General features: G+C 53.9%; 52 protein-coding genes (1 of these 52 running past the window's edge). 29 read left to right on the top strand and 23 right to left on the bottom strand.

The window, feature by feature from the left end:
* Window positions 1-97: 97 nt before the first annotated feature.
* Window positions 98-1,435, bottom strand: coding sequence for a hypothetical protein (locus EKN00_RS03805; RefSeq protein WP_127848829.1), 1,338 nt, complete (start codon window positions 1,433-1,435; stop codon window positions 98-100).
* 401 nt (window positions 1,436-1,836) lie between these two features.
* On the opposite strand from EKN00_RS03805, the gene EKN00_RS03810 reads away from it, so the two are divergent.
* The 3 genes from EKN00_RS03810 to EKN00_RS03820 all read left to right on the top strand — a co-directional run bounded on the left by EKN00_RS03810 (window position 1,837) and on the right by EKN00_RS03820 (window position 4,585).
* Window positions 1,837-2,547, top strand: a complete 711-nt coding sequence (locus EKN00_RS03810; protein ID WP_127848830.1) for a sunset domain-containing protein — start codon at window positions 1,837-1,839, stop codon at window positions 2,545-2,547.
* Entirely contained in the window at window positions 2,544-3,431 is an 888-nt protein-coding gene (locus EKN00_RS03815) for a DNA/RNA non-specific endonuclease (protein WP_421825372.1), read from the top strand. The genes EKN00_RS03810 and EKN00_RS03815 overlap by 4 nt, the downstream gene beginning before the upstream one ends.
* A 266-nt stretch (window positions 3,432-3,697) precedes the next feature.
* Window positions 3,698-4,585, top strand: a complete 888-nt coding sequence (locus EKN00_RS03820) for a helix-turn-helix domain-containing protein (RefSeq protein WP_127848831.1) — start codon at window positions 3,698-3,700, stop codon at window positions 4,583-4,585.
* A gap of 103 nt (window positions 4,586-4,688) precedes the next feature.
* Here EKN00_RS03820 and EKN00_RS03825 read toward each other — a convergent pair whose 3' ends face one another.
* Complete coding sequence (locus tag EKN00_RS03825) at window positions 4,689-5,180, bottom strand: universal stress protein (protein ID WP_127848832.1); 492 nt, start codon at window positions 5,178-5,180, stop codon at window positions 4,689-4,691.
* Between the two features lie 201 nt (window positions 5,181-5,381).
* Window positions 5,382-5,657 carry a hypothetical protein gene (locus EKN00_RS03830; protein ID WP_127848833.1) on the bottom strand — a complete coding sequence of 92 codons (276 nt, stop codon included), beginning with the start codon at window positions 5,655-5,657 and terminating at the stop codon, window positions 5,382-5,384.
* A gap of 419 nt (window positions 5,658-6,076) precedes the next feature.
* Here EKN00_RS03830 and EKN00_RS03835 point away from each other — a divergent pair, with 419 nt between their 5' ends.
* Window positions 6,077-7,858 (top strand): hypothetical protein, encoded by a 1,782-nt coding sequence (locus EKN00_RS03835; protein ID WP_127848834.1) that lies wholly within the window; start codon window positions 6,077-6,079, stop codon window positions 7,856-7,858.
* A 150-nt stretch (window positions 7,859-8,008) separates the two neighbouring features.
* Here the strand turns inward: EKN00_RS03835 and EKN00_RS03840 are convergent, their stop codons facing one another.
* A complete protein-coding gene (locus tag EKN00_RS03840) occupies window positions 8,009-8,449 on the bottom strand; it encodes a YueI family protein (protein ID WP_127848835.1) in 441 nt (146 codons plus the stop codon).
* 369 nt (window positions 8,450-8,818) lie between these two features.
* Here EKN00_RS03840 and EKN00_RS03845 point away from each other — a divergent pair, with 369 nt between their 5' ends.
* Both EKN00_RS03845 and EKN00_RS03850 read left to right on the top strand, forming a co-directional pair.
* Complete coding sequence (locus EKN00_RS03845; protein WP_127848836.1) at window positions 8,819-10,606, top strand: bifunctional diguanylate cyclase/phosphodiesterase; 1,788 nt, start codon at window positions 8,819-8,821, stop codon at window positions 10,604-10,606.
* A gap of 237 nt (window positions 10,607-10,843) precedes the next feature.
* Entirely contained in the window at window positions 10,844-11,797 is a 954-nt protein-coding gene (locus EKN00_RS03850) for a YitT family protein (RefSeq protein ID WP_127848837.1), read from the top strand.
* 88 nt (window positions 11,798-11,885) lie between these two features.
* Here EKN00_RS03850 and EKN00_RS03855 read toward each other — a convergent pair whose 3' ends face one another.
* Window positions 11,886-13,766: a helix-turn-helix domain-containing protein gene (locus EKN00_RS03855; protein ID WP_127848838.1), complete on the bottom strand. Its 1,881-nt coding sequence runs from the start codon at window positions 13,764-13,766 to the stop codon at window positions 11,886-11,888.
* 435 nt (window positions 13,767-14,201) lie between these two features.
* On the opposite strand from EKN00_RS03855, the gene EKN00_RS03860 reads away from it, so the two are divergent.
* Window positions 14,202-17,003 (top strand): SEC10/PgrA surface exclusion domain-containing protein, encoded by a 2,802-nt coding sequence (locus EKN00_RS03860; RefSeq protein WP_127848839.1) that lies wholly within the window; start codon window positions 14,202-14,204, stop codon window positions 17,001-17,003.
* Window positions 17,004-17,362: 359 nt separating this feature from the next.
* Window positions 17,363-18,409, top strand: a complete 1,047-nt coding sequence (locus EKN00_RS03865) for a DUF6287 domain-containing protein (RefSeq protein ID WP_127848840.1) — start codon at window positions 17,363-17,365, stop codon at window positions 18,407-18,409.
* A gap of 70 nt (window positions 18,410-18,479) precedes the next feature.
* Here EKN00_RS03865 and EKN00_RS03870 read toward each other — a convergent pair whose 3' ends face one another.
* The 6 genes from EKN00_RS03870 to EKN00_RS03895 form a co-directional block, all read right to left on the bottom strand.
* Complete coding sequence (locus EKN00_RS03870) at window positions 18,480-20,372, bottom strand: helix-turn-helix domain-containing protein (RefSeq protein WP_164848014.1); 1,893 nt, start codon at window positions 20,370-20,372, stop codon at window positions 18,480-18,482.
* A 595-nt stretch (window positions 20,373-20,967) separates the two neighbouring features.
* Window positions 20,968-21,852: a LysR family transcriptional regulator gene (locus EKN00_RS03875; protein WP_127848842.1), complete on the bottom strand. Its 885-nt coding sequence runs from the start codon at window positions 21,850-21,852 to the stop codon at window positions 20,968-20,970.
* Between the two features lie 15 nt (window positions 21,853-21,867).
* Window positions 21,868-22,428 carry an NAD(P)H-binding protein gene (locus tag EKN00_RS03880; protein WP_127848843.1) on the bottom strand — a complete coding sequence of 187 codons (561 nt, stop codon included), beginning with the start codon at window positions 22,426-22,428 and terminating at the stop codon, window positions 21,868-21,870.
* A 4-nt stretch (window positions 22,429-22,432) separates the two neighbouring features.
* Window positions 22,433-22,759: a carboxymuconolactone decarboxylase family protein gene (locus EKN00_RS03885; RefSeq protein WP_127848897.1), complete on the bottom strand. Its 327-nt coding sequence runs from the start codon at window positions 22,757-22,759 to the stop codon at window positions 22,433-22,435.
* 30 nt (window positions 22,760-22,789) lie between these two features.
* Window positions 22,790-23,533: an SDR family oxidoreductase gene (locus tag EKN00_RS03890; protein ID WP_127848844.1), complete on the bottom strand. Its 744-nt coding sequence runs from the start codon at window positions 23,531-23,533 to the stop codon at window positions 22,790-22,792.
* Between the two features lie 26 nt (window positions 23,534-23,559).
* A complete protein-coding gene (locus EKN00_RS03895) occupies window positions 23,560-23,976 on the bottom strand; it encodes a cupin domain-containing protein (RefSeq protein WP_127848845.1) in 417 nt (138 codons plus the stop codon).
* A 436-nt stretch (window positions 23,977-24,412) separates the two neighbouring features.
* On the opposite strand from EKN00_RS03895, the gene EKN00_RS03900 reads away from it, so the two are divergent.
* The 5 genes from EKN00_RS03900 (at window position 24,413) to EKN00_RS03920 (ending at window position 28,551) form a co-directional block, all read left to right on the top strand.
* Window positions 24,413-25,285, top strand: coding sequence for a LysR family transcriptional regulator (locus tag EKN00_RS03900; protein WP_164848015.1), 873 nt, complete (start codon window positions 24,413-24,415; stop codon window positions 25,283-25,285).
* A gap of 132 nt (window positions 25,286-25,417) precedes the next feature.
* Entirely contained in the window at window positions 25,418-26,890 is a 1,473-nt protein-coding gene (locus tag EKN00_RS03905; RefSeq protein ID WP_127848847.1) for a UbiD family decarboxylase, read from the top strand.
* A gap of 29 nt (window positions 26,891-26,919) precedes the next feature.
* Entirely contained in the window at window positions 26,920-27,534 is a 615-nt protein-coding gene (locus tag EKN00_RS03910) for a UbiX family flavin prenyltransferase (protein WP_127848848.1), read from the top strand.
* Window positions 27,527-27,922: a prenylated flavin chaperone LpdD gene (gene lpdD / locus EKN00_RS03915; RefSeq protein WP_127848849.1), complete on the top strand. Its 396-nt coding sequence runs from the start codon at window positions 27,527-27,529 to the stop codon at window positions 27,920-27,922. Before EKN00_RS03910 ends, lpdD begins: the two co-directional genes overlap by 8 nt.
* 251 nt (window positions 27,923-28,173) lie before the next feature.
* Entirely contained in the window at window positions 28,174-28,551 is a 378-nt protein-coding gene (locus tag EKN00_RS03920; RefSeq protein WP_127848850.1) for a hypothetical protein, read from the top strand.
* 163 nt (window positions 28,552-28,714) lie between these two features.
* Here EKN00_RS03920 and EKN00_RS03925 read toward each other — a convergent pair whose 3' ends face one another.
* The 5 genes from EKN00_RS03925 to EKN00_RS03945 form a co-directional block, all read right to left on the bottom strand.
* Complete coding sequence (locus EKN00_RS03925; RefSeq protein WP_127848851.1) at window positions 28,715-29,560, bottom strand: ABC transporter substrate-binding protein; 846 nt, start codon at window positions 29,558-29,560, stop codon at window positions 28,715-28,717.
* Entirely contained in the window at window positions 29,557-30,270 is a 714-nt protein-coding gene (locus tag EKN00_RS03930) for an ABC transporter ATP-binding protein (protein WP_127848852.1), read from the bottom strand. Before EKN00_RS03930 ends, EKN00_RS03925 begins: the two co-directional genes overlap by 4 nt.
* Window positions 30,267-31,079 (bottom strand): ABC transporter permease subunit, encoded by an 813-nt coding sequence (locus EKN00_RS03935; protein WP_127848853.1) that lies wholly within the window; start codon window positions 31,077-31,079, stop codon window positions 30,267-30,269. Before EKN00_RS03935 ends, EKN00_RS03930 begins: the two co-directional genes overlap by 4 nt.
* Before the next feature lie 170 nt (window positions 31,080-31,249).
* The gene (locus EKN00_RS03940) at window positions 31,250-32,116 is read right to left on the bottom strand and encodes an alpha/beta hydrolase (RefSeq protein WP_127848854.1); all 867 of its coding nucleotides are present in this window, start codon (window positions 32,114-32,116) and stop codon (window positions 31,250-31,252) included.
* A 126-nt stretch (window positions 32,117-32,242) separates the two neighbouring features.
* A complete protein-coding gene (locus tag EKN00_RS03945) occupies window positions 32,243-33,160 on the bottom strand; it encodes a helix-turn-helix domain-containing protein (protein ID WP_127848855.1) in 918 nt (305 codons plus the stop codon).
* An 88-nt stretch (window positions 33,161-33,248) separates the two neighbouring features.
* Here EKN00_RS03945 and EKN00_RS03950 point away from each other — a divergent pair, with 88 nt between their 5' ends.
* Together EKN00_RS03950 and EKN00_RS03955 are read left to right on the top strand one after the other, a co-directional pair.
* Window positions 33,249-34,811, top strand: a complete 1,563-nt coding sequence (locus tag EKN00_RS03950) for an ATP-binding cassette domain-containing protein (RefSeq protein WP_127848856.1) — start codon at window positions 33,249-33,251, stop codon at window positions 34,809-34,811.
* 149 nt (window positions 34,812-34,960) lie between these two features.
* Window positions 34,961-35,761 (top strand): alpha/beta hydrolase, encoded by an 801-nt coding sequence (locus EKN00_RS03955; RefSeq protein ID WP_164848016.1) that lies wholly within the window; start codon window positions 34,961-34,963, stop codon window positions 35,759-35,761.
* Between the two features lie 545 nt (window positions 35,762-36,306).
* Here EKN00_RS03955 and EKN00_RS03960 read toward each other — a convergent pair.
* Both EKN00_RS03960 and EKN00_RS03965 read right to left on the bottom strand, forming a co-directional pair.
* The gene (locus EKN00_RS03960) at window positions 36,307-37,101 is read right to left on the bottom strand and encodes a hypothetical protein (protein ID WP_054650656.1); all 795 of its coding nucleotides are present in this window, start codon (window positions 37,099-37,101) and stop codon (window positions 36,307-36,309) included.
* Window positions 37,102-37,163: 62 nt separating this feature from the next.
* Window positions 37,164-37,613 carry an Rrf2 family transcriptional regulator gene (locus EKN00_RS03965; protein WP_054650658.1) on the bottom strand — a complete coding sequence of 150 codons (450 nt, stop codon included), beginning with the start codon at window positions 37,611-37,613 and terminating at the stop codon, window positions 37,164-37,166.
* Window positions 37,614-37,754: 141 nt separating this feature from the next.
* On the opposite strand from EKN00_RS03965, the gene EKN00_RS03970 reads away from it, so the two are divergent.
* The 5 genes from EKN00_RS03970 (at window position 37,755) to EKN00_RS03990 (ending at window position 42,405) form a co-directional block, all read left to right on the top strand.
* Window positions 37,755-38,690: an ATP-binding cassette domain-containing protein gene (locus EKN00_RS03970; protein ID WP_054650660.1), complete on the top strand. Its 936-nt coding sequence runs from the start codon at window positions 37,755-37,757 to the stop codon at window positions 38,688-38,690.
* Window position 38,691: 1 nt separating this feature from the next.
* On the top strand, window positions 38,692-40,215 hold the full coding sequence (locus tag EKN00_RS03975) for an ABC transporter permease/substrate-binding protein (protein ID WP_056957137.1): 1,524 nt from the start codon (window positions 38,692-38,694) through the stop codon (window positions 40,213-40,215).
* 44 nt (window positions 40,216-40,259) lie between these two features.
* Window positions 40,260-40,889: a hypothetical protein gene (locus tag EKN00_RS03980; protein ID WP_054650662.1), complete on the top strand. Its 630-nt coding sequence runs from the start codon at window positions 40,260-40,262 to the stop codon at window positions 40,887-40,889.
* A 103-nt stretch (window positions 40,890-40,992) separates the two neighbouring features.
* Window positions 40,993-41,952, top strand: coding sequence for a zinc-binding dehydrogenase (locus tag EKN00_RS03985; RefSeq protein ID WP_054650664.1), 960 nt, complete (start codon window positions 40,993-40,995; stop codon window positions 41,950-41,952).
* Window positions 41,953-41,970: 18 nt separating this feature from the next.
* Window positions 41,971-42,405: a PPC domain-containing DNA-binding protein gene (locus tag EKN00_RS03990; RefSeq protein ID WP_056957136.1), complete on the top strand. Its 435-nt coding sequence runs from the start codon at window positions 41,971-41,973 to the stop codon at window positions 42,403-42,405.
* Between the two features lie 107 nt (window positions 42,406-42,512).
* On the opposite strand, the gene EKN00_RS03995 is transcribed toward EKN00_RS03990, so the two are convergent.
* Window positions 42,513-42,836, bottom strand: a complete 324-nt coding sequence (locus tag EKN00_RS03995) for an ArsR/SmtB family transcription factor (protein ID WP_420835972.1) — start codon at window positions 42,834-42,836, stop codon at window positions 42,513-42,515.
* Window positions 42,837-42,895: 59 nt separating this feature from the next.
* Between EKN00_RS03995 and EKN00_RS04000 the strand changes: the two genes are divergently transcribed.
* Entirely contained in the window at window positions 42,896-43,498 is a 603-nt protein-coding gene (locus tag EKN00_RS04000) for a cadmium resistance transporter (RefSeq protein WP_056957135.1), read from the top strand.
* A gap of 295 nt (window positions 43,499-43,793) precedes the next feature.
* Here the strand turns inward: EKN00_RS04000 and EKN00_RS04005 are convergent, their stop codons facing one another.
* Complete coding sequence (locus EKN00_RS04005) at window positions 43,794-44,336, bottom strand: helix-turn-helix transcriptional regulator (RefSeq protein WP_056957134.1); 543 nt, start codon at window positions 44,334-44,336, stop codon at window positions 43,794-43,796.
* A gap of 391 nt (window positions 44,337-44,727) precedes the next feature.
* Between EKN00_RS04005 and EKN00_RS04010 the strand changes: the two genes are divergently transcribed.
* The 3 genes from EKN00_RS04010 (at window position 44,728) to EKN00_RS04020 (ending at window position 47,396) form a co-directional block, all read left to right on the top strand.
* Window positions 44,728-45,969, top strand: a complete 1,242-nt coding sequence (locus EKN00_RS04010) for an XRE family transcriptional regulator (protein ID WP_056957133.1) — start codon at window positions 44,728-44,730, stop codon at window positions 45,967-45,969.
* Window positions 45,970-46,051: 82 nt separating this feature from the next.
* Complete coding sequence (locus tag EKN00_RS04015) at window positions 46,052-46,249, top strand: helix-turn-helix domain-containing protein (protein ID WP_225350180.1); 198 nt, start codon at window positions 46,052-46,054, stop codon at window positions 46,247-46,249.
* 88 nt (window positions 46,250-46,337) lie between these two features.
* Window positions 46,338-47,396, top strand: coding sequence for a tyrosine-type recombinase/integrase (locus tag EKN00_RS04020; RefSeq protein ID WP_056957132.1), 1,059 nt, complete (start codon window positions 46,338-46,340; stop codon window positions 47,394-47,396).
* A 69-nt stretch (window positions 47,397-47,465) separates the two neighbouring features.
* On the opposite strand, the gene rpsD is transcribed toward EKN00_RS04020, so the two are convergent.
* Together rpsD and EKN00_RS04030 are read right to left on the bottom strand one after the other, a co-directional pair.
* The gene (rpsD, locus tag EKN00_RS04025; protein WP_127848858.1) at window positions 47,466-48,077 is read right to left on the bottom strand and encodes a 30S ribosomal protein S4; all 612 of its coding nucleotides are present in this window, start codon (window positions 48,075-48,077) and stop codon (window positions 47,466-47,468) included.
* A gap of 177 nt (window positions 48,078-48,254) precedes the next feature.
* Window positions 48,255-48,737 (bottom strand): GAF domain-containing protein, encoded by a 483-nt coding sequence (locus EKN00_RS04030; RefSeq protein WP_127848859.1) that lies wholly within the window; start codon window positions 48,735-48,737, stop codon window positions 48,255-48,257.
* 222 nt (window positions 48,738-48,959) lie between these two features.
* On the opposite strand from EKN00_RS04030, the gene ezrA reads away from it, so the two are divergent.
* From ezrA to EKN00_RS04055, 5 genes are all read left to right on the top strand, one after another.
* Window positions 48,960-50,660: a septation ring formation regulator EzrA gene (gene ezrA, locus EKN00_RS04035; RefSeq protein ID WP_277749624.1), complete on the top strand. Its 1,701-nt coding sequence runs from the start codon at window positions 48,960-48,962 to the stop codon at window positions 50,658-50,660.
* Window positions 50,661-50,819: 159 nt separating this feature from the next.
* On the top strand, window positions 50,820-51,968 hold the full coding sequence (locus EKN00_RS04040) for a cysteine desulfurase family protein (RefSeq protein WP_127848861.1): 1,149 nt from the start codon (window positions 50,820-50,822) through the stop codon (window positions 51,966-51,968).
* Window positions 51,969-51,970: 2 nt separating this feature from the next.
* Window positions 51,971-53,188, top strand: a complete 1,218-nt coding sequence (thiI, locus tag EKN00_RS04045) for a tRNA uracil 4-sulfurtransferase ThiI (RefSeq protein ID WP_127848862.1) — start codon at window positions 51,971-51,973, stop codon at window positions 53,186-53,188.
* 220 nt (window positions 53,189-53,408) lie between these two features.
* Complete coding sequence (locus EKN00_RS04050) at window positions 53,409-54,302, top strand: helix-turn-helix domain-containing protein (protein WP_127848863.1); 894 nt, start codon at window positions 53,409-53,411, stop codon at window positions 54,300-54,302.
* The gene (locus tag EKN00_RS04055) at window positions 54,299-55,186 is read left to right on the top strand and encodes a helix-turn-helix domain-containing protein (protein ID WP_127848864.1); all 888 of its coding nucleotides are present in this window, start codon (window positions 54,299-54,301) and stop codon (window positions 55,184-55,186) included. The genes EKN00_RS04050 and EKN00_RS04055 overlap by 4 nt, the downstream gene beginning before the upstream one ends.
* Before the next feature lie 886 nt (window positions 55,187-56,072).
* On the opposite strand, the gene EKN00_RS04060 is transcribed toward EKN00_RS04055, so the two are convergent.
* On the bottom strand, window positions 56,073-57,671 hold the 3' portion of the coding sequence (locus EKN00_RS04060) for a peptide ABC transporter substrate-binding protein (RefSeq protein ID WP_127848865.1). The gene runs 39 nt beyond the window's last position; the window shows 1,599 of its 1,638 coding nt (coding positions 40-1,638); its start codon lies beyond the right edge, outside the window; the stop codon is at window positions 56,073-56,075.

The following is a 57,671-nucleotide window of genomic DNA, read 5'->3' on the forward strand; positions in this document are numbered from 1 at the left end:
AATACTGGAATGAAGCCGCTTAGAGACAGATTCAATTTTATAATATTTCATCTGTCAACTTGACAGGGCCTAGTGCACGGTGTGGGGCGTTTTTGAGTTACTCTGGAAAAGCCGGCTCGGTGAACTTCTCCCCGTAGACTTCACGGGCGGTGCGACTGTGTCTTGCGGCTACCCGCTCTAGTTCCGTAATTGAGGGGTGGAGGTGCGGGTTGCGCAAACGGTCGTAGTCCCGAATCGTCCGTGCTTTGGTGGCCACTAAGCCATCGTGCAGGGCGGACACCACGTAATCGAGGGGATAGGTGGTAAACTTGCGCCGTTCCCGGACCGGGTTATCAGTTTGGGGAAGCCCGAAGAACCGGTTGCGCAATGTGGTGTAACTAACGCCTTGCTCCTGACATAGTTGGCGCATCGTCATTGAAGCTGGCGCCAGGGCGGGATGGCGGTGATTATTGTAGGCAATTTCCGAACTGAGCCCGAGCCGCTTGGCCTCAGCGAACATTCGCGAAAAGCCGTCTTCAAGCGGAATCGCCCGCCAGTAGCGTTCGGGAATGTCACTTGGGATGTGGTCGACACCGTAGCGCTCGAGGTAGATATCCTGCGCCTTGAACCATAGTTCCGGGCCGAAACGTTTGGTGACCTCACTTGGTTGCGGGCCGTCAGCGGGCGCAACCAGTTCGCGATAGGTCTTGGCGTCGAACGCATTGTACTTGTGCATCAGTTCAACAATTGCGCGCGCGGTGCGGCTCTCATTTGCGTTCGGGTAACGTTCCATCCAGGTTTTACTTGCTGGACTCTTGGCAGCGCGCTTGGGTGTTGACAGTGCTGATTGCGGCTCTACTGGCGGCGGCGTTGGGGCGGCGGTCGGCGCGTGATTTTCGGTCAGTTTGGCTTTTGCCGCGGTGCGTGCATCCTGATCACTCATGGACAGTGCGTAAGCGGCAGGCGTTGCCGAATCTGGTGCGACTGATGTCACGGGTGTCGTCTCGGCCTTCTTGCGCCGCGCTAAGCGATTCAAGACGTCATTCCAGGTGATTCCGCGGATTGCAAGGTACCCCAAACTGGGGGCGGAAATCGCCCGCAGCTGGTTGTAGTCTTCAGCGGTCGGGTCCTCACCAAAGTCACCCGTGAGTAATTCGGTTGCGGCCATCATGATGAGGCTGCTGTCGCTGCTGCTAGCGAAGTGCACAGTTTCCGCGGCTAACGCATCATTTTGTGCGCGGGGCAAATCAAGTGCCTGCAGAACCTGCTCCCAGCTAAACCCGCGTTTGACCACCTGCGCCAGCGCCGGGATGAACCATTCGGGCAAAGTTGGCGCGGATAAAATTACATCTAGTTGGGCCGGCTTGTGACCGCTAAGCCGCACAATTTCATCGCCAAGCATGCTAATTAATAGTAGTGTCGGGGTTGATTTATTATTCGTCTCCGTAGTCATCATGGGCCCTCCTAGTGGGATTTTCTGCTCTACTTTTATTATACATGAACGTTCTTATGCAAGCTATTCATAATTAGTAAAGTGCAATTGTAATTATTGAAAAATAGTAGTTACATCGAGATATTATAACTGAATCTTATGACTTAATAACTTATAACGACATCAATGCATCTTTTCGTGATGGCCGGGCTGCAATGGTTTTAATAACGCTCAATTGGCAGGCACGGTAGCTAGCCGCTGTGCACCAATAGAATTATTTCGCGAGTTGCCGGGTCATGGTTGTGGGGCGCGGCAAGTCGTTACGGTATTTTGTCCCCGAGTTCTGTTGCGTTTGTTCCCGAGAACATGAATAATCAATATAGTTGATATAAATTGTTCATATAGAAGGGGAAGGTTGTGGCGACATGACCTGGGTGTTTATGGAGAATGTGTTCCCGATTGTGTTGCTAGTACTTGTAGCACTGGCCGTTTGGGGCGGCCTATTTCTGAGCAGGCGTGCGCCAAAAGCGCGGCGAGCATCGGGCAAAGTGGCGGTGCTGATTAGTGCCATTGCCGTGTTTAGTGTGGTTGGCGTTGGTTGCAGCAGTGGCGCAGGCAATTCAGGTAAAACCGCATCCACGAGTATTAGTTACAAGATTAAGCACAAGGTGATCCGTGTCGGCGCAAGTCGGCTCGCTGACGCCAAGGCTGAATCAAGTGCGCTGGCGGCTAGTCTGGCTGAGCTAACCAGTGAGTCAAGCTCTGTGAAGTCCGCAAGTAGTAGCCTTGCCAGTTCCGCAAGCTCAGCCAGTTCTGCCAGCAAAGCACGCGCGGCCAGCAGCGCAAGTGCGGCCAAGGCCGCCAGTGCATCCAGTGCATCAGTGGCCAAGGCGCAAGCGGCGTCGGCCAGTCGTTCGCGTTCGCGCTCACGGGCGCAGGCATCAACGCACCGCACGGTCAAGCGCTCAACCGGCGGCGACGTGGTGACGGGGCAGGGCCAGATTATCGGGAATAAGAATTCCAAAATTTATCACGTGCCCGGTCAGTCAGGTTACCACATGAAGCCGGCCAACGCGGTTTACTTCAAGACGGAGGCTGCCGCAAAAGCGGCCGGTTACAGGAAGGCGTTGCGATGATGAAAAAATTAACGATTTATCCGGCGTTCATTGCAATTCTGCTGGGCACGGGGGCAACCCTTGCCGGATGTCAGAGTCAGCCGGACAAGGTCAAGGTGACGGTCAAGACGAAGACGGTCACCAAGAAGAACCACGATGACCTGGACGCGGCCAAGCAACTTGAGGCCAAGAACAAGAAGACCAGTGCCAAGCTTGATAAGCTGAAAAAGGACGTTGCGGCGGCAAAAAAACAGCTCGAGGCTAAAAAGGATGCAGCCAAGCACGCCCCAGCAGCAAGTGCCGCGGCGACCAGTCAGTCTAACGGCGGGGCCAGCAGTCTGGCCAAGCTGAACTACAGCGGCACCCAGGAAATCACGGTCAACGGGAATAATCCCGGCTTTACGGCAAGCGAGCTCAGCACCGCACGTGGCGCCTGGGAAAGCTACGGCAACTTGGATTCACTTAACCGCGTGACCGTGGCCAACGCGCTACTGGGACGCAAGCTCATGCCGACCAGCGAGCGGACGGCGCTGACCTGGGATCCAACCGGCTGGCACAATAAGCGCACGGCACACGGCTGGTTGTTTAACCGCAGCCACCTGATTGGGTTCCAGCTATCGGGGGAGAACAACAACCCGAAGAACCTGATGACGGGTACGCAGACGCTCAACACGCCGCTCATGCTCGCACACGAGGATGACATCGCCGCGTACCTGAAGGAGAATTCCCGCCACCTGGTGCGCTACCAGGTCCGGCCGATTTTCCGGGGCAACGAACTGGTTGCGCGTGGGGTGCAGATGCGCGCCCAATCGATTGGGGATAATACAATTCGCTTCAATGTGTACATTTTCAACGTCGAGGCGGGTTACACCATTGATTACAGTACGGGTTACAGCCATAGATAAATAAATCAATAAAAACCGGGCATTAATTCCACCATGATTATTGGCGGAATTAATGCCCGGTTTTTGTGGTTGGTGCATTCCGCTTGAGCCCGGGAATTTGCACCTGTATTGTTAACTAATGCACAATATTTTCGATAATTAACTTATTATATTGCCGTCATTAATAATCGTTCGAAAATACTAATTTTGCCAATATCTCGCTATAATTTTTTGTGAAGGGAGTTGTCTGTTGTTATGATTCGCGCATTATTGCGCAGGGAGGCAATATGGATAAAAAGCGAACGATTTTTGTTAACGGGGGCAAAGTCCGTGACTATCGGAAACACCTGGGGATGTCGCAATCGGCGCTGGCAGACGGGATTTGTACCCAAGCCACCATCAGCCTGATTGAAAAGCAAAACAAAGTGCCGAACATGAACACGCTGATCAGTGTGGCCAAGCGCCTCAACATCGGGGTCGAGGAGCTAATTGTTCGGAGCCTTGGCTACGGGGAAAAGCAGATTATCAGTGCAGAAGCGCAGTTGCAGCACTACAAGTTCGGGCGGGTCCTGAGCCTGCTGGGTAACATCGAAGAGAAGCAGCTGGAGGAAATCACCCTCGTGCAGCGGTACCACTACCTGCTCGGGACCTGTGCCCTCTTCTACAGCCGCGACCTGGTGACCGCGGCGGTCCACTATTCACGCGTCCTCGCCACCGCACGCCGGCAGATAAGCGGGGTACCAATCGTGGTCGCGAAGCTGGGACTGGCACTTACCTATGCGGAAATGGGCAAGATTGACAAGACCAGTTTGCTGGTTGAGGAGGCGTCGGAGGCAATCAAGCAGCTCCAGCCGGAGATTAACAGTTACGCGGGGATGGACGTCACCGTGTTGTGGTACCTGGCATGCTGCTACAATCGTCTCGGCGAACGGGACGATGCGCTGGAGACAATCAAGAAGGCGCAGCAGCGGGCACTCGCGAACGGGCAGTTGTACCTGCTGGATGAAATTTACAGTGTTTATTCAGAATGCATCCGGAAGATGGGCGGCAGCCGGAGCAACAGGATGGCAAATGCCGCGCAAGACACGGCGCTCACCCTCGCCAAGATTCTGGGCAACCGGTCGTTGGTTAACAGGGTAACGTCAAAAAGTGACGAATCTGTTATCGCAAATTGATGAAAAAGAACGTCCCCAGCAAAGGCACGTGGTTCAAGTGCTTTTGCTGGGGACGTTTTTGGTTTAGCCAAAACTAATTAAGTTAACGAGATTGTGCGTTAAATCACTTGGTCTCGCGTGGCTTGCGGGTGGTTGCCAGCGCTGGCTTGTTCTGCAGGTCGGTGCGGACAACGAGCACGTCGCAAGGTGCCTGGCGGGTGACGTACTCGGTCACGGAGCCGATGAGCAGCCGTTCAACGGCGTTCAGCCCGGTGGCCCCAATGATGATGAGGTCGATGTGCCGCTGCTTAGGTACGTCACGGGCAATGATCGTCTTGGGTGCGCCGTACTCAATCGAGTAATTAATCTTCTTCACGCCGTTATCCAGCGCGGTCTGTTTGTATTCTTCCATGGTTTTCTTCGCGCTTGCAGTTACTTGTTCGACCATTGCCGAATCAAAACTGGAAACGTTCTGGAATGCGCGGGTGTCGACGATGTGGACAAGGTAGAGTTCCGCATCGTTCCGTTTTGCCACGGCGATGGCCTTCTTAAATGCAAGTTCAGCCTCGTAGGAGCCATCAATCGCGACCAGAATGTGTTGGTATTGTTGCAGCATAGAAAACACCGTCCCTTTTCCTAATATCGTCTTAAGAGTTGACCAGAATCTCTCTGGTAATGCGGGTAATATCGCCTGCACCTTTCTCCTTAACTCAAGTCTACCATCCTGTGAAAGCTATTACAAAGGGTGAGACGAAAAGATTCTGCCAATAATTGGAAATCTTTTTGCCTCACCCTGAATGTGACTCTGGATTATAAATTAGTTAATGGCGCGCACGAGCGAGAGCCCGAAAATCCCGACGAAGACTGCCGAAACGGTGATGGCAACTAGGGCGAGGGTCTTGGACGCGATGAAGCCGCCAACGACTGCGACAACCGCGCAGACGATAAGCAAGATGGCGGTGAGCGTCATGTTACCGGCGAGTTCCGGGCTGGGTACGTTCACGCTGAGAAATGGGCGGTGCCGGTGCGAGAGCAGGTAGCCGGCAAGAATGAGCAGAATGAGCGCGTAGACAGCCATGACAATGAGTAACATTTTGAAAGAATCCTCCTGAGTGTTTCGTGTATGCAAGCATCATAACATATTTGCTGAACATCAAAAAAGCACAGGAACAAGTCCTGTGCTTATGTGCGAAGAAACTTTGGGTGCCGTGGATATTTCCCAAATCGTGTGAACCCGCTATTATGCAGGTGGGACCGGTCCGGATCAATCTGAGTCCTACGTGAAATAGGCCATTCGTCAATGCGGCTTTGTGGTCCCAATGTATTGAGAATGTTCGGTCAACTGATAACAGGGAATGGCGAACACTTAAGTAACTTCATCTATTATATTAGCATCATGCCGTTCCCCGTGCAAGCGCTGTTATATTACGGCTGTTACTGAATTCGGAACACCGGGGTTTTCGTGCTAAAATATTCCATGCGCTAAATGGTGACCAAAGAGGGGAAGAAACTATGAATTACGAAGATATTCAGCGATTGCATTTGAACCAGCTAAGGCAAGCTTTGCGGGTGCGCCTGCTGAAGGTGGTTAGCTTGGTTGATGCAAGCGGTAATCCGCAGCAAGCACCCGCTGCGCCTTCAGCGAGCCCATTTTTCTTCAACCTGACTAATACTCAGGTAATCATTACCTCAAAGACGACCGATCAGCTGGCAGACGCCACCGCGCAGCTGCAGGCGGCCGGTGCCGTGGCCAAACACCGGGGAGCAGGCAAGCTCACCGAAAGCGAAGCGGGGATGCGGGTCCAGCTATTTTTCCCCGAGGCGCTTTTTAGCGGGCAATACGTCGACCAGGCGCCGAAGATGAGTTACATCGATTTTCGCAACGCGCAGTACCTCGCGCTCGCTAAGCGGCTCCAGGCAGACATGCCGGCGCTGCTCACCGCGCTGGGCACGGTCGCCGCGCCCGCCCCGCAGCTGGACTTCAGCAATCTGCCGGCCTACGTGAAAAGCATCGCGAAGCACGCGGCTCCGGCAATCGGGGGTCAGCTTGGCCGCGTGGGGCTTTTGGGCCAGAATATGGCTGAGCGCGGCATCCTGGGGCTGGAACTGGATTTGCCGAAGATTGTGGGGGCAAACACGAACGCGCTGCGCCTCGTGCGGGATGCTAGCTGGGTGATGCTCGCCCGCAACCAGGCGGACATCCCGCTACTTGACTTCGTGGCGGCGACCTTGCGCGGCGATGGCGCTGATGCCGCTGAACTCAGCTGGCCACTTAGCGCAGACGCATCGGCGCAGAAGGAACTACTGCCGGGGTTTGGTGACCAGAGCCGGCACGTGCAGTTGCTGCTGCAAGAGAGCATGGCGCAGGGCGCGGATCTGGATATGAACCTGCGCGCAAACGGCATGTTCACCGCGAAGTTCGGGGATGAGCGCGTGTTCATCAGCGGCCGGCAAACTGACCTGAACGGCGCGGCGGCGTGCCAAATCGCGCAGAACGTGACCGCGCGGAAGGTGACGCTGGGGAAGGCCAAGCTGCCGGTACCAGCTGGCAGCCATTACGTGAGCCTGGCTGCAGCTAAACGCGACTTTGCGGCCAGCTTTAAGAACAAGAGCCTGGCCATCAAGGGGGACCGGCCGGCGACAACCACGCTGTTCCCAATTCCGGCAACCGCGGAGGCGTTTAGCCAGGCGGTTGCGGCAGAACTGACGGCTAACGGGTCGGTGAACGTCGAGATGTTCGTCCCCGGCGATCAGTTCAACCTGCTGGTGCTGGATGGAACCGTGCTGGCGGTGAGTCAGCGTGATTTTGCCTATGTTGTCGGCAACGGGCGCAACACGCTTGCGGACCTAATTACGCAGCGGAATCAGCGGCGGCAGCAGGCGGGCCTGCCAGTGTTAACGCGGGCGGTCGACCCAGAAACCTTGGCGGATCAGGGCGTCAAGCTGGACACGGTTGTCTCACGCGGCGGCCAGGTGTATCTGGGCCGCGACAGTGTGAGCGCGGCGGCGGGGATGTGGCAGAACGGCCGCGCTGATTTGGACCAGTCCTATGACACGCTTGCGGTGCAGGCGGCGAGGGCCCTCAGCTTGCGGCTCTGTTCCGTGCAGCTGGTGGTGCCAAACGGATTTGTGCCGTATGACCCGCAAGAACAAACGCGCGGGGCGACGCTTGCGACCATCGTCGGCGTGGACGCGGCGCCAGATCTGAGCGAATTCGAGTGCCCGACGTACGGTGATGGCTTGCCCGTGGTGGGGCAGGTGCTGGATGCAGTGCGGAAGATTGACCGCAAGTAGGGGGCGCTGCTGTTTGCTTTGTGCACACCATAGCGCGAAAACAATACCCGCAGTGAGGACTAGTCGCCTCACTGCGGGTATTGTTTATCTATATCAATAAGTCACTAACGGGCGCCGCGTTGACGCTCATAGTTCACGGTTACTGGCAACCTAGAACAGCCCGAACAAATGGTGCTTTTTCTTTTCTGCCGGTTTTGCTTCCGCCGGCAAATCGATGTTGTCCTTGAAGATGGCCTGTTTTGCCACGACGAGCAACCCGGTTGCGTCGTCATCCAGCTGGGCGGATTCGTCGCTCACGAGGGTGAAGGGGATGTCGTTTTGCGCGCAGACCTTGACGAACGGGCCGGTTGTGCCGGTGCCGACGTGGCCGTTGATGAGCACGCTGTAGTCCTTGTCCTTGTATTCCGCGATGACGGCCTTGAACCGCAAAACGGTGTGGGCATCGCGCAATTGGACGTTGCTAATGCGCAGGGCGACCCGCTCACGAAGGGAACCCAGGAACTTGCGCCGTTCGTCGGGGTTGGTCTTGCGTGGGCCAAAAATGGCATTGGTCATGTGGTCGTCTAGTTCATTAGTATTCTTGTCGCTCATGATGTCGTCTCCTTGCTTGCACCTTGTAGGTAGCAATTATAGCAGTATTAGTAAGCGGTCGCAAAAGGGTAACGCCCGGATGCCGGTCGTAGCGTGCGTAATCGGGGTAATTGCTGACACACTTCTGTGCATAGCTGAAGGATAACTTAATTCTCAGCAAAGCCGCCAATTTGCGATTGTATAGTTGTTAACTTAAGTGTAGATTAAAGATTAGTGTATTAACTCGGTCTGGGGAGACCGTGAGTTTAGGTTTACGTGGTAGCACGTATTAATATTTGTATAAATTGACGAATGTAGACAGATGAACAAGATATTGTCGTTATTTAGCGACCATTATTGTTGCATTATGTGCATGCATGGGGGAGCTTCATGACACTTGGTTCGTGGTTCGGTCGGTTTATTCTGTCTGTGTTCTTTGTGGCAGGGTACACCACCTATTTTAGTTCAAGGTTTTATCAACAACTGGTTGAGGGCGGCGATGATCGGCCGCGTCTGCTCAACAACCGGCTTATTTTGCTACTCATTCCGCTGGTTGTCACGCTCGGGCTGCAGCTAGCGGCCGCGACGGCGCCCAGTGACCAGGGGCTGTACCTTAATTTGCAGCTGTTCATCACCTCGTACACCTTGCTGGATGAGAACCAGGAGGAGTGGGAGTATGCGCTCAACTGGTTCATCTTCGCGATGTTCTGGATGCTCAATCATCCGTTCGATGCGCACCTGTTCCTGCTCGTGGCGGTGGTGTTTACCGCGCTGTACTTCGTGATTCGGCGGTGGCAGTACACGATTCATTACCACCGGCTGGCCAACACGATTTTTGCGATTGCCGTCAGTGTCCTGTACTGGTCAACGTACGTGGGGCTCGGGCGTGATGAGGCGATTCTGAACCCGATAATTTTCTTTATAATGAGTGGTTATGCGTTCTTCTACTGGTTAAGTATTCACCGCCGCGAAGAGGAACGGGAACGGATGTTGCGAGAACTCAACGAGGATACCCTGACTGGGGCGCGCAGCCTGAAAATGTTTTTGACCATCAGTGAAGAGCAGTTCCACGAGGCGGTTCAACAAAATGAGCCCCTCGCCGTTGCCGTAATCGATATTGACCGGTTCAAAATGTTCAACGATGATTACGGCCACGCCGCGGGGGATGCCGTTCTGATTGGCATTACCAAGATTATTCAGCGCGTGCTTGAAGCTGATGGCGGCCGAGCCGGATTATACCGGACCGGGGGCGAAGAAATGACCATCGTGATGCCCGGGTACACACTGGTTGATGCCAGCCGGCTAATTCACCTCTGCTGGGCCAATGTGCGCAGCGAGCGGATTATTTTTGAGGGTAACCGTTTTCGCTGCACCATCTCTGCCGGGGTGACCGAGCGCGAGGACGACGACATGTCGCTGCTGGCCATGACCAAACGTGCAGATGGTAGTTTGTACATGTCCAAGCAGCGCGGGCGCGATTGCGTCACCGTGAACGGGATTGGCGATGCACGCAGCGGCCGGGAAAGCACGATGATGAACTACACATTCTTCACCCAGCCAATTGTCCGCATCAGCGATAACTCCATTGTCAGTAACGAAATGCTGCTGCGGGTTTACGACCACGGCAAATGGACGTTGCCGCACAACTTCGACGTCACCGTGCCCACCATCATTAACCTGATGCAGCGGGCCGTGAACAACCTCGAAGTACCGTCGCTGTGCATGAACTTCGAACTGCGTGAATTGGTCGATCCGGAAATCAAGGATGCGCTAATCAACTACATGAACGACCAGGGCGGCAAGTGTGCCATTGTGGTTGAACTTGACCACATGGACGACTACGCAAGTTTCCGGCAGGTCGCACCCGACTACCTCGCTGCCGGCATCAAGTTCACCATCGACTCGGTGGGCATTGAGGGAACGTACGCCCAGTTCGCGCCGGTCCTCGACCTGTTCACTTATGCGAAAATGCCGCTGAATGAGTTGCGCAGGCTGCATGATGAGGACAAGATTCGCGAGCTGATTCGTTACTGGGAATCGGTGGCGAAGACCCACAATCTGACCTTCATCCTCCAGGGGATTGAGACCGACCGCGATATCCATCTTGCCAATGACTTTGCGGTAACGATGGGCCAAGGCTATTACTTCAGCCGACCGGTATTGCCCCGAATTCTGTAACTATTAATCCACACCCAGGCGCCCAGCGTACCTGGGTGTTTTTTTACGGGAAAAGCACTGAAATGAGCGACTGGTGTTTATGAATCACGAACACAAGCGAAATTTTTGCCGATTTTTGCCCACAAATTTTGCAATATGTATTTTCTTTTTGATGCCCAGCCAGTATGCTATTCAAGGTGCTTTTTTAACCGGTTTGGTTGATGAGCAACTGTCTACAAATCATGAACGAGGCAAATTATGAGCAAATGGCGAAATGACGGCAAATACGAGGAAGTTAAGCGGCTGGGCGTGGCGTTAGTCAGTGCGCTCATTACGGCACTGGCGCTCAATCTGTTTTTGACGCCGGCCAACGTGTTTCAATCCGGGGCGACCGGGGTGGCGCAACTCATCTCCCTGTTTTTGCGGCGGGCGGGGATGCGGACCGGTGACCTGACTGGGTGGCTGAACCTCGTGTTGAACATTCCGCTGGTGTACCTGGCGTGGCGCAAACTTGGCCGGCAGTTCACCATCTTCAGCATGATTAATACTTTCCTGATTTCGGGGCTTGTCATCGTGCTGCCGGTGCACGCACTGACCGATAACCCGTTAATGAACGCGATTTTCGGTGGGGTCCTCACCGGGGTTGGGGTCGGTATCGCGCTCCGGTACGGTTTTTCCACCGGCGGCTTTGATATTCTGTCGATGTACCTGGCGAAAACCACGCGGCAGTCGGTGGGTGTGCTCATGTTCGCCGTCAACTTCGTCATTGTCATGGTGGCCGGGCTCGGCATTCAGTGGGAAAGCGCGCTGTACACCATCATTTCCATCTACTGCATGACGCGGGTGGTGGACACGATTCACACGGCCAACCAGAAACTAACGGCGTTCATCGTCACCGAGCGCGAGGAAGCGGTGATTGCGGCCGTCACGAAGCGCCTGATTCGCGGGATTACGGTCATGGATTCGCGTGGGGGCTTCATGCGCCGCGACAACAACACGCTGATGATCGTGGTGTCCCGCTACGAGCTCTACGATTTGACCGAGGCAATTCACCAAGTCGACCCGCTCGCCTTCATCGATATTGTCGCGACCGTGGATGTGTTCGGCGAATTCCTGTCGGCGGATCAGCAGCGGGCCAAGAAGGTTGGGGCGGGGCAGACACGCCCGCCGCGACCGGCAGAAGCAGCAGCCAAGCGGAACCAGATTGGTTAGGTGGCCGGCTGCGCAACTGGTGCGAATTTTTTGCGAACAAAAACGGTAGCAACCCACAGTGGGTCTTGCTACCGTTTTTTAATTCAGATTATGCCTGTTTTGCGCCCAACTTGACCGCCGGGATGAGTGTGTCTTCGATTACCGTAAAGATGTCGCCGAACCACGCACCGGCTTCGGGGACAGGGTGCACAAAGGCCTGAATGGTCTGGCTGTTTTGGTGCACGAGGGTGGTGATGCCGAGGACCGCTGATGGGTCAGTTATCAGCTGGCCGATGAGCCGCGCGGCGGTTAAGAACATCGAGCCAGAGAGGTTGACCCCGTCTGCGTAGATGTTGCGGAGCGTTTGCTGCAGGACGGTTAGTTGGTTGATTTGCCCGTTGATGGCGTATTTGAACATCATCGCGTAGACCACCATGCTAAGTTCGCTGGTCGTGTTGGGGTTAAAGCGGGCGTGGGTTAACAGGCGCCGCCAGATGCCTTGCAGATGACTGGTCGGCACGTATGGGGTGCACTGGACCACGGCCATGAAATCCGAGTACGGCAGCGCTTTGCAGTTTGCCAGCGCCGAGACAACGTTGGTGCCAATTTGGCTGGTATCCACCAGCGTAGCAATCTTCGCGTCACTTACTCCATACTGGCGCAGCAGTTTGATTGCGCGAACGGTCAGCGCACTGGTTGCGAGCAGTTCGCGTGCGTGCGGCATGGTCGGCAAATTCAACTTGGCGAGGTTCAGGCAGTGCAACACACCGTTAATGAAATCCGGCTGGGACTGGTCCTGCAACACTGGTGCAAACGGATCGGTGTCTGCCTGACCCAGGTTCCCGTAAAAGATGCGGACGTCGATTGCCAGCCGCACAGTCAGGGCGAACGCATCGCGGAACCCGAACTGCGTCTTGCCGGCTTCGAAGCGCGACTCGGTGGCACTGGCCCAGTTGACGCTTAAATCGGTCAGCGCCAGCTTGTAGTGGTGCCGAATCCACGCAATGGTGGCACCGCTCCACTGCCAATTTGGCAGCGTGCCTTGCTGATGCGTGCGCGTTTTGGCTGGCATCTTGTTGTTCGTCCAGCTGGGCAGTCCGCGCACGATGAGCGTCCATGCGCGACTGCAGTAGCCGGACAGGCCGTGCGCGCCCAGGGCATCGATCCGGCCGAGGAGACCGTGCACGTTATCCCGGTTGGCCCCACTTGGCTGCACCACATACTGGTAGGCAAGCCGGGCCAGTTCGGTCAGGGGCGCCTCATCGAGGGCGTTGATACTGAGGGAATCCATGTGCCGGTTTTGCATCCGCAAGTTGTGGTAGGAAGTCATGGCTGCGAGCAGGACCGTGCTCGTGGCCATTTCCCGGTGTGCTAGGCTCTGGAGCAGCAAAACGGCCAGGTCAGAACTGGGAATGGTGGATTCGGTAATATTGGCGGCGGTGAACTGGTGTGCGTATTCAATCAGGCCCGCAGCAATTTTGGCGCGGAGGGTGCTGCTGCCAAAGCGGACCGCCGCGGCGATGGTCAGTGAGTGGGCGTAGTTCCAGTAGGGGAATGGCTGCAGGAATAGGGCAATCCGTTCCTCCTGGTCGGCGGTCAGCTGAAAATCATCGGTATCTGCGCGCTGGCAGGTGCAGAGGACAAAGAGCAGCAGCTTGGTCATGCGGTTATCAGCATGGCGTGCGTTTGCGGCGGCAAACTGCGCATTCTGGTCGGCGACTGCGGTCAGATTATTGCTCAGAAAATTCAGGTAAGTGCCGCGATTGATAATCTCAGGCAGCGAGTCGGTGAAGCTCAGGAAGTCATGCAGGTCCATCTGCAAGTTGCGCAGAATTTGCCGCACGCTGTGGATGCTGAGGTCGTTTTGGCCACGCTCAAAGCGGGACAGGGCAGCGGCCGAGCACCCGGCCCCCGCAACTGCCTGATTCAGATTAAGGCCCCGGTCCTGCCGGAACTGGCGGAAGAATCCGCCGAGGGTTTTTGCATTCATGTCGATTCCCCACTTTTTGATAGCGCATTCAACAACGGTGATTTGCGTTTGACTTTGCTGGCTAGTTCTTTGGCGACGGTTCTGCTGTCAAAATGTCAATTTAAGAAAGCCAAATGGAACCGTGGTTTTTGATTTTGAAGCACACATTTATTTCACAAGTACTGGTGGTCTAAACCACTACTGATTAGGGGCTTGGCTGGAATGAAAGCTCCGATGTGTACATTGTTAAACAAATATGAGTTTGTTTAGGGACCGAAATTACATAAATGCAAAAATGGACCAATTAATCGATTTATTTTTAGCAAACGGATTGTTAAACACTTTAATGGTGCATACCATAACAATGTAAGCTTGAACCCAAGGGATGATCTGGAGGCCGCATGCTTGCCAAGTGTGAAGAAGTATGAGCTATCTAATAAGGGAGAAGATTCGTTCATGACAAAAACAAACAAAGTGTTAACTACCGCCGCAATCGCAATGGCTGCTGCCGGTGTCGCCGCAACTGGGAATACCGCGGTGCACGCTGATACGGACACGCCAGCACCAACGACGACCAAAGACACCACGCCAACCCCTGATGCCGCCGTCAAAGCGGCCCAGGCCAACGTTGACCAAAAGCAAAGCGATGTTGACGCAGCAACTAAGGCGGACACCGCCGCACAAAAGGTGGCAACTGCCGCTAACGCCAAAGTTGACGCCGCTAAGCAGCAGGTAACATCCGCCCAGACGGCCGAAAAGACCGCTGCAGCTGACCAGGCGAAGGTTGCCCAGAATGCGGCTGACGCTACCCCCGCTAAGCAGGCCGAAGTGCAGAAAGACATCAAGACCGGCGAAGCTGACGTCGCGGCTAAGACTAGCGCCGCTAAGGCTAGTGCCAGCGCTGTTGACACGGCCAAAAAGGCCGCTGACAGCGCTAAAGCGGCTGTTACGGCTGCCCAAAATGACGTAACCACCGCCCAAAATGATGTTAATCAAAAGCAGACCGCCACTGCCGCCGCAAAGACGGGCAATGCCAGCGGTGATATCAACGCCGCCCAAAGCAGTGTTGACCAGGCCATGAGCCAAAAGCAGACCGCTGATAAAGATGTTGAATCCGCCCAAAGTGCTAAGACCGCGGCAGACCAGCAGGTAGCAACTGATAACGCCGCCGTAATCCAGGCGCAAACTGCCGCTGACCAGGCCGATGATGCCGTTAATACGGCGGCGGCCGCTAAGACTGCTGCCACAACGGCGAACACCGCGGCCCAAAACGCCGTCACCGCTGCGCAGCAAAGTAGTTCCAGCAGCGTCACGGATAGCCATCTGCCTAACACCGTTAAGTGGGCTAGTGATATCACTAAGTCGGACCTCGATGCCTTTGCGGACACAAGTTCACCGAAGTTTGATGCCGCGGGTGCTAAAATCTCGACTAGTTTTAGCTTGAACAGCTACGTCAATACGCCAAGTGACAGCAAGATTGAAGTGCCCAATGCCAAAGCGATTACCCCAGCAATGCAGCTTGAACTGGCCCAGTTTGCCGCCGATACAATTAACCAGATTCGCGCCAAGACCGGCCAGACCAAAGTTGTGCTTAGCACGGGTGCCATGGCCATGGCTCAAGAAATTGCGGCTGGATACAATAGCGACAATTGGAATATGTGGGTCAACCCTGGCCATGATGTTTCGGCGATTACCGCGGCCGCTAAAAATTATGGCTATAACAGTACCGACAATTATTATGAAGATATGGCTTCTGCTCAAAGCACAATTTCTTTTGTACCTGAAATTGCGGTAATGCGGAATAACACGAACAATCCAGATTACAACTGGATTGATAATGATACTGGTGCTGAAGGTCCTCACACCTATGCTGATGTCCGGGCATCCGTTTGGCAAGGTATTATTAACATGATGTTTGATGATGCTAAGTCCATGTACTTACATGCAGCTGACACGATGGGCTACTGGAACAATCCAACCATGCAGTACTTTGGTTTAAGCATTGACAAATTCGGCCAGATTCACTACATTTACCTGCAAGATTCACCAACTTACATCGCCGACCGGGACCTAGCAACCAGCAAGGGCGTGTTTACCCCGGCAGCTGCTGGCGCAACTGGAAGCACCGATTTGGCGGCGCTTACCGCTAAAGCGGACGCGACCGCGAAGACTTTGGCTGCTGCGACGACAACCCTGACCAAGGCCCAAAAGCAGCAGACAACCGCTCGTCAGACCTTGACGGATGCTAAAAATGCCCTGGTTAAGAGCAAGAGCGCGGCATCCGATGCCGCTGACAAGTTGGCTCAGGCCACTAGCGCGGCTAGCAGTGCGGCCGCTAAGCTGGCCAGTGCCCAAGCAGCGCTGCAGGCCCTGCAGACTGCTAATAGCAGCGCCGCTGCTAGCCAGGCAGAGACGGTTAAGGCGGCTGAAGCCGCTCTAGCGGCCGCTAAGCAGACCCTGGCTAGCGCGCAAGCCGTGCTAACAGCTAAGCAGGCGGACCAGCAGGCCACTGATAAGGCCGTCACGGATGCCCAAACCAAGGCTGATAGTGATGCTGATGCCGTTGCGATTGCCCAAAAGCACGTTGCTGACCTTAAGCAGCAGCTAGCGGACATGCAAAATGGTGATGCTAACCTGCAGGCCGCTAATGCTAAGCTGGCGGCTGCTAAGCAGGCAGTTACCGATGCCAAAGACGCCCTGACCGCCGCTGAAGCGGCAGCCGTTAAGCCAAACGCCGATGCCAAAGCAACTGCGGCGGCATTAACCGCGGCTAAGCAGGCCCTAGCTGCAGCGCAGACCCAGCTCAAGACCGCCCAGCTGAACCAGTACATTGACAGTCTGGTGCACAGTCGCCACGATGGGATGCCCGTTGTTAAGCCTGAATTTAAAGCGGCAACTGGCGAGGCTGTTTCCGTTAAGCCGGCAGACTTCTACGATAACACCGTTAAACCTGAATTTAAGGCGGCAGCTGGTGATGCCGTATCCGTTAAGCCTGAGGACTTCTACGACAACACGCAGGCTAAAGGCACGCCAATCAACTTGGCAAAGGGTGACACCGACAAGCAGGTTGCTTTGAAGCCTGGTTCAACGCAGAACGCACAAGCGGCACCTGCCGCCCAAGCTACTCGTGGTAGCCAGACGAATAAGTCCCTGGCTCAACTAGGGGATGCTACAAGTAACCTAGGTGCATTGGGGATGTTTGCCCTGGCGATGACGAGTCTGTTAGCACTTGTCGGCTTCAAGAAGCGCCAGTTCTAGTTAATGAAGTGTCGGCAAAATGCCGGCACTTTTTTGGTCAGTGCGAGCTTGAAATGGATCGTTTTTGTGGGGCCGCAATAGTGGACAGAGAGTGGCTAATCATTTTGGTGGGCACGCTTTAAGATAACACAATGCTTATAGCGTGTTGCGTGCCGCCGCCAAGGTGAAATTGTTGGTGATTGATTAACAACCGTCTGCAGTTAGCAATCTTCGTGTTAAAATACAAATGCAAGAATATGCTTAAAAAATAACGATGCTGGTTTGCTAGGCAGAATGCGCACACAGTGGTGTTGTGCTCAGTAGGGTTTAAACAGTGAGGAGGAGTGACCCGGCCGGATCACGGCTGGGGTCCAAATAATATGCGCAAACAAGTCATGCTATTAACCGTCACGGCGCTGGCGACATTGGTGCTCGGTGCTTGTGGTAATAACCAGAAATCTTCATCGGACTCGAGCACCAAATCGAGCAAGGTGGTCAAAAAAGCGCCGAAGAAGGAGAAGCCGGCGGCCAAGTCGAGCAAAAAAGTGGCGACTAAGCCGAAGCCGAAAGTGGTTAGTGACAAGATGAATTTTGCCCAGATTGAAAAGGGTGACTTCAGCAGTCTCACCGGGACGTGGACGGAGATTGCTGGCGGTGGGAATGGTATTGGCGGGTTTCAAATGGAGGTTGGTGATGGCCGCAAGCTTTCTCTAACGCCCAGCACGATTAAGACGATGGGTATGTCAGTTTCAGGGACAACGTTGACTGACAACAATGGCGCCCACAAACTTGAATTTGATGTGCAGAAGGGGGCGTTGTTTGCATCCCTGCAGAATGATGCTGCAATTAATTGGGGCGTGACCTTTTACCCGAAGAACACGACCTCTGCGTACAGCGACATCACTGGCACGCCGAAGAATACGCAGAACCTGATTGAAGTGTGGACGAGCAACAATTCCGCTACACAGGTGTTCGCCCAGAACGTGACTGCTGCTCAGTTCAAGGCCATGCAGGCAAAAGCAGCACAGGGGATGCACCTGGATCAGGTGGCTCAGAATGATTTCTCCAGCCTGGTTGGAACGTGGAAGAATCCGCAGAACGGGGATACGATTGTTGTCACCAGTCAGGTGCAAAACCGCACCGCCGATTCCGCTTACCCTAACGCGAAGGGCGCAGTCATCAGCGGCCAAGATGTCTACGGCCAGCACGAGGTCTTGATGAATGGTGAACGCGAGTCCGGCACGATGCACGCCCTGCTGGGGTACTTTTCTAACAAGGTACCTGGCACCAACGTATCATCACTGTTGCTGGTGCCTAAGGGTGTAACGGCCTCAATTGACGATGACTCCGATTCAACCCAAGACCGCATGATTCTTGGCGGCGGCGAGGGCGGCTACGCAGAGAAAGCCTACTACCTGGTTAAGTAAAATCGCGCAAAAAAAGACCCAACCAGCGCTCGGCGAATTGCCGGACGTGCTGGTTGGGTCTTCGTGCATATTAGTTGGTTGCGTGATCTTTTTGCCATTTTTCCGCGATGGCAAACACCTCATCAAGATCATCTTCGTAGATGTTCGACATGAACGGATTGGTGGTTGGCTGGACGTATTCGCGCATAGTTTGCCGATTAGCACGAATCACTGACTCGATGGCGGGCACGTCGGCACCCGGCGTGTATAGCTTGATGTACAGCTCCGAATAAGAGTATGCTGCGGCAAACGTCGTAAAAATGCGGTTGTAGTCGATGCTGTTCTGGATGAACCGTAATTTGAGAATCGCGTCCCCATCACCGACCATGATTAGGCTGCCGATAATCAGGCTGAGCAATTCGACGAGGGCTGAGTTGCGCTTGATATCAAAGCTGGCGTGGCTAATGATGTGCTGCAGGGCCTTCAGCTGCTTCGCCTTTGTTGCATCATCGGTGTCAATATGACCCGATGCATCCAAAAAGGCGATGACGTCTGAGCTTTGGAAGTGCTTGGCTGCGAAAACGCCGCGGAAGGTTAGGTCGTGAATCTTGGCGAGCGCGTACTCTTCGTCCGGCTGACAATCGAATAAGTTAGAGCTTTCGGCGGCACGCTGCTTCAGGTCGGCCAGCAGCAAATTATAGCGGTATTCGGGAAGCAGTCGGAACGTGGCCTTGGTTGCCATGTACGCGTGCTTGATGCGCTCGGCCTTATCACTAATGGTGTCATCGAAAATCATGGTTTTGTAATCCGAGAAGGGAATTGGGAACACAAGCCGGTAGAACATGTCGGTCGTGAGTAGCAGCACGTTGAGCAGCTGTAGCGAATCCCGGAACCCCATCTGCGTTTTCTCGTTCTCAAACCGTGACTGCGTGGCAGTTTGCCAGTTCACGCTCACGTCTTGGAGGTTGAGGTTGTAAAATTGGCGCAGGCGTTTGATGGACGGACCACTGAACTGCCACTCGTCAGTGAGCCAATACTCGTTTTCGCCCTCATGGTGGTCAAGCAGCTCGTAATTGTGCGCCGCCTTCTTCCCCAGCTTGATTAGCGGCCAAATTCGCTTGAAGTATTTGACCAGCCCCGTCAGTGATAGGTTGGCCGTCTGCGTGATGAGGCGGTTAATCTTGCTCAAGTTGGCGTCCGTTGGGGATTTGACCCAATTCAGCGTGAATTGCGCAAAGTTCACGACCGGCGCCATGTTGATGGCCGAAATCTCAGTCTGGTCCAATTTCTGGTGCATGATTGTGAGGTGGTGGAACTTGGTCAGGGCCTCCTGGAGTGCGGACGCCAGCTGCAGGTCCCGGTTAATCGTTGCCTGGATGAGTAGGTAGGCCAAGTCGCCGCTGTTCAGCCGTGCCAGCTGAATGTTATCGGCATTAAACTGGGCCGCATAATCAATGACCCGATTGGCGACCATGTTGAGTAGTTCATCGCTGCCAAAGCGCATCGCGGCCGTGATTGCGAGTGTTGTGGTCGCGTTCCAGGCCGGGGATGGCGCGACAAAGTCACTGAGCATCTGCTCCTCGTCTGCGCTCAGACGGTAGGCGGAAGTGTCCGCCTTTTGACTCATTGCAAGCAGGAAGCCGGCGTACTTGACCGGGCGCAGGTTCATTATCGATTCGTTAGCCTGCGCGAAGTTGTCGCTGAACTCCTCCAGGTGCCCCTGGTCGTTTGCGAGGAACGCCGCCAGTGTGTCGATATCGATGATGTTGCCTTGTGCGTGCTGGAATTCGCGAAAATCGTAGACCGTGAACTGGATGTTCGCGAAAATGGCCTTCATGTTGGCCACACTCAGGTCGCTTTGGCCCCGCTCGAAGCGCGACAGGGCCGCGGGTGAACATCCTGACCCCTCAACGGCCTGCGCGAGCGTCAACCCGCGCGCTTTGCGAAATTGTTGCAAGAAGGTCCCAATTGATTTTGACGCCATCGTCGCTGCCTCCATAAAGTATCCATTCTGTGCCAGATGGTTAATAGTTTTGCATAAATGTATTGTACCATCAGGAAGCGCAAATCGTGCCGTTGCAGCATTAATTTTGGTGCGGCGTTGGCGGCACACGGGCGTCTCGACGCTAGGGACGATCCGGGTGATTCAGAGAGGGGCCGCGGCGCTGTGGCTTTGCGATTACTTGCGGGGTGACCTGGACGGGCGCGTGCACGCCGCCACGCGCTGGTTCGCCTTTGCTCAACGGAAAAGTGGCCGTTTTGCAAATTTGATACAGGACATATTTTTTGGAATGAAAACCGTGTGTAAGTTCATTACAGTGTCACTTTCAATGCGGAAAAGTGGCTGCTTTCACGGAAATTCTGCGCATATTTTTAAATATTACCTGTGTCAAATTTGCGCTGGCGCCACTTTTTCGTTGCGTGTCCGCCTGGTGGGCCGATTTGCAGCGGCGCGGTAACTGCGGCGGTGGCGGGCTGCGAGCGCACTGGTCGTCAGGGATGGCCCGTCAGTTGCATGCGCCCCGAAACCAAAACGGCCCCAGACACGAGCTGAGTCAGTGTCTGGGGCCGAATGCTGTTTACTTAAGGGCAAGCCGGTTAAACCGCTTGATGAAGGCGGTTGTGGCGGGCGTCTGCAGCCGGTGCTTGCGCCAGGCCAGAACGGTGTGCGTCTGGACGCGCGGCGAGAAGGGGATGAAGCGCACGCCTGCGTTCGTGCCGGAATCGATGACCCCCTCAATCGTGAGGGCCGCCAAATTGCCGTACTCAATTAACGGCAGAACGTTGAAAATCAGATTGAAGTGACCAACAACGTTGAGGCGCGTCAATTCCGCGTGGGCCCACTGGCTGAGCAGCTGTTGCACGTCCGCGCGCCCTGAGATGATGAGCGGAATGCCTGCCAGGTCAACTGGTTCGATGACCGGCTTCTTGGCCAGCGGTGCATCAACGCTGACCACGAGGCCCCAGCGTTCGGTGTGGGCTAGGGTCAGGTGATCGTACTTGTCGGTGTTGACCGGTTCAAGCAGGAGGGCAACGTCGAGCAGGCCCTTGTCCAGCCGGTCGAACAGGTCGTCACTGGTGCCGGTGAACAGGTCGAAGGTGACGGCGGGGTATTCCTGGGTAAATTTCACCAGCTCTTCGGCGAGGGCGTGACTGCTGTCGGCTTCCACAGCGCCGATGTTGATGTTGCCGCTGAACAGCTCGTTGTGCTGGTTCACGAAGGTTTGTTCGGTCTGCGCGGTGAGCGTCAGGATTTCCTGCGCCCTAGTCTTGAGGTAGAGGCCGGCCTGCGTTGGGGTCAGTCCGTGACTGGTGCGCGTGAATAGTGGCGCGCCGAGTTCATCTTCCAGCCCCTTGAGCTGCCGCGACAGTTTTGGCTGGGTAATGTGCAGGCGCTGCGCCGCGGCCGAGATTGAGCCGGCAGATTCGATTGCGAGGAAATATTCAAGCAGCCGCAGTTCCATGGGCAATGCCTCCGATTAGTTACCGGGACGGGTGGTGTCCGGGTCTAGTTTGCTGATACCTAGGCTACTATAACTGTTCGGGCCTGGATTGACAATTGTTTGCACCACCAGGTCGGCAACGTAGCGTCTGGTTGCAGCAAGGTTGCCAAAATGCTGCGGCGCTTCGGGCAATGCCCCGGTTGGTTGCTGAACCCGCGACGGGTCAATCAGCGTACAGTGGATGCGAGGCTTCAGGGCGGCCGGCATAGCATCCGCTTCTTCTGGGGCCAGATGGGTGACGTAGACGAGGCGCGCAACGCCGGCTGCAACCATTGCCCGGGCGATGGTGGGCGCGAGCACCGCAAAGGGTCCATTCAGGTTGGCGTAAACGACATCGACGCCGGCCATGGCCTCGTAAAGCGCCTGGTAATCCAGGACGTCGGCTTCAACCACGCACTCGCGCCGGGGATTGATTTGCTGAAGCCGCTTGGCCCTGCGCAAATATAGCGTGAGGTGCACGGGTGTTTCCGCAAGCAGGCGGCTACGCACCAGCCGGGCAATCTGGCCATTGGCGCCGATGATTAGGATATTTGCCACAAGTTTACTGCTCTTGTCCGTAGATTTCCTTGGCCAGACCGAACGCGGACCAGGCTTTCGGCCATCCGGAGTAGAAGCTGAGGTGCGTAATCAGCGCGACCATCTCGGCTTTTCTGACGCCGTTTTCCTTAGCAATCTGCATGTGCAATTTTAGCTGCGGGAACAAGCCTTGCGCCATCAGGGCTGAGCACGTGATTAGGCTGCGGTCGCGGGCGGATAGCTCGTCTTCTTTGGCCCACACCTGCCCGAACAGGACGTCATCATTGAGTGCGGCGAACTGCGGGGCGAAGTCGCCCAGGTTGTCGCGACCGGCTGTTTGTTTTTTGACCATCATTATCCTTCTTTCTTGCTTGCGGCGATGTTACCAAGGCTGCGTGGTTGGGCCGACGGTGAATTCACTCACGTTGGTGTCTTCCGGCATGTCGATGGCAAATTCGATGACCTTCGCCACGCGATCCGCGGTGATTTCGTACGTGTCGTAGGTCTGCTGCATTGCCTGCGCCGCACCGGCGTCGGTAATGGTGTCCAGCAGTTCCGTCTTGATGGCGGCGGGGTAGATGGTCGCGGTGCGAATGTGACTGCCTTCCTGGGCGGATTCCATGCGCAATACTTCCATCAAATCGCGGACGGCCCACTTGGTTGCCCCGTAAACGGCCCCGTTCGTGTAGGCCTTGAGCCCAGCCACGGAACTGGTGGCGATGAAGTGGCCGGACTTTTGCCCCTTGAATGTTGGCAGGGCCGCCGCAATCCCGTTCAGGACCCCCTTCAGGTTAACGTCGACCATCTGGTTCCATTCATTCACCTTGAGCGCGGAAAGCGGGGAGCTTGGCATGAGCCCGGCGTTCAGGAACATTACGTCAAAGCGGCCGTACGTGTCCTTGGCCAGTTGCACTAATGCGGCGTTGTCTTCGGGCCGCGTGACGTCGGTGACCCGGTAAATTGCCTGACCACCAGCGTTTTCGATCGTTTCAACCAGCTGCTTGAGCTTTTCCTCACGGCGGGCACCAAGCACAACCTTGGCGCCGTCCTTGGCCAGCAGCTTGGCGGTTGCGGCACCAATCCCGCTAGAGGCACCGGTGATAACAACAACTTTGTCTTTAATCATGTTTTTCTCCTATTCGATTATTGAAATTAATCTTCGCTGAGCGCGTCGTACTGCGCGTCGGACACTGGTTCCAGCCATTCTGGGGTGCCAGCGGTGATGGCGATGTGGCTAAACCAGCTGTCCTTGGTGGCGCCGTGCCAGTGCTTCACGCCGTCATGGGTCACGACGACATCGCCGGGGTGCAACTTGCGGGCTGGCTTGCCGGCTTCCTGGTACCAGCCTTCGCCGCCGGTCACGAGCAGAAGCTGGAAACCATCGTGGTGGATATGCCAATTGTTGCGGCAGCCGGGCTCGAAGGTGACGTTGCCAACCCCGACGCTCACTGCGGGGTCACTGATGAGGGTGTTCAGGTAGCTTTGCCCCACGAAGTACTTTGCGTAGGCATCGTTTGCTGCGCCGAGGCCGAAGATGCCGTTTTTGACTTCTTTTTCATTGCTTGTCATTAGATATTTTCCTTTCATGCTCTTAATGTTTACCGAGTTGCTTGAAGCCAATGCCTAGTATATGGCTGAAATGGGTATACGTAAAATGCTTAATTGGTCGGTGAGATATGCCTGGTGAGCATGGCGAAGCGAGGACGACACGCGTGGAATCTTCTGCTTTTGCACAAACTGCCGCGGAATGTTGGTTCAGTTATTGGTAAACATCTGTGGCTCTAGTTACGCGCTTTTTTGGCGACCACTATGGCGGAGGCAAGAATTCTTAGCGCCACGATGAGCAAAATTAAGAAGTCGCACTGACTGCCATGGATGGTGGCGTTGCCCGTCTTACTGTGCACCCCTCAGCAGCGATGACGGCGGACATAATACTGGTCCCAAGGGAGCCCGCAAACGTGTTAAAATATGCCCAATTGGAATACTTGACGGAGGAGGCATGAAAATGGAAACACAAAAGCTGCAGGCATTCATTACCGTGGCCGCCACTTTGAGCTATACAGAGGCCGCGACCCAGCTGTTCACCACGCAGGCGACGGTGTCCAAGCAGATTTTGGCACTCGAAAAGCAGTGGGGCGTGCTCCTGTTTTCTCGCGAACATCGGCAAGTGCACCTGACCGCAAGCGGGGCAGACCTGCTGCCAAAAGCCCAGGCGGTCGTCGCGGCCGCAAATGCGCTGGAAACCGCCGCGGTGCAGGCACAGCGAGGAAACGGCCGGTTGCTGCGGATTAAAACCATCCCGTCAATTGCCAGCTACCGCGCCTTCAACCAGATTGCCGCCTTCCACGCCGCGTATCCGGACGTGAAGTTGCAGCTGGCGGAGGTTGAAACGAACGTGGTGGACAGTGCGCTCAAAACCGGAGCGGCCGACATTGTCTTCACGCGCCTGTTTGGGCAGCCGGATGCCGCAACCGAGTTCTGCTTTGCTTCGGACGACCAGCTGTGCGTGGTGGTGCGCAAAGACAGCGAACTAGCGGGCCACAAGGTGCTCACGGCATCTGACTTGGCGAGCGCCGACCTGCTAGTGCTCGGGGAAAGCACGCGCCTGTTTCAGCCGGTTGCCAAGCTGTTTGCGGACGCGGGTATTACGCCGCACATCGCCTACAAGGGGCAGCGCATCGACCTGATTATCGGGATGGTCCGCGGGCACCTGGGCGTTTCGGTGATGATGGAAAAGACGATTGACCTGTTGGATTTCCCCGAGCTCACCACCGTGCCGCTCGAGCCGACCGTGACCTCCAAGCTCGGCTTCTTGCGGCAAAAAGGGCAGCACGATGCGGCCAGCAACGCGTTTTGGGCATTCATCAATAGTAATTGAGGACAGGTGGCGCGTGGTGCGCCGCCTTTTTTAGTACAACTATTCCAATCTGGCATAGATGCCGCCGCAGTCCGAATTGTTCCGCCGCCGCAAGCCCCGCATACTGAGAACATAGAAAGCGGAGGGATGAACATGTCAGAAAAATACGACTTGCGCAAAGTGCTTGCGGAGATTAAAGCTGTTCCCGGTCAATACCACGAAACGGATAAGGAAATTAATCCGGACGCGGATCTTGCCGGCGTATACCGGTACATCGGCGCTGGGGGCACGGTGCAGCGCCCGACTCAGGTTGGCCCAGCTATGATGTTCAACAACGTCCTGGGTTTTCCCGGCAGCCGCGTTTTGATTGGACTCCAGGCATCGCGGCAGCGTGTCGGCATGATTCTGCACCACGACTACAAGACCCTCGGCCAGATGCTCAATGAGGCGGTGAGCCACCCGGTGCAGCCGGCATTGGTTGGGCGGCAAGATGCACCCGCCCAAGAGGTTGTACACTTGGCAACGGACGCGGATTTTGACATCCGCAAGCTGCTGGCGGCACCAACCAACACGCCGGTTGACGCGGGCCCGTACATCACGATGGGCGTCGTGTACGGTCACAGCGTTGATGGCCAACTGGAGGACGTCACGATTCACCGGATGGTGCTGGAGGATAAGGACACCATCGGCATGTACATCATGCCCGGTGGCCGGCATATCGGCGCCTTTTTGAAGGAATACGAGGCGCAGAACAAGCCGATGCCAATCACGATTAACATTGGCCTGGACCCCGCAATTACCATTGGTGCCACCTTTGAACCACCAACGACGCCACTTGGCTACAACGAGCTGCAGGTTGCCGGTGCGCTGCGCAATCAGCCGGTTGATGTGGTTCAGGGCGTCGCGGTTGACGCCAAGGCGATTGCCCGGGCCGAATGGGTGATTGAGGCCGAAATCCTGCCGAACACGAAGATGCAGGAAGACATCAACACGAACACCGGCTTTGCGATGCCGGAATTTCCCGGCTACAATGGGACCGCGAACCCCGCGGTGAACGTGGTCAAGATCAAGGCCGTCACGCACCGGCAGGACAACCCAATTGTGCAGACCACGATTGGCCCGTCCGAAGAGCACGTGTCGATGGCCGGAATTCCCACCGAGGCGTCGATTCTGAGCCTAGTCGACCGGGCAATTCCGGGCAAGGTCAAGAACGTGTACAACGCACCCGCTGGTGGCGGTAAGCTCATGACCATCATGCAGATTCACAAGGACGACGAAGCGGATGAGGGGATACAGCGCCAGGCCGCACTTCTCGCGTTCTCCGCGTTCAAGGAATTGAAGACGGTCATCCTGGTTGACGACGACGTGGATATTTTCGACTGGAACGACGTGATGTGGACCGTGAACACGCGGTTCCAGGCCGACCGCGACATCATGGTGCTCGAGGGGATGCGCAACCACCCACTCGACCCATCCGAGCTGCCGGAATACGACCCGGCCCGCATTCGGGTGCAGGGGATGTCCTCCAAGCTCGTTCTGGACGGGACGGTGCCGTTCACGATGAAGGACAAGTTCAAGCGCGCAAGTTTCAAGGAAATGGATAACTGGCAGGATTACCTGAAGTAGGTCGCAAAGCTGCCGGGGATGGAGGGGTCATGATGAAGAAAAAAATCGTTGTCGGGATTACGGGTGCGTCTGGGACAATCTACGGACTGCGGCTTCTGGAAGCACTGGCGGCCAATCCGGACGTCGAAACGCACCTCGTCATGAGTCCGTGGGCCAAGGAGAACCTGGCCGTGGAGGCAACCGGCTACAACGAACGCGAAGTCCGCGCACTGGCCGACGTTGTTTACAGCGACCGGGACATGGGCGCTGCCATTGCAAGCGGCAGCTTTCAGCACGACGGCATGGTTATCGTCCCGGCCAGCATGAAGACCGTCGCGGCCATCGCGATGGGGCTGGCGGACAACCTGATTGCCCGTGCCGCCGACGTGACCCTGAAGGAACGGCGCCCGCTGCTGCTCGTGCCGCGCGAATCACCATTCAACCAAATCCACCTGGAGAACATGCTCAAGCTATCGCGAATGGGCGTGGAGATCATCCCGCCAATCCCGGCGTTTTACAACCAGCCCCAGACCATCGACGATCTGATTGACCACAACACCATGAAGTTGCTTGATCACCTGCACCTGCCAAGTGATTACGGCAAGCGCTGGCAGGGACTGGCCCAGGCCAAGCAGACGGCCAGAAGCGAGGTGCAGCATGGCTGAAAAAGTGTTTGCGGTGACGCGGGAAGGCTACACGATGCAGGCCAAACTTTCACGTGAGAATCAGGACGTCCTCCTGGAAATCACGGGCGGGGATGTGCCGCATTACGGCGTGGTCACGATTGTCTCGCCGGGTGCGGAGGCGCAGACCATCGCGCTGCCGAGTCGCCCCGGGCACCATCATCAAGAGGGGGTCCTGACGAAGCGGATTGCGAGCGTCATCGCGCCCGCCCTGCAAAGCAATGCGTTCATCATCGGCGGCCTGCACGTCAACCGCATTAGCAAGAAGCAGCTCGCCGTCGCTGGCACCATGGCGCAGGCCCTCGGCGTCCAAATTCGCGACTACCTGGAGGCACACCCACGCGTCAAGGTTGTCGAAGAGTTCGCGTAAGGAATGGGGCTGCTGCGCAAATAAGTGGCTCTTCGTTAAGTAGCGTTGATCTAATTTTTTAGAGCACTTGGGCCTTAATTGGTCTAGGTGCTTTTCTTATGCATTTGTCTTTTTACTGTTTAGTTTGAGCAATAAACGTTCAAGGTAAATTCGGTTAATGAATACAGGATTGTTGCGCTATGACTAGTCAAATGTGCGTAGCGTGAAGTACAATATACAAAATGATGAAGCCTTGAAGAGGACACTCACATATGAGGATTAAAATTAAGCGGTTTCCACTTACACTACTCACACTAAGCGTTTCCTACACCCTCCACGTTCAGCGCTTTCCAGACACAAACACTCCGCTTACTGCCGGTCGTGCTTTCGTACTCGGCGTGTGTGTTCTCGTGTTTGCGCTTTACTTAACTAGCTATAATAATCAGGGGAAGTACGGATTTATTTTCACTGAGTTGGTATGGCATGCCTTTGCATATGGAGGTATTTTAGCCTTATTTCATCAGTGTGATGCTCTAAGTACTGGACCAGGGGTAATTGTTCCGATAATCCTAGCCTTAGTTCTTGAAGCCTGTGCGCTGGTGGGTATTTATCGGCATTTTAAGGGATTGAAAACACCGCCGGAATCCTAAACGAATCACATTGTTTAAGTCATGCACAGTCCGTGAAGAGTTTATGTAAATGGATTGGTGGACTGCAAGCAAAGCAGGAAGTACGTAAAGCACTAGACTTTAATATAAATAGGGCCCAGCACTGTCATAACATGTGCTGAGCCCTATTTTGTTGTTACCACAACTATTGCAGCAGCGCCTTGCCGACGTTGATCTGCTTCTTGATGATGCCTTCTTGGTAGAACACGTCCGCGATGGTCTGTTGTTCCTTGACGATGGCGCTCGTCACGGCGCTGAAGGCGAAGCTGCGCCGCTTGACGGTGAGGTTCGTGATCTTCTTGCTCAGGTGCAGGGTCTTGCTGAGCATGGTTGAGACCTCACTCTTGTGGGAGTTGGCCCACGTCATGTCTTCACCTAGGTACTGGAGGAACAACTTGGTCACAGTTGTGTTTTCCTTGGCGTACTTGCGGGTGGCGACCACGAAGTCCCGGTTTTTCGCCAGGCCCTTGGCGGTAATCAGCAACTTGGCGTTTTGGTTGACCTGCGCGGTTGCCGTGTACGGATCCCAGGTGACCCACGCGTCGACCTTGCCCTTGGCGTACGCGATGCGCTTCCCCTTGAGGTCGGCGAGGCTGTTGATGTTGCCACCTTTTTTGACTAGGACGCCCGTGCCGTTTTCCTTGCTGGCGCCGGCACCGACGTAGACGAGGTCCATGCCGGCCGCCTGGTTGACGACGGGCGGGGTGTCGCCGAGGCGCGCGTAGTCAATGCTGCCGGATTTCAGGGCAGTCATGAGGGCGGCCCCGTCTTGGAATTCCTTGAAGACGACCTTGTAACCCTTGGCCTTCATTTTCTTGACCAGCTCCCCGCGCTGGCGCGAAATGTCGACGGGGTCGGCCTTTTGGTAACCAACCACGACCTTGGTAAGGCTCGTGGTGGCGACATCGGTTTGAAAATAGCCGTACACCGCAACCGCCAGCCACGCGGTTAGCGCCAGCAGGAACGCCGTTATTGTCAGTTTACGTTTCATGCGCGCACCGCGCTTTCGTCTGGCTGCAAAATTACTGCGAGGACACTCTGCGCGACGTCGGCCACTTCCTCGGGCGAGCCGTCCTTGGCCCCGGCGACCTCGTAAACGTTGGTACCGCTTTTGACCACGATGATGCGGTCGGCCATGCGTGCTGCCTCGTCGACATCGTGGGTGATCAGCATGGTGGTGAGGTGCTTTTCATCCACAATTTGGCGGATGAACTGTTGCATGTTGCGCCGCGTCAGGGCATCGAGGGCGCCGAGCGGTTCATCCAGCAGGAGCAATTCCGGATTGGCCATCAGGGCGCGGGCCAGGGCCAAACGCTGCTTTTGCCCCCCGGATAGCTGGCTGGGGAAGCTATCCGCGAACTCGCTGAGACCAACGGAATTAAGTGCGCTTTGCGCCTGTTTCTGCGTGGCGGCAGCGTGTGCGTGAAAGGACACGTTTTGCAGCGCGGTCATCCACGGCAGCAGGCGGTCGTTTTGGAACATGACGCGCGTCACCGGTAAGCGGCTGCCCGCGTAGGCGATTTTGCCACTTGATGGCTGCTCGAGCTGGGCAATCAGGCGCAGGATGGTGCTTTTGCCGCCACCGGACATGCCGACCAGCGCCACGAATTCGCCGGGGTAAATGCTGAAGTTAACGTCGTGCAGGGCGGTTTTGTCACCGTAGATTTTGCCAAGATTATTGAGTGAGATTAATGGGTTCATTGATTAGCACCGCCTTTTTCTTGCCATTCCAGGCACAGACTTTCGAGGGTTTTCGCGATGATGTCGGAGAGTTTGCCGAGCAGGGCGTAGATGACGATGCACAGCAGGACCGTGTCCATGTCCATGAATTCCTGCGCGTTGCTGGCCATGTAGCCAATACCGGAGTTGCTGGAAATGGTTTCGGCCACAATCAGCGTCGTCCACATCACCCCGAGCGCGTACCGCACCCCAACGAGAATGGTGGGCAGCGCGCCGGGGAAGACAATCTTGCTGAACAGCTGGCGGCGATTCAGGCCGTACGCCCGGCCCATTTCCATTAGTTCCGGATCAATGCCGCGGATGCCGGAGTAAGTGTTGATGTAGATTGGGAAGAGCACACCGACGCAGACCAGCGAAATCTTGGCTGATTCCCCAATCCCCAGCAGAATGATGACGAGCGGAATCAGGGACAGGTGGGGAATATTGCGGAACATCTGGATTGTGGTGTCGGTGAGCCCGCGCGCCACCTTGGACAGTCCGTTCATGAGGCCGAGGACAAAGCCGAGGCTGCCACCGATGGCAAACCCAACCGTGGCCCGAAACAGGCTAATCGAGACGTTCTTCTCGAGTTCGCCGGTCTGCCAGAGCGTCACGCCGTCTTCCAGCACCGACAGCGGCGACGGAATCAGCTGACTGTCCAGCCAGCCCGCGGTGACCGCCACCTGCCACAGTATAATTAGGACGACCGGAATCACCCAGGGTAACAAGCGGTGCCAATTAATATGTATGCCGGAATTTCTCGTTTCCCGCAAGGTCGTCACGTTTTCCATAAAACCATCTCCATCTTTGGTATGAGCTTAGTCTATTGGGCAGAAACGACTAAAGTGTGAAGATATTCCGAGAATAATCCGCGCAAAGTGTGGTGAAATCAGGCGACGGCGCGGTAGTTGGCGCAAATTCCGCACAAAAAAGCCACCAGCAAGCGCTGATGGCGGGTGAATTAATTGATTGGTTTGCCTTTTGGCCACAGAAAATTCAGGGCCATGTTGATGACGCGGGGGTTACGCCGAATTAGCCAGTGATGATTGACGTCCCGTCCGCGCACAATTACCTGCTTGAAACTGGCAAATTTGCTGCCGAGGGCTGGGTAAAGTGACCGGCTGGAGACGTTGGTTAAGACCCCATCGGAACCGTTGCCGATGTTGCCCATGATGCTGAGGACGTGCACCTTGTTGCGCGGAAAAGTGGGGCGCAGGCGGACCAAATCCCGGTACTGCCGCCGCTTAAGTAGTGGCTGGCCGTTTGGGAGAATCCGGTTTTGGCCCAGGGGGTCGTCAAGGCGCATCTTGCCGTTAGCGGGCACCGCGACCAGCACCGCCTTGTGCAGCGTGAGCGGGTGGGCCTCGCCGTACGCCCGCAGTAAATCGAGGTTGCCGCGCGAGTGGGCGATGGCGTCGAACCTGTGGACGCCGTAGACCGATTTCAGGTGACGCAGCAGGAGGTTGAGCCCGCGCGCGTTGGTATTCCATGACTGATGGTTGTTGTTAAAGACCACACGAATCAAGGGGTGGCGCAATGCGCGCGGCCAGAAACCGCTGCAGGTGACGTGGTCCGGGCTAACGAAGGCGGTCATCGCCAGTTGCCCGCGGCGCGTATTTTGGGCAGTGCGAATAAGCTGATCAAAGGCGTGCGGCCCCGCGTGTAAGCCGTGAATTAGTAACGTTGGGGTGTGGTATCGGGCAACCGTCCTTGTTTTTGCGTAGGTGTTGCCGGTTTGCGCAATGGGTTCAGTAGTCTGAACGTGCTGCGTGAAGCCGCTGGCGCCGAGCAAAATGGCGATTGCCACTGCGAATTTCCATTGTTTCATAGGCGTGCCTCCACCAATTCACTTTTAGCATAGAAATTGTTAGCGTTTTTGTACACCATTAACCAGTAAATTAATGCAAACTTATATTTTTTGTAATCAGCACCACGCGCACGGCCAAGGTAATCCCTAACTGAACGAGTACATCTGTTTTTCGCCGCGCGCGGTGGTATCCAGGAGCCCGTTGTAAATACTGGTCCATATTTGGTGCTGTTTGGTGAGGCCCATTTCCTCCTGCCACCTGAGCGTTTGTTCAAAGAGGGGCCGCGCGGGTTGTTCCCCGCGCTCCGGTAACACAATCCAGCCCTCCATGAACGGCAGCAGAACCGCGCTGGCCACATTCCCCTGCTGGTGCACGAGGGTGGTTGCCGCCTGGTGTGCTGTGTGGGCGCGCGCGAAATCGTCCTTGGCCACAAAGGCGGAGATGGCCGTGAAGTAGGTGTTGATGACAAGCCGGTTCTGGCCCGGCAGTGCATTGAACCGCGCTACCTTCTTCTTCGTAATTCGCAGCATACCCATGATGGCGCTGGCCGGGAAGAACTGCATGCACGATTTGAACAGATTAACCTCGTACACGCCCCAGTCGTCAACATTTTGCAGGTAATACTGGATTGCTTGCAGGCCGTCGCCTTGGTCCGGGTGGCTGCGCGCGTGCGCTGCGTAACGCTCAATCTGGATGAACTGGTCGAGCCGCAGACTGTAGTGGCGCGTGTTGTAAGCCGCAAGTTCGGCGATGCGCTGTTCCATGGCCACATAATCGGGACTAGTCTGACCGCGTTCAACCAGTGCGTTTGCACTGCGCATCCCGTCGTATTGCGCAATCAGTTCGTCCACCTGATTGGGCTCTTCGCCGCGGCGAATCTGATTGAACTCATCAAAACTGGTTTGCATCGCCTGGAGCAGGCCGGTGAACCGGTCCACGCTTAGCCGCGAGAGTCCGCGCTCGAACTGACTGAGCTGTGAGACCGAGACCTGATCGTTTGCTAGCTGCTTGAGTGTCAGGCCCTTGCTCAGCCGAATTTGCCGAAAAGCTTCCCCGAAATCCATAGTCACACCTTCATTTTCAATATATTGAAATTATCCGCTGAAGCTGCGGCAGAGTCAATAGACTGGCATTATCTGGGAGGGCAGAATAATGACATTAAAATACTATTTGGGTAAACACAAGGTCCTCGTCTTCGTGGCGGTGGTCCTCACGCTGCTCAGCATTATTGGGCAGACAATCGGCACGATGTTCTGGACGCCGATGATTGACGCACTGGCGCGGCGCAGTACCAGCACGTTTTGGTGGTGGTTCACCATTGATACGGTCTTCAGCCTGGTGCGCTTTGGCGTCGGGCAAATTGACGATTACCTGCAGACCGTCGCCACGCAGCGCATCAACGTCGACATGCAGCGTGATCTGAGTAACGGGGTTGCGAACCAATCGCTGCCCGAATTTCAGAAGGGGTCAGTTGGGCAGTACACCAGCTGGCTGACCAACGATATCCAGCAGATCGACACCAAGGGCCTGGCGACCTTCTTCAACATCGTGATGTACGGCGGCGGGATTGTTTTTCCTCTAGTTTCGCTGATTTGGTACCACTGGAGTCTGGGTGTGGCCGCGATTGTTTGTGGCCTGATTATGACGATTGCGCCGCGCGTCCTGCAGCACAAGGTGGAGCAGGGCAGCGAGCGCGTCACGCGGGCAAACGAGCATTTCGTGAACGTGGCGGAAAACACGCTGAATGGCTTCGAGACGTTCCTGTCCTTTCGCCACCCGCAAGAGATCGTGCGGCGGATTGTGGCTGCGGCTGGCGAGCTGAAAGACACGAACCTGAGTTACAAACGGCGGGAACTGGCGGTTGAGGTGCTGACGTACACCGGCAGTATTTTTGCCCAGATGTTCCTTATCGGGCTGACCGGCTGGCTCGTTCTGCGCGGTACGCTGACGGCTGGGGCGCTCATGACCACGGGGCAGCAGGCCGGCATCGTCTTCACCTCAATGGCGCAACTTGCTAGCCTGCTGGTGGTGCGCAAGGCGGTCAATCCCGTCTTTGCCAAGTACGCCCACCTCAATTTTAAAAAGACCCCGGACGACGAACCGTTCACGAGAGCACCGGTTGGCTTCGAATTGGCGAATGTTGCTAGTGGGGATGCCGAGCACACCTGGCTGGCACCAATCAGCGCGAAGGTTGCGGCTGGAAGCAAGGTGCACCTGACTGGCCCAAGCGGCAAGGGAAAAACGACACTGCTGCACCTGATTGCGGGGCTGACCAAGCCCACGTCCGGCGTGATCAAGTGGCCCGAAGCTCCCGCGGCCTTGTATCTGCCGCAGAAGCCGTTCATTCTGAGTGCCAGTGTGCGCGAGAATCTGACCCTTGGCCGTGATTATTCCGATGAGCAGTTGTGGCGGGTGCTTGACCAGGTTGGCCTGACGCCGCGCATCCGGGCACTGAATTCGGGGCTTTCGACCAAGCTAAGTGCGGACGGTGTTGACCTTTCCGGTGGTGAACGGGAGCGGCTGGCCCTCGCGCGGGCGCTGCTCGTCAATCCGGGTGTGCTGCTCTTTGACGAAGGGACTGCCAGCGTCGATGCGCAAACGGCGGAAACAATCGAGCGGCAGATTCTCACGAACTCGCAGCAGACGGTCGTGTTTGTCTCCCATGCGCAGCGCAGCGACCTGGAACCACTGTTTGACCAGACCATCGAGCTGTAGCGGTAGCCGGAAGTAAAGTTTAAATTTGGACTAGAATTTGGGGGTGGCAAGCACCAACCCTGTAAATTCTGGTCCTTTTTGTTTACCATGAGACTATTGGAGAAGCAATTGGCGAAAATGCCAGTTGCCCAGCTGAGGAGGCCGAGGATTTGCGGAAAAAAAGGTGGTTGCTCGGATTATTCATCGCGCTGCTTGTCGTCATCGGGGCGGCGTATCATCATCACGAAGAATCACAGCCGGTTAGCGGCGTGCCCACGGTGTTCGTGCACGGTTATAACGGTACGGCGGGGTCGACCAACCGGATGATTGCCGCTTTGGCCCACTCCGGCGTCGCTAAGCGCACCATGCGCGTGACCGTGAAAGCAAACGGTGACTTAACGGTGGATGGGGGCTTGTATGGCAAAAATCCCATTGTTCAGGTGGTGTACCAGAATCGCACCAATGGGCCGCAGTTTACGAACTGGCTGCTAAAGGTCTACGCGATGCTGCATAGTCGCTACCACGTCCAGCGCGTGAACGCGGTCGGCCATTCCGCCGGTGCCCTCAGCGTGGTGGAAGCGGCGATGCAGCACCCGGCGGTCAAGATGAACAAGATTGTCGCCATTGCCGGACCGTTTAACGGCTTTTTCGAAAAGGGTGTTTCGCGCAGCGCATTTGATCTGGCGGCGAACGGGCAGCCGAAAAGCCCCAGTGAGCGGTATCGGCGGTTAGTAGCTGAGGCGCCTAATTTTCGGGCCAATGCGGTGCTGAACATCTACGGCAACCTAGGGGATGGCAGTGACTCCGATGGGGTTGTGCCGGTCAACTCGGCCAGGAGCATGAAGTATCTGCTGCGCAATTGGCACGGCAGCTACCAAGAGCGGCAGGCCCGGGGGCAAAGCGCCCAGCACAGCCGGCTACACCAAAACAACAGGACGGTGGATACGGCATTGCGGGAGTTCCTGTTTTAGTCAGGTGCGGTAAAAGGCAGTTTTGGGGTTCGATGGTTTACGCATTTGGCGTGGCTAGGACTGATTAACGGTGATGACCAGGTAATAATGAATCTGGCTGGTCAGACATTCACTCGCGACGAGGTCGTCAACAAATGATTTGCCGATTAAGCCGGCGATGAACTGCCTTAAGGAAAAAGGAAAAATACCGGAATCTTCCACAACAAAAAAGCATTTGACCAACTGGCCAAATGCTTTTTTGTTGCAACCGTGTTGAAAAAGTAATCGAGGATTACAGCTTCTGGTGGTAACAAGGCGAAACTTGTCAATCTGATTCAATACAAATCCAGACATGTCAAGGTATTCAAGGAAAACTTCTTGATGGAGTACTGTGAAAATCGGCTTGGATTGATAATTTCTGCAACAGCGTGCAACATTTGAGCTGACCCGTAAATACTGGTGAATAAATCGTGCATGTACCTATTGTGCGATTTTTTGGTGGCTAGATATTGAACCAATGTTGCTTAGCACCGCGACTATATAGAGTTAAGTCTAAGTCTGATGAGTTAAGAGAAGAATTTTCCAATGAATCCACCGACCAAGCCACCAATGATTAGGTTTGCTATCCAAAAGAGGATTTTCCCCCAGGTGGACTCATTGGCACAATTATAGATTCCTAGTGGAATATTTCCATATCTATCCTGAAAGCTAGATTTTGTCTTTAACTCGTTATCGATGGCTCTGGTCAGAAACTTGTCGAACAGATTGACCTTTCCGGCACAGGAGAAGCTTAATCTGACAAAATCGTGATTGTTGAATGCATCGGCTTCGTCTTTTCCAGACATGAAATCTTTTACGTGTATGTCGTTGTGATCCATCAACGATTTAATATGTGGATCACCAATGTAGCTTTTGCCGTAATACTTCCGGAAAAGGATAGCCAAATCTAATTTGCTTTGATCTGGAATGATTGCGGGGACCTGGCCTAAGACTCGATACCTTTTCTCTAGGGCCTTGAACCCAAAGTTCGAATCGCGCATATTCCAGTGAATCCAAATCTTGTCTGTGTGGCCCTGAACAAAGGTAAAGAAGTCATCTAGCATCCTGCGTTCAACTTCCTTATATTTTTCGAAAATATCTTCCGTTTGAATTTGCATCAATTCAGCCGCTTTATGTACCGCAAAGAGGTCAGTTTGACCGCTTGATGGCGACTTTACGGCAATCGCGGTAATCCGCGGCGTTGCACCATTGGTATCGAAAAAGCTTTCGCAGGAATAATGAATAATCAGATACCTGTCCTTGTGTTTTTCGAAATCGTGAAATATTTTACCTGCTTCGCGGTGATCTAGGAATCTTGACATACGGTCCTCGTTTTCGTTTGTTGAATGAAATTATCATTTTCTCAGGGGGGTAAATACGCTGTCTATGCAGAGGCAGCCTGTGCCTTCTTAACCTTATCAGCAGTTAGAAGCCGATCAATAACGTCTTGCATCGTGTGTCGGTCGAGCTCCATTAACGCAGCGGTTTCCGCCTCATGATAAATTCCGGTTAGGACATCTTGAATGTTAGCACCAACTATGCAAAGCGGATTGGTTTCCTTATCGAGTGCGAAAAGTGGGGTGTGTCCTTCCGTCAGTAGGTAAACGTCTAACAACGTAATTTCATCGGGTGATTTTGCGAAAATTGGGTTATGTGTTTCGGCGTCAGTTGTCACGACGCCAGCTTCTTTTAATGTTCCAATCAGACGCCGGACGACAACTGGTGAAGTGTTAATGCTGGTTGCAATCACGGCGCTAGTAATATGAATGTTCTGATACACCGAGATGAATGCCAACAGGTGGATGGTGTCGCTGAACTTAGTTGAAACTCGCATGTGAATACCTCCGTAACTTTTGTGGTTACAATAATTCTAGCATATTTTCTGGAATTCGAGGGTAATTTCTAGAAAAACCTAGCCCTTATTGAGAAGCTGCCATTATAGTGAGTCTATTCCGAAACAAAAGAGGTAACCATGATGATTCAGTTTCAGCAAGTTTTCAAAAAATATCAAGAGGCAGCTGCATTGACTGACATCAGTCTGTCAATCGCAAGTCATGAGCTATTCGTGCTGGTGGGGCCCAGCGGAAGTGGTAAAACGACATTATTGAAAATGATCAACAGATTAAATACACCCACAAGCGGCAAGGTCTTGATTGATGATCTTGATGTCATGGCGGTGCCCGACGTTCGAGAATTTCGTCGCGGGATCGGCTATGTTCTGCAAGCTGGCGCACTATTTCCAAACATGACGGTAGCAGAGAATGCCTCAATCCAACTGGCAGCACAAAACGTCCCACAAGATAGGCGGGATGCGCGTGTTCGCGAGTTACTGAATGCCGTCGGTTTAGCATCTGACAAGTTCATGAATAGGATGCCTAATGAGTTATCTGGTGGTGAAGCGCAACGTGTGGGTATCGTTCGTGCGTTAGCAGCTGAACCGAATATCGTTTTGATGGACGAGCCATTTAGCGCACTTGATCCGTTGTCGCGTCGTCAACTGCAAGATTTAGTCGTGAAGTTACACAAGCAATTTAACACCACCATCATTTTTGTTACGCATGACATGGACGAGGCATTGAGGTTAGCCGACCGTCTGGCGGTGATCCACGACGGCAAGCTGCAACAAGTTGGAACGCCAGATGAGATTCTTGCAACGCCTGCAAATCAATTCGTTGCGGAATTTTTCGCTAACGCGGGCCGTCAATCCCAATACGTTAAATCAGTGTTACCTGCGGGATTCGGACAGCCGGCGACAGGTTCAGCGCTAGTATCGCTTCCGGAAACGGCGATGCTTTCAGACTGGGCAGCACTGTTGCAGCAATCACCAACTGCAACGGTTGGTATTGGTGATATGCAGCTTGCTCCAGCAGACTTGATTGCGTATCTTGCTCAAACTCGGGGGGTGCAATGAGATGCAGGACTTAACTAACTATTTGAGCAAAAATGGTGGCGAAATTCTCAATGCTTTATGGCAACATATCGCAATTTCAGTTGTTGCTACCGTGATAACCGTATTGATTGCACTCCCGTTGGCGATTGTGTTGATCGATCACCGGCGTGCTGGTGAGGCTGTGTTGCAAGTTGCAAGTGTGATTCAAACGATTCCGAGTCTTGCAATCTTAGGATTACTCATTCCGTTGGTCGGCATCGGGACGATTCCAGCCATAATTGCGCTTGTCTTATATGCCATCATGCCGGTATTTTCCAATGCGTATGCAGGGTTGACCAACATTGATCCCTTACTAGTCGAAGCAGCAGATGCGTTTGGCGTATCAAGACGATACAAGCTATTCAAGATTCAGTTGCCACTTGCAATGCCTATGATTCTGACTGGTCTGCGCATTGCCGTGGTGATGGTGATTGGGACGGCAACATTGGCCGCTTTGATCGGAGGCGGTGGTCTCGGGACCTACATTTTGCTTGGTATTCAGACGAATAATAATAGTGCTCTATTCGTGGGCGCCATTCTGGCAGCGGTATTGGCTCTGGCCGCCAGTGCCCTAATCAAATTTTTGGCTCAAACGAATTTGAAACACGTCATAGTTGGCTTAATTGTGGTTTTGGCTGTGGGTTTCGGGTATGCAGGAGTTCGCGCTTGGCAGAACGCTCAACACCAGACCGTCACGATTGCTGGTAAAATGGGTGGTGAGCCAGAAATCCTCATCAATATGTATAAAGAATTGATTGAAAAGGATAATGCAAGGGTCACCGTTGATCTTAAACCGAACTTTGGTGGGACGAGCTTCCTGTTCAAAGGCTTGCGTAGTGGCAAAATCGATATTTATCCTGAATTTACGGGAACAGTATTGCAGTCGCTGGTCAAGACTAACCAAAGCGTTCCTCATCAGCCGACACGGGCGTACTCACTTGCCAAGAAGCTGCTGTCAGAACAGTATGCGATGACCTTGCTGACACCAATGCAGTACCAAAATGGCTACATGATGACAGTGCGAGCTGCTGATGCTAAGAAATATCACTTGAAATCCATTGCTGATTTGAAGCAAGTTCCGCAATTTAGGGCAGCGTTTGATCCTGACTTTTACCAACAATCTGATGGCTATCCTGGTTTGAAGAATGCATACGGCTTGACCTTCAATTCGGTACGGACGATGGAACCGGCGTTACGTTATGAAGCGCTGGCCAAAGGTAAAATCGATGTCACAGATGGCTATACCACTGATCCACAAATCAAGCAGTATCATCTGACCATGTTGACAGACACGCAGCAGTTCTTCCCACCGTACCAAGGGGCGCCGCTGATGAATACAAAGTTTGCCAAAGCCCATCCGGAAATTGTTAAGAGCCTCAATCGGTTGGCTGGTAAGGTGACGACTAGTGAAATGCAGGAAATGAATTATCAAGTGACGGTTAAACATGAAAAAGCTGCCACAGTCGCGCATCGGTTCTTAGTCACGCATCATTTGCTCAAAGATTAGTGACGGCTATCTAGGGGTTCGTTTTGAAAGCGAGGTAAGTTAAAATGCGTCATGGTACTGATCAATTTATTGACTTAGCAGCTGACCGATTAACCTTAGTGGATGTCCAGGCAATGGTAGCCGAACTTGATGGCAGTCAAGGGTTGAAAGTGACCAAGAATCCAGCCGTTGAGGCCTTTGATGAGCCCACTTTCGCAAAGCTAACCGACACAAATTTTCATAACGGGACAATCAAGGTGAAAGTGCTAGGTCAGCTATTACCTGATGCCCCTGAATATGCGCGAGGCTTCATCGGCGTGGCGTTTCGAATCAATGAAAGTAACACGCAGTTTGAGGCTTTCTACATTCGGCCCACTAATGCGAGATCTGAGGATCAGATGAGACGAAACCGCGTAGTTCAATATATTTCGTTTCCCGATTACAAGTTTGACCGTTTAAGAGTTGAATCGCCTGGCGTGTATGAGGCGTATGCGGATATTGGACTTGATGAGTGGATTGACTTGACGATTGAAGTATTGGATGATCATGCCCAACTATATGTCAATCATGCTTCACAGCCCACCCTAGTCGTGAAGGATCTTAAGAACGGAGCGACCAACGGTGGGGCAATTGGCCTGTGGGTGGATGTGGGCACAGCGGGCTATTTCGAGGATCTGCAAATCATCCCGCGCTAGAATGTGCTTGGTATCCTCCACGTGAGAGTTACTGGCCAGCAAAACGTTCGCAGCGTTCATGAATGTTCAAATGCGTAGGAAAGCGCTGAAAGGAAGACGACAAATGAAAGCAGTTATTGTGAAGCATCCTGGTGGCCCAGAAGTGTTGGAATATACCGAAGTGCCAATGCCTATCGTTCGCCCTGGCTGGACTAGGGTTAAAGTACATGGGTTTGGGATCAACCATTCGGAAATTTTTACGCGCGAAGGCAAGTCTCCGTCTGTAAAATTTCCACGGATTCTCGGGATTGAGGTTGTCGGTACTGTCGATGCAACTAGCGCCCCTGAGCGATTCACAGTAGGGCAAACGGTGGTTTCGTTGATGGGCGAAATGGGCCGCGCTTATGACGGCAGTTACGCGGACTATGTCCTATTGCCTAATGCACAGGTGTATCCTGTTACCACGGAATTAGATTGGGAACAACTGGCGGCGATTCCAGAAACCTTCTATACGGCGTTTGGTATTTATCAGAGTCTGCGTCTGCAAGCTGGTGATCACGTCTTAATTCGTGCGGCAACTAGTGGTGTCGGTGTCGCCATTTTGAAATTGATGAAAGCGTCAGGAATCGACTTAACGATCACTGGTACCACTCGCTCTGATCGTAAAGATGACGCACTCAAGGCACTGGGAATCGACACGATTTTACACACACCGGATGCGACCCACTTGCCTGATGACGCCGGAGAGTTCGATAAAATCGTTGATATGATCGGGCCGGCTGCCGTTCGCGATTCGTTGGCACACGCTGCTGAATGGGGTGTGGTCAGCTCTACTGGACAGCTTGGTGGCGTCTGGGCACTAGATGAGTTCGACCCAATTATGGATATTCCGAATAATCGTTATTTGACCGGTTTTTACTCCGGCGATGTCGATGCGCAGCGTGTACAGGATTTGTTCGATTTCATTGCCAAGCATCACGTAGACGTTACGCCAGAGAAAATTTTCACCTTAGCCCAAACCCGTGAGGCCCACGAGTACCTTGCAACTGCCGCCGGTCTAGGAAAAGTAGTCGTGTTACCATAGCGAAAGGAAGTACCGAATATGCAGTACAAGCAACTTGGGCAAACCCTATACTTACGTGTGGATAAGGGCGAAGAGATTCTCACTCAGATTCTCAAAGTGTGTGCAGATGCGGGCGTTAAGTCTGCCACTTTTAGTGGCATCGGTGCCTGCCAAGCAGCGGTACTATCCACGTATCTGCCAGATAGGAATGACTTCACTGATCACCACTTAAGCGGAATGCTTGAGCTGGTGTCGTTGAGTGGAAATATCACATTCGATGGTGGGGCTCTGCATCAGCACGCGCACGCTACGCTTTCTGAACTTGGGCGAGATGGTGAGCCACATGTAATAGCGGGACACTTAACCAGCGCAACTGTGATGTACACTGGGGAGATCACGATTCAGCCTGTTGTAGGTGTAATTCCACGAAAGTTCGACGATAATGTCGGAATCACAGTGTGGAATTTAGACTAGTGCAGCTCAAAAATGAGACCTGCCACGGTGAGCGTGGTAGATCTCATTTTTTTTTGCTTATCGTATGTTGAGGTGTTTTTGTGGTTAATTATTTCGGACGTTCAGCACTACTGGTCGTGTCGCTTGCCGCGCAGTACATGATCTGCATGGGCTAGTGTTTCATCCACCACATCGAGAATATGAGGATCATCAAGGCGGTAGTACATTGCCTTACCCTCGCGACGAGCATTCACTAGTTGATAATCGCGTAGCGCTGCCAGCTGATGAGATACAACTGACTGTGAAACGCCCAAAGCAGTCATGATTTCAGAGACGTTGAGTTCTTGATTTTCAAGCAAATGTAGCAACCGTAGACGCGTTGGATTACTTAGCAACTTGAAAATCCGAATAGATTCCTCAATATGTTCTGCATCAATTATATGGTTTTCCAAGACAAGTCCTCCTACATATGTTATAGTCAACATACGACGTCGGAAGGAGCTGTTTGTGTATGTTGAAAACTATTATAACTGGCGTAACTGCCTACATTTCTACCAGTCTTGACTATCTTCTTATTTTGATGATGATTTTCGGATCCGTCAAGCCTCATCAGCGGCGCCTGGTTTACTGGGGCGATTTATTAGGTACTGGGATTCTAGTTGCCACTAGCTTGTTCATTGCCCTTGTGTTGCGCTTGGTCCCAGCAGAGTGGGTACTAGGGTTATTAGGCCTAATTCCTGTCTTGATGGGGATTAAGCTCGTGCTAGCGGGTGAGCATGATGATGATAGCGTGGTGGCAAGCCGCTTCAAACCGGCTAACATCATTTCTAGTGTGGCACTGATAACTGTCGCGACTTGCGGTGCCGATAATATTGGCGTGTACGTACCCTTGTTTGCTTCTCAGACTATCTATGCGACGGGGATTACGTTGGTGACATTTTTTGTTATGTTGACTCTGGTTTGTTGGCTTGGGGCTCAGCTAGGTCGCTTGCCGTTCGTGGCTCGCATACTTGAGAGTACAGGGCGTTGGCTTACAGCTGCCGTATATGTCGGGATAGGTGTTTATATATTACTGGAAAATGGAACAATTACGCATATCTTCGGACTAGCGTAACGAAACGTGTGAAAGTAGATGTATGAGACGTGTCGAGCGGGATGAGAATATAGTCACCGCAAGGCCCGCATAGGGCGCATATTATGGACCAGAAGTAGATGATTGGTCACATGTGAGTGTGAGACAATCTGCAGGGAATTGCGATATCGACGCGCAGATCACACAGATCTAGTGATAGAGCCTTTTGTTTTCACGGAAGAGGCCTGAGTCACGGTGAAATCTGTTCAGAGTAACTTGGTATTGTAGAAGAGGCCTCTTCCGATCAGTCGGATAGGCCTCTTCTTTCATCTTGTGACTAATGATCTGAGTGAAACGACTTGATTTCTTGAATCTGTTTATATAGTTTGTCGATTTCTTTCACTGGTAAATCTCGGTAGCGCGATTGTTTCACTATCTGTCGATCGTTCCTGTCAGTGTCTGGTACCCCATCCTCATCAACGGGTGTGTAGGGCTCAAAATATTTGAATATTTCTGTCAGTTCATCGGCAAGATGATCAATCTGACGCGGGGAGAAATCCTGCATTTTCCACATCAGTTGCTCTAAGCGCTCCAGTTTAGGAAGGTATTCCTCTATTCTATCAAGCGTGGTATCGATCCGATCAAGAATTGCGGTCGTGTTGTGAATCTCCTGTTCAGTAGGCGAACCCAGCAGGTCTACTGGTGCCACATTAAAAAACCGGGCGATGCGATCCAACGTGTCAAAGCTCGGATTGCGCTTGTTTTGCTCGATCTTTGAAATGGTATCACGTTGAACCTCCGCCACGTTTGCTAGATCTTCTTGCGTGACGTGGTGCCGTTCTCTGAGTCGTTTAATGTTTCGCCCAATATTTTCAATCATAAGATTCACCTCGACACTCATCATATTATGTGAGCAATCTGCATGCAAGGTTTCAGTCCTACTGTTTCTCAATCTGTCGGGCTAAGTCAATAATTTACCGGCGACAGAACCCTTGCTATGCTTGAGTTACAGGTGAAACGCAGCCTGATTTTTGAGAAAAACGTGTCGCAGCAGGTACCGCCGCTACGCGCGGCGTGCAGCGCGAAAGCCGCAAGCGTGAGCGGCGGCGGTCGGCGTAGCCGGCCGCCTAGACCCCCGTTTACTAACAGGGGGGTCGTAAATGACACCTATCAACCTGATTTCCCGGTAGAAACGTTGATAGATCGCAAGAGCCAATGACTGGACAATTCCGGTGATTGTCTGGAAGCAAGACAAATTAGGAGGTAGACGATTGGGATATTGGAGCGATTCAGTCCGGCGACGACGCAAGGAACTGAATTTGACACAACTACAATTATGCAAGCGACTAGGCATTACACAGCGCCATTTGAGCCGGATTGAAAATGGTGAATCTTGTAGTGGTGGCTTACAGATGCATATCGACAAACTGCTAAATAACTGGACTGATGAGCCAGAACTGCAAATGATGATTGATTATGTACGAATCAGATTCCCAACGAATGATATCAAGCGGATTGTTCGCGAGTTCTTGCGGCTAAATGAAGATTTGGTCGGATATGATGACAGAGCCGCTTTTGGTTACGTGTACACAGTGTCGCTTGGTCAAATCAAGGTGTACGGATCAACGCCGGATACCAAGCTCGGTACCCTAGTGGAGCTACGTGGCCAAGGGTGCCGACAAATGGAGAGCATTTTGCTCGGCCGTGGAGAAACCTGGTACGACTTCCTAGACCAAGCACTCGATCGAGGCGGCGTTATCAAGCGCTTGGACTTGGCAGTGAACGATATGGCAAACCTACTGGACATTCCCAACCTGATTCAGAAAATTCGGGCTAACGAGTGCATATCTGTCATGCGTGAATATCAAGGAATCGTTTCGGGTCACATTTTCCATGAAGATGACGAAGACATTGACGATGAGGTCGGCACAACATTGTATATAGGCTCCACCAAAAGCGAGTTGTACTTCTGCCTTTACGAAAAGGCAGCCGAGCAGCATAAGAAAGGGCTGACCACTCAGATTCGTAACCGGTTCGAGGTACGCTTGAAGAATGATCGCGCAGCTAAGGCCGTTGAAGATTTGCTTTGCTATCGCGATGAGGAAAAGACAATCTTTGGTATCATCACACGGTATCTGCGGTTTGTCGACGCGCGGCCGGGTAGCCCTCGATTAAAGTGGCCCACCAACAAGAACTGGGAACGATTCGTCGGGCATGATCGTCAGCCACTTCGGTTGACGATGGCGCCTGTGCCTTTGGATCTGAACCGCACGCGGGCTTGGATCGACAAGCAGGTCGCTCCGATGCAACGTGTGCTGCATGAAATTGACGCTTATTGGGGGAACCAGGAAACGATGAATGCGATTCGGCATGCACCCTTAACTGATAAGCACCGGCAGTTGATTGATCAGTACACAGTTGGTGCCGAGCAGCTTGAGAATGGTTTGTTCAAGGAAGCAACACCTGAAAGTGAGCAATCAAAAAAGGATGACCACGCCGACCAAAGCAAGTAGTCACCCTTCACAGATAAGATATGGGTCCTATCTGGTTTGATTATCTCACACAAACTCTATTCGTAGAAGGAGTGAGATTGAAATGGAATATCCAAACGCTATGCAACTCCCGTATTTGCTGAACCGACAACAGGCCGCTGACTTTCTCGGCGTTGATCCAGTGACGTTTGATAAAGTCTTTCGGCGGCACCGCGACTTCCGGTGTTTCATGATCGGTAAGCAGGCTCGCTTTACCATCGAAGAATTGACCAGTTTCGTGCGCGAGCATCTGGTCGATTAAGTTGTAGTTGTCGTCCAGACAAATTGGATGCTAAGCTGGACCTAAGTATTTACGGGGCCAGCTTAGTTTATTTAGGAGGTAAACGAGCATGGCTTCATTTATGAAACGTGGAAAAAGTATTTTGACGCAAGTCGCATTCACGAAGAAAGGAAAGACCTATCGACTGTCAAAGTCGTTTTCGAATAAGCAAGACGCCCAGATCTGGGCGCATACGCTGGAGATGAAGAAGGCTGGTGGCGTGGACTTAGTTGATCGTCAAACGCCGATGATGGATTACTATGACTACTGGCTTGAATTTGCCAAGAAAGGAGAGTTGAAGGAAACGTCTTACCTGTCATATCACCGGATTGGTAAGACCTTCCGCAAGCTATTTGAGGAGGTAAGGTTGTGCGATGTGACCGATACTTACTTGCAGACAATGCTCGATGAGTACGGGAAGACCCACGCGCAGAAGACGGTGAGTGATATGATTCGACCGCTGCGTTCCATGCTCAAATACGCTTTCGCGCATGGGTTGTTGGTCAATGACATTTCCAGTCTGATCAAGGCACACGGGAAGGCGTCAGAGAAACGGAACGTGCCGCTATCGATCACCGATATGAAGACGTTGAAGCAATACTGCTTTGAACATGCCGCCGAGGACGAGTTCTGCGTCATGGTGTTGGTGGCGTTGCTGACCGGATTGCGCCGAGGCGAGTGCCTGGGGCTGCGGCCGGAAGCATTATATGACGAGCAAGGTGACTGTGGCATTCACGTTAACCAGCAGCGAAGTCCTTGGGTGAAGAACGATACTACCTTGAAGACCAAAAAGGCGTATCGAACGGTATCATTGCCTCGTGAGCTATATGATCTCCTCAAGCAGGTCAAACCAAAGGCTGACGGCTACATCTTTGAGACATACGGATTCCGGGTTGCGCTACGATTGGAGCCGCTATTGAAAGAGGCAAAAGTCAGTCATACGACCTTCCATGGTTTGCGCGACACGTTCGCTTCATTTTTATTCAGCCAAGATATTGATTTGGCCTATGTTTCGGCGCATCTAGGGCACGCGAGCTTGAGTATCACACAAGACTATTACATCTCGTTAATGCCCGAAAAAAAACACGCCCAGAATGGGCGTGCAATGGATTTGCTATCCGAGTTGTAAATTCTGCAACAATCTGCAACAGTAGAAGTCCGGTAAACGTTGCGGTAACGACGTTTGCGAGGCTGAATATTACAGCTTCTGGTTGTAGTATTCAACGACAAGGGATTCGTCGATTTCTGGTTCGAGCTCGTCGCGCTGTGGCAGGCGGGTGAAGGAGCCAGACTTCTTGTTGTCATCAAAGGTAACGTAAGCGGCGCGGCTAACGGTTGCTTCAAGAGCAGCGTTAACGATTGCCAGGTTCTGGGAGCGTTCGCGAAGGCTAATTTCTTGGCCAGGCTTTACTTCGTAGGAAGGGATATCAACGCGCTTGCCGTCGACCGTAATGTGGCCGTGGTTAACGAGCTGACGAGCCTGTGCACGAGTAGTAGCAAAGCCGAGACGGTAAACAACGTTGTCAAGACGTGTTTCGAGCAGGATCATGAAGTTTTCACCATGGGTGCCTTCAGTGATCTTGCCGGCGCGAACGAACAAGTTACGGAATTGGCGTTCGTTGAGGCCGTACATGCGACGGAGCTTCTGCTTTTCCTGCAGCTGGGAGCCGTATTCGGAAATCTTCCGACGGCTGTTAGGACCGTGGTCACCAGGTGCGTATGGACGACGAGCAAGTTCCTTACCGGTACCGGAAAGGGAAATGCCCAAACGACGGGAAAGCTTCCAAGTTGGGCCAGTGTAACGTGACATAAGAGTAATTCCTCCAAATGATTTTGATTGGAGTAAAATATAGATTAATGGATTTAGCACACGGGCAGTTTGGCTGGTTCACTGTTGCAGCACAGCTACTACATCTTCACGGACAAACCGTGAATGCCAAACTGGAGCCGACCATGCCGTCCACCGCTGCAATATTTTACACGCAGGCTAGTATACCTTACTTAGGGCCGCCGCGTCAACGTGCTTTGCCAGCGCGGCCGCGAATTCAATGAGCGTTTGCTGCTCTTTGGTGCTAAAGCGGTCCAGTTCGGGTGAGTCGATGTCCAGAATACCAATAATTCGGCCGTCAACGGTCATTGGCACGACGACTTCGGAGTTGCTGGCGGAGTCGCAGGCGATGTGGCCGGCGAATTCGTGGACGTTGGGCACAATCAGGCTCTTGTCCTCTGCGTAAGCCGTCCCGACGACGCCGGAACCGGGCTTGATGTGGGTGCAGGCAACCTTGCCTTGGAACGGGCCGAGGTCAAGGGTGCCGGTTTTGCTACTGAATAGGTAGAAACCGACCCAGTTAGTTGCGGGCATTGCATCCGCGAGCATAGCGCTTGCATTGCTTAAAACCACGACGGGATTGGTCTCGCCGGTCATGAGCGCATCGACTTGGTCGACGATAATTGGGTCAAGAGTGTACAAAACTTATTCCTTCCTTCACAAACTTTCACATAAGTTATCAAAAAGTATTTTAAGTTGCCCGTTTTTTTGCGATACTGGAGGGCAGGAGGGTAAACACGCATTTGTGTTGCCTTGATGGTATTGTAATCGTGCACAGGCACGTTTGCAACGCAGGTTTTTTTACATATTAATTTATGGAAGTTTCCCCGGCTGGGGAATTAGGGGTGCATGCACATGTTAGCAATGTTAATCGGACTAGTGATAATCATTGTTGGAGCTGCGGCGGTAGTGTTATTCATTCAACGTCGAAACCGGCAAGAGATTGCGGCGCTTGACCAAGAGGTTGGGCGACTTGGTTCTGCCCAGATTGAGAAGAATATCCAGGCAATGCGCAGTCTTAATTTGACGGGGGAGAGCCTGAAGTCATTCACCAAGTGGCAGCGTGAGTACCAGACCACGAGTGAGGAATTCGCCGCCCAGATTGAGACCGCACTGATGGATGCCGAGAACGCCAATAACCAGTTCCGGTTTGGCAAAACCAAGACGGCCATCGTGGGGCTCAACACCCTGATTAGTGGTGCCCGCGGCCGGTACAAGCAGGTTCTGGGCGCGCTCAACCAGATTCGCCAGGACGAGGAACAAAACCGGACCCAGCTGGCGAAGCTCAAGAAGACGTATCAAGAAACGCGCAAGACGCTGCTCGCCAAGAACTTTGCGTTCGGCGACAGCATGCCCGCACTTGAGGAGCGCCTGAAGGATCTGGCGGACGAGTTCACCGCCGTGGACGAGGTCAGTGCTAGTGGTGACCACCATGCAGCCCACGAGCGCATCCAGACGCTTTCGGGTCACGTGCACGACCTGGCCGATTTGACCGCGGCGATTCCGCCACTGCTCACCGAGTTAATCAAGGAGTTCCCAGAACAGCTGGCGGAACTACAGAATGGTTACGATAAGTTGACCCAGCAGAATTACAACTTTGGCGACCTCGACATTCCGTCTAAGCTCCAGACGGTCAAGGTCGGCATCGACAACAGCAAGACCGCCCTGGCTTCACTCAACACCAGCGCGGCCACCGAGCAAAACAAGGTGCTGGCCCACACCATCGACAGCTTGTACGACGCGATGGAAAGGGAAATGACTGCAAGACGGGCCGTCGAGCAAGATTCTGACCGCATCACGCAGTTCATCGCCCACGCCCAGCGGCAAAACCACCTGCTGCTACTCGAACTTGATCACCTCGACCAGTCCTACAGTTTGAACCACGACGAAATCCCAATTGCCCAGAAGCTGCGCACGGAGCTCGTGGAATTCGACAACCAGCACCAGATTGACTTGCAGGCGATTGCCGACAAGCAGGCAACTTACAGCCAGATTGACGACCACTACAAGGCGGCAGACAAGCGGCTGCGGGAAATCGAGCAGCAGCAGCACGACATTAACGAATCCGTGTCCACGCTCAAGGCCGGTGAAGATTCCGCTAACCGGGCGCTTGATGACTTCACGCGCGACCTGCACGGTGTTCGCCGGCAACTGGAGGCGGCTAAGCTACCGGGCCTGCCCGTGCAGTTCAAAGACCGCGTGGCGCACGTTGCGACCGAGATTAACGATATCGGCAAGCAGCTCAGCAAGATTAAGATTGACCTGGACGATATCAACCAGCAGTTAATCGGGCTGCAGTCAGACATGGACGACCTCCAGCAGGACGCCACCGAAATTATCGATGCGGTGGGGCTGATGGCGGCGCTCATTCAGGCATCCAACCGTTATCGCGATGAGCACCCAGAACTCAAGGAAGCGGCAACCAAGGCGAAGGCCCTGTACGCGCAGATTCACTACAAGGAAGCGGCTGACGTGATGGCAACGGCGCTGGAAAAGGCCGTACCGGGTTCGTACCGTCACGTAGAAGATGCCTACCTCAATGAGAAGACTAACGATGAGATGTAAGCCTGCCCGAAGTGTTATTTTGCGGCGCAGCGCATCAGGTAAGCAAGGATAACTTAGATGAACAATGTGGGTCCGAATCTGGGGCCCACATTTTTATTTTAATCGTGAGTAATTCTTTGGTATAATGAACTTACTTATTTTTCGGAAGGAACGGCGACAATGATTTACTTTGATAATAGTGCGACAACAAAGCCTCTGGACAGCGTCCTGCAGACGTACCAAACGGTGGCAACAGAATTCTTTGGTAACCCCAGTTCCCTGCACCGACTCGGTGACCGGGCACGGTCAGTGGTTGAGCAATCACGCAGCCAAATTGCGCAATTGATGCGGGCCAAGCCGGAAGAAATATTTTTCACTAGCGGCGGGACCGAGGGTGACAACTGGATCATCAAGGGGACGGCAATGGCCAAGCGGATGTTTGGCAAGCACCTGATCACCACGACCATCGAACACCCGGCCGTGCGCGAAACCATGAAGCAGCTGGAAGAACTGGGGTTTGAGGTTACGTATCTGCCCGTGGACAAGCGCGGGTTCATTAGCGTCGATGACCTCAAGGCTGCAATCCGGCCCGACACCATCTTGGTTTCCGTCATGGCCGTGAACAACGAGGTCGGCAGCATTCAGCCAATCGCCAAAATCGGGGATGTGCTCGAGGACTACCCAACGATTCACTTCCACGTCGATGCCGTGCAGGCGGTCGGCAAGGGCGTCATGGACCAAATCCGGCACCCCCGCGTTGACTTTTTGACGTTCTCCGGCCACAAGTTCCACGCACTGCGCGGGACGGGATTCATCTACGCCAAGGCGGGCCGGCGCATTGAGCCCCTCATGGCTGGCGGTGGTCAGGAAAAAGACTGGCGCAGCGGCACCGAGAACACGGCCGGAATTGCGGCCATGGCCAAGGCACTGCGCCTGTGTCTCGACAACGAGGACGAAAAGGTGGCACGGCAGAATGCGATTCGCAAGAACATTGCGGATTACGTCAGCACCTTCGAGGACGTGCACTTGTTCAGTGAGATCGCGCCGGACTTCGCGCCCCACGTGCTGACGATGGCCATCAAGGGTGTGCGCGGTGAAACCATCGTCCACGCGTTTGAGGGTGAGGACATCTACATGTCGACGACGAGTGCTTGTTCCAGCCGGTCCGGCCAGGAGAGCAGCACGCTGGCGGCCATGAACGTACCGCAGAGTTTGGCGCAGTCCGCCATTCGGGTGAGCCTCGACGAAGCGAACACGATGGAAGAAGCCGAGCAGTTCAAGCAGGCTTTCCGCCGCATTTACACCAATTTCCAGAAACTGAAAGGATAATTATGCAATACTCAGAAATTATGGTTCGTTACGGCGAACTGTCCACCAAGGGCAAGAACCGCAAGTCCTTTATCGGCCGGCTGAACGGGAATATCGCCAAGGCGCTGCACGATTTTGACGACCTCACGATTCGCCCCAAGCGCGACCGGACGCACATTGAACTGAATGGCACGCCAGCAGAACCAGTCATGGACCGGCTCAGCAAGGTGTTCGGGATTCAGTCCTTTTCGCCCAGCGTTGCGGTGGAAAAAGACATGGATAAGGTCAAGCAGGTTGCGCTTGAACTGATGAACGAGGCCGCGGCTAAGGGCGTCACGTTCAAGGTGGAAACCCACCGGAGCGACAAGACGTTCCCACTCGACACCAACGGCATGAACCTGGCCCTCGGTGATTTCCTGACCGAGGAGCGCCCAGATCTCATCGCCAAGATGAAGAATCCTGACGTTAAGCTCCGGGTCGAAGTGCGCCGGGAAGCAATTTTCCTTTCCACCACCACCATCAAGGGGGCTGGCGGTCTACCAGTTGGGACCGCGGGCAAGGCCGCGATGATGCTCAGTGGGGGGATTGACTCACCCGTTGCCGCATACCTCGCCCTAAAGCGCGGGGTGGACATCGAGATGGTGCACTTCTTCAGCCCGCCATACACGAGTGACAACGCGCTGAACAAGGCTAAGGAACTGACGGCCAAGCTCACGCCATACGTTGGGAGCATCACCTTCATAGGCGTGCCGTTCACGCACACGCAGGAAGAAATCAAGGCGAAGGTTCCTGAAGGCTACCTGATGACGATTCAGCGCCGGATGATGTTGCGGCTGACGGAGGCCATCGCGAACAAGCGCGGCGACCTCGTCATCTTCAACGGTGAATCCGTGGGGCAGGTTGCTTCCCAGACGCTGGCATCCATGGCCGCCATTAACGACGTGACCACGATGCCAATTGTCCGGCCAGTAGCGACGATGGACAAAACGGAAATCATCGCAGAAGCGGAAAAGATTGACACGTACGAGCTGTCCATCATGCCATTTGAGGACTGCTGCACGATTTTCGCGCCACCAGCACCAAAGACGCAGCCACGCATTGACCGGTCGCGCTACTACGAAACCAAGATTGATGTCGAGGGGTTGATGGAAGAAGCTCTGTCCAACCTATCAATCGATGTCATTCGTCCTGGTCAGGAATTCCTGAACCAAGATCAGGACATTATTGCGGAGTTGCTGTAATCTTGACTTGCTCACTGAATAATTAGTTGGTGGGTTGGGGCTAGATTATGCATTCTCTTTGACGATCCAAATGAGTCTAGAATTGTTAGCGCTCGGTTTTGCCGGCGCTAACAATCCTAGACTTTTTTTGCGTGGCGGCGTCATTTTGGATGGTAAAGTGGCTTAAGCGGTTGTACTCTAATGTCAGGGGATTTTGGGGTAAAAAAAGAGGTATTCATGTATGGCAGATTCCAAGAATGGACCGGATTTGGGCAAGGCATTCAAGCAGTTTCGCGAGGCGCGGGGTTACACCCTCAAAGAGGCCGGTTTTGGCACATCAGTTTCCGCGTTGTCGCGCTTTGAACACGACCAAACCAACCTGAATAATCATGCGCTTAATACCGTCATGACCAACATTGGGTTGTTGCCAGACGACCTGCGCGTAGACTTCCTCATGTTCCATTCGCCATTCATTAAGGCACTGGGCAACATCAAGGCTCTGCGCGTCGGCGTGAGCTTGGAGCGGGTTAAAAGCGCCGCTGACCAATACCGAGTAACGACCGCGGACCACGATTACCCGCTGCGCGAACTGAACATCGCGGTGTTTGATTGGATGATTAAGTCCTATGAGGCCAACGCCGAGCTGCGGATGCCATCGGATTTGCAGGCGCAGATTAAGCATCTTTTAATTGATGATAATGCATGGTATATGTACGACCTGAACATCTTCAGTTTTGTCATGGACTTTCTCGACACGAACCTCATCGTGCGGGCCTACCAATCGTTGCGCGCGCACGAACATTTCAAGTTGGGGACGCCGTATGCCGACGATATCGCCTTTGTGATGTGGCACGTGGGGCTAGCGCTAATCATGCGCGACGAGAATGAGCTGCTGCCGACAGTGCAGGAGGACATTATCCGGTTCCGCGACGCGATGACTGACCGGCAGGGACCGCTCATTAGCAACTTGGTGCTGGCACTCGTCATCGAAAAGAAGGAGCCAAGCGTGGCTAACTCAGCACGGGTGGCAAAGGCGCTGAGGGCACCAACGATGATTGGCATGCCGAATTTGGCGTCGTTTTGCCAGCTGCTCGTCAGCAAGGCGCACGGTGTCGAAGCGGGGGTGATCATATGAACTCGAACATGGGTGAATTGTTTAAAAAGGCCCGGCAGCAGCGCGGTTTGACGCTTGCTGAGGCCAGCCAGGGCGTGGGCATATCCTCATACTCCCGGTTTGAAAATGGTAAAAACGACATTAACAACAGTCGGTTAGGGTGGTCCCAGGAAGCACTGGGCCTTTATGCCACTGATTTAAGAAACCTGGACGTTCTTGCGCCCGTGCGCCTAGGGGATTTGGCCTACGCTTTTGGCAATGATGCGCAGATGGTGCAAAGTAACCTCGATGCAATCAAGCAGCTGGCGGTCGCGCCGGACAACCCGTTTTGGACGCTAATTAGTGACGCGCTGTCGGAACTGTTAACACTACTTGAGGAGCCAATCTTGAATCAGAGGCGATTGAGTGCCAAGTTGCAGGAGCGAATTAGTCACTACTTGCTGGGCCACGTCTTTGGCCTCAATGACTACGATTTTGCGCTGACGGTGCTGCCAACGCTAGATCCTTTGCTGGCGGTGCGGATTGGTGAGCATGCGTATGAAGACATGCGCGCGCACGATAACTATCGGCACACGGTTTTCTATTACCAGACGGTGGCACTGGTTGCTAGGGCGGTCATTGTCGGGGTGAACGGCAATCTCAGTTCGCAGCAGCTGGCAAAACTTGACGCCATGCTGGACAGCCTCGAGGTGTTCGAAAACTACGGCGTCCTGAACAATTTTGACTGCAGGTACGCCCGCAGCCTGCTGGAGATGAATCGCGAGCAGCCGGACGAAAAGGTGCGGGCAAACCATTTGGCCATTGTCCAAGTTGCCGAGACCTTAGTCATCACACCGCGGTACCGGTACATCGCTGCGAGCGAGCAGCAGTCGGGTCGGCTGACGACAGAGGAACTGATGCAGTAGCGAGGCTCCGCGCTGCGGGGTTTGGCCTCCAGGTCCGGGCTGGGCCTCGGGTGTGCTTCGCCGTGGTCGCTGTGGCGGTCGTCTGGAGCCGGAAAAGCGCCGTCTCCAGACTAAAAATTTAGCTTTGCATCGTCGCAATTAGTATTAGGTGTGTACGATACTTAGCATGTTGACGGTCGTTTCATCTTGTAACTAAGACCTGACAGCTCCTCACACAAATCTAAATTTTTCCCACAAGAATAGAGGTTGTGCCAACCGCAAAAACCGCGGTCGTCACAACCTCTATTCTTGTTGCCACAGCTACTTCGTGCGCATGTGAGTGAGTACGCATCAAAGATGCTACTCACTCATCAGGCTGGGCGGCACACCCGAGACCCAGCCCGGACCCTCCGGCCAAACCCCACAACTCTCCGCTGGCCAGTGGTAAACAGCTCAGTCATTTCTGGATGTTGAACAATGATGGACTAGCCACTCCAGGGTGTCATGCTTTCTGCTCTGTAAAAGCCTCGATAGGATTTTCTTTTAACCACTCTGTAGCGACTGGGTGGGGCCGGTGCGCGTGTAGTGCGGCTGGGATTTTCCTGTGAAAGCTATGGTGAGAGAAGACCAATGCGGTTTTTGCATTGGGCTTCTCCACACCATAGCCGGCAAAAATTAAGACCCGCTAGGAAGAGCAAAGCTTCCCCACAGGTCCAAACAATACGTATTTAGTTCGTAACCCCAAGAATCAGATGCGGGGCTTAATTTTTAGGTTGAAGACCCCGCTTTTTGGGCTTCAACCGGCCGCACGGAAAATCCCAGCCGCACGGAACGCGCACCGGCCCCGCCCAGGCGCGGTCCCTATACCACTCAGTACAAACCCACTCACGCTGCCGGCCAGTGTCAGTTAGTGCAACCGCACGTATTCGTAGTTGACGATGCCGTTGGGGAGGACCGGGAACGACTCGACCCGGTCGGTGAGTAGGTACGCCAGCCCGCCCTGGTAGACGCCGGTCATCGGGATGTCCTTGTTCAGTAGGTACTTCTCGGCGTCAATCTCTTTTTGCCACCGTCGCTTTGGTTCATTTCCGAGCTTGCTGATTTCGCTCAGTAGGTGGTCGTAGTGCGCGTCGCTGTACCCGGAGACGTTGGTGCGGCTGTCGGTTTGGCCGAAGCTCAGCAGGTTGTACGGGTCGACGTCCGGTGGGGTCCAAGTTGAGAACACAATTTCAAATTTCCCGGCATTCTCCAGCGCCACCCGTTGTTCAAGGCTGGTCTTCTTAATCTGGATTTTCACGCCCGGTAAGTTGTGCTCGATTTGGCCCTTGAGGTAGGTGGCAGCAAGCTCGGCCTCAGTGTTGCTGGCGATGTTGAGCGTGAGGGTCAGCGCGTTCTTGCCCAGCGCCCGTTGTGCCTTGTGCCACTCGGACAGCGCGTGCACGGTGTTGTACTGCGCCTGACTGTCAGCTGCCTTGCGAAAGTCGACGCCACTTGGTGATGTGGCCAGACCCGCGGGGATAATCCCGTTAAGTTCCTTGGCCCCGTTTTCCAGCTTGCCCGTTGCAAACAGGTGCTTGTCGAAGGAAGTGGCAATCGCCTGGCGCAGGTGGACGTTCTTCGTTGGCCCGGTTGCGGTGTTGAAGTACAGGTAAGCACCCGTCGTCGTTGTTACGCGGTGCAGCTTGCGGTTGCCGAGGTACTGGGGGACCGTCTGCGCGTCGATGGCGGTGAAATCGAGCTGATTGGCCTTGAACTTGGCGGCAGCCGTGGTGGCATCGGCATTGACGGTGAACCGAACTTTATTCAGTTGCAGGTTACGTCTGAAGTAGTAAACATTATTTTTCACGAGGTTCCAGCTGGTGTCGCTTGCCCCGGACCAGTTGGTAATCTTGAACGGGCCATTGGTCAAAATGTGGTGGGCGTCCTGCCCGTACTTGCGGCCCTGCGCCTTGGCGTATGCGCGGTTAATTGGCATGAACGGCGCGGAGGACAGTGTTTCGGCCAGGTACGGTTGCGGCGTGCTGAGTTTGACCTGCAGCTTGTACTTGCTCAGCGCCCTGACACCCAGCGCCGATAGCGGCATGGTCCCCATCCGCACCTGCTCGCCGTTTGCCAAAATGTCGATGCGGCTGGCGTTGCGGGATTCGGTTGCGGGGTCAGCGAGCCGCTGCCACGCGTACACGAAATCGTCGGCGGTAACGGGGCTGCCGTTCGTCCACCGGTAGTGGCGCAGCGTGAATGTGTAAGTCTTTTTGTCCGCACTCACCTGGGGGCTGCCATTACTGACGTCGGCAATGAGCGCACCCTTACCGTTATGGCCGTACAGTCCATCGAAGAGGTTGCCAATCGCGCTGGCCGCAGCGAGGGTGCTGTAGTGCGTGCTGTCCAGTGATTCGATGGTGGTCGTGTTGCTTACCCGGAGCGGGGTGTTCGATGTTGTATCGTTTTGCGCCTGTTGCGGTTGGTTCCGCAAATACCAGCCGCCAGCAACCGTCAGCGTGATTCC

The sequence above is a fragment of the Lacticaseibacillus hulanensis genome (assembly GCF_004010095.1).
GTDB lineage: Bacteria > Bacillota > Bacilli > Lactobacillales > Lactobacillaceae > Lacticaseibacillus > Lacticaseibacillus hulanensis.

Excerpts from the sequence above, each read along its gene's own strand:
- EKN00_RS03805 (WP_127848829.1), bottom strand. The coding sequence starts at position 1,435 with ATGATGACTACGGAGACGAATAATAAATCAACCCCGACACTACTATTA.
- EKN00_RS03810 (WP_127848830.1), top strand. The coding sequence starts at position 1,837 with ATGACCTGGGTGTTTATGGAGAATGTGTTCCCGATTGTGTTGCTAGTA.
- EKN00_RS03815 (WP_421825372.1), top strand. The coding sequence starts at position 2,544 with ATGATGAAAAAATTAACGATTTATCCGGCGTTCATTGCAATTCTGCTG.
- EKN00_RS03820 (WP_127848831.1), top strand. The coding sequence starts at position 3,698 with ATGGATAAAAAGCGAACGATTTTTGTTAACGGGGGCAAAGTCCGTGAC.
- EKN00_RS03825 (WP_127848832.1), bottom strand. The coding sequence starts at position 5,180 with ATGCTGCAACAATACCAACACATTCTGGTCGCGATTGATGGCTCCTAC.
- EKN00_RS03830 (WP_127848833.1), bottom strand. The coding sequence starts at position 5,657 with ATGTTACTCATTGTCATGGCTGTCTACGCGCTCATTCTGCTCATTCTT.
- EKN00_RS03835 (WP_127848834.1), top strand. The coding sequence starts at position 6,077 with ATGAATTACGAAGATATTCAGCGATTGCATTTGAACCAGCTAAGGCAA.
- EKN00_RS03840 (WP_127848835.1), bottom strand. The coding sequence starts at position 8,449 with ATGAGCGACAAGAATACTAATGAACTAGACGACCACATGACCAATGCC.
- EKN00_RS03845 (WP_127848836.1), top strand. The coding sequence starts at position 8,819 with ATGACACTTGGTTCGTGGTTCGGTCGGTTTATTCTGTCTGTGTTCTTT.
- EKN00_RS03850 (WP_127848837.1), top strand. The coding sequence starts at position 10,844 with ATGAGCAAATGGCGAAATGACGGCAAATACGAGGAAGTTAAGCGGCTG.
- EKN00_RS03855 (WP_127848838.1), bottom strand. The coding sequence starts at position 13,766 with ATGAATGCAAAAACCCTCGGCGGATTCTTCCGCCAGTTCCGGCAGGAC.
- EKN00_RS03860 (WP_127848839.1), top strand. The coding sequence starts at position 14,202 with ATGACAAAAACAAACAAAGTGTTAACTACCGCCGCAATCGCAATGGCT.
- EKN00_RS03865 (WP_127848840.1), top strand. The coding sequence starts at position 17,363 with ATGCGCAAACAAGTCATGCTATTAACCGTCACGGCGCTGGCGACATTG.
- EKN00_RS03870 (WP_164848014.1), bottom strand. The coding sequence starts at position 20,372 with ATGGCGTCAAAATCAATTGGGACCTTCTTGCAACAATTTCGCAAAGCG.
- EKN00_RS03875 (WP_127848842.1), bottom strand. The coding sequence starts at position 21,852 with ATGGAACTGCGGCTGCTTGAATATTTCCTCGCAATCGAATCTGCCGGC.
- EKN00_RS03885 (WP_127848897.1), bottom strand. The coding sequence starts at position 22,759 with ATGGTCAAAAAACAAACAGCCGGTCGCGACAACCTGGGCGACTTCGCC.
- EKN00_RS03890 (WP_127848844.1), bottom strand. The coding sequence starts at position 23,533 with ATGATTAAAGACAAAGTTGTTGTTATCACCGGTGCCTCTAGCGGGATT.
- EKN00_RS03895 (WP_127848845.1), bottom strand. The coding sequence starts at position 23,976 with ATGACAAGCAATGAAAAAGAAGTCAAAAACGGCATCTTCGGCCTCGGC.
- EKN00_RS03900 (WP_164848015.1), top strand. The coding sequence starts at position 24,413 with ATGGAAACACAAAAGCTGCAGGCATTCATTACCGTGGCCGCCACTTTG.
- EKN00_RS03905 (WP_127848847.1), top strand. The coding sequence starts at position 25,418 with ATGTCAGAAAAATACGACTTGCGCAAAGTGCTTGCGGAGATTAAAGCT.
- EKN00_RS03910 (WP_127848848.1), top strand. The coding sequence starts at position 26,920 with ATGATGAAGAAAAAAATCGTTGTCGGGATTACGGGTGCGTCTGGGACA.
- lpdD (WP_127848849.1), top strand. The coding sequence starts at position 27,527 with ATGGCTGAAAAAGTGTTTGCGGTGACGCGGGAAGGCTACACGATGCAG.
- EKN00_RS03920 (WP_127848850.1), top strand. The coding sequence starts at position 28,174 with ATGAGGATTAAAATTAAGCGGTTTCCACTTACACTACTCACACTAAGC.
- EKN00_RS03925 (WP_127848851.1), bottom strand. The coding sequence starts at position 29,560 with ATGAAACGTAAACTGACAATAACGGCGTTCCTGCTGGCGCTAACCGCG.
- EKN00_RS03930 (WP_127848852.1), bottom strand. The coding sequence starts at position 30,270 with ATGAACCCATTAATCTCACTCAATAATCTTGGCAAAATCTACGGTGAC.
- EKN00_RS03935 (WP_127848853.1), bottom strand. The coding sequence starts at position 31,079 with ATGGAAAACGTGACGACCTTGCGGGAAACGAGAAATTCCGGCATACAT.
- EKN00_RS03940 (WP_127848854.1), bottom strand. The coding sequence starts at position 32,116 with ATGAAACAATGGAAATTCGCAGTGGCAATCGCCATTTTGCTCGGCGCC.
- EKN00_RS03945 (WP_127848855.1), bottom strand. The coding sequence starts at position 33,160 with ATGGATTTCGGGGAAGCTTTTCGGCAAATTCGGCTGAGCAAGGGCCTG.
- EKN00_RS03950 (WP_127848856.1), top strand. The coding sequence starts at position 33,249 with ATGACATTAAAATACTATTTGGGTAAACACAAGGTCCTCGTCTTCGTG.
- EKN00_RS03960 (WP_054650656.1), bottom strand. The coding sequence starts at position 37,101 with ATGTCAAGATTCCTAGATCACCGCGAAGCAGGTAAAATATTTCACGAT.
- EKN00_RS03965 (WP_054650658.1), bottom strand. The coding sequence starts at position 37,613 with ATGCGAGTTTCAACTAAGTTCAGCGACACCATCCACCTGTTGGCATTC.
- EKN00_RS03970 (WP_054650660.1), top strand. The coding sequence starts at position 37,755 with ATGATTCAGTTTCAGCAAGTTTTCAAAAAATATCAAGAGGCAGCTGCA.
- EKN00_RS03975 (WP_056957137.1), top strand. The coding sequence starts at position 38,692 with ATGCAGGACTTAACTAACTATTTGAGCAAAAATGGTGGCGAAATTCTC.
- EKN00_RS03980 (WP_054650662.1), top strand. The coding sequence starts at position 40,260 with ATGCGTCATGGTACTGATCAATTTATTGACTTAGCAGCTGACCGATTA.
- EKN00_RS03985 (WP_054650664.1), top strand. The coding sequence starts at position 40,993 with ATGAAAGCAGTTATTGTGAAGCATCCTGGTGGCCCAGAAGTGTTGGAA.
- EKN00_RS03990 (WP_056957136.1), top strand. The coding sequence starts at position 41,971 with ATGCAGTACAAGCAACTTGGGCAAACCCTATACTTACGTGTGGATAAG.
- EKN00_RS04000 (WP_056957135.1), top strand. The coding sequence starts at position 42,896 with ATGTTGAAAACTATTATAACTGGCGTAACTGCCTACATTTCTACCAGT.
- EKN00_RS04005 (WP_056957134.1), bottom strand. The coding sequence starts at position 44,336 with ATGATTGAAAATATTGGGCGAAACATTAAACGACTCAGAGAACGGCAC.
- EKN00_RS04015 (WP_225350180.1), top strand. The coding sequence starts at position 46,052 with ATGGAATATCCAAACGCTATGCAACTCCCGTATTTGCTGAACCGACAA.
- EKN00_RS04020 (WP_056957132.1), top strand. The coding sequence starts at position 46,338 with ATGGCTTCATTTATGAAACGTGGAAAAAGTATTTTGACGCAAGTCGCA.
- rpsD (WP_127848858.1), bottom strand. The coding sequence starts at position 48,077 with ATGTCACGTTACACTGGCCCAACTTGGAAGCTTTCCCGTCGTTTGGGC.
- ezrA (WP_277749624.1), top strand. The coding sequence starts at position 48,960 with ATGTTAATCGGACTAGTGATAATCATTGTTGGAGCTGCGGCGGTAGTG.
- EKN00_RS04040 (WP_127848861.1), top strand. The coding sequence starts at position 50,820 with ATGATTTACTTTGATAATAGTGCGACAACAAAGCCTCTGGACAGCGTC.
- thiI (WP_127848862.1), top strand. The coding sequence starts at position 51,971 with ATGCAATACTCAGAAATTATGGTTCGTTACGGCGAACTGTCCACCAAG.
- EKN00_RS04050 (WP_127848863.1), top strand. The coding sequence starts at position 53,409 with ATGGCAGATTCCAAGAATGGACCGGATTTGGGCAAGGCATTCAAGCAG.
- EKN00_RS04055 (WP_127848864.1), top strand. The coding sequence starts at position 54,299 with ATGAACTCGAACATGGGTGAATTGTTTAAAAAGGCCCGGCAGCAGCGC.